Source organism: Chlorobium ferrooxidans DSM 13031 (assembly GCF_000168715.1).
Taxonomy (GTDB): Bacteria; Bacteroidota; Chlorobiia; order Chlorobiales; family Chlorobiaceae; genus Chlorobium; species Chlorobium ferrooxidans.
Genome location: NZ_AASE01000007.1, coordinates 1 through 57,671, shown reverse-complemented (window position 1 = coordinate 57,671; position 57,671 = coordinate 1). Strand labels below are relative to the sequence as shown.

The following is a 57,671-nucleotide window of genomic DNA, read 5'->3' as shown; positions in this document are numbered from 1 at the left end:
AAAGAGGCTGAGGAGATAGCAGAAAAGGTTACCCGTTCGCTGACAGGTGCCGGGATCTGGGGAGTGGAGTTTTTTCTCGCTGATGAGGGGATCTATTTTTCCGAACTCTCCCCCCGTCCGCACGATACCGGTATGGTTACACTTGCCGGTACGCAAAACCTTTCGGAGTTTGAACTGCATGCGAGGGCTGTCCTCGGTCTGCCGATACCGGAAATCATCCTGTTGAAGGCGGGCGCCAGTGCGGTTGTATTGGCCGACAGGGCGGGCACGAATCCTTACTACACCGGAGTTGAGGATGCCCTCGGAGAGCCCGGCAGCGACATCCGGATTTTCGGAAAACCTGCAACCCGCCCTTACCGGAGAATGGCAGTGACGCTGGCCTCTGATCAGTTGGGGAGCGATGTTGATGCCCTGAAAGCAAAGGCGATAGCCAATGCCGCAAAGGTGAAGGTGCTCAACACGGAATTGTGAATTGAGAGGATTAGACGACCAATGGAGATAATCCTGTTTCCATGGATGTTTTACCGGGAGAATAAATCTGCAGGGGCAATCCGTTGTGGTTGCCCGGTATTCTACGAAATCGAGAGAATCTCCTCTTCGAGCAGCTGCTGGTTGTAGAGTTCGGCGTAGAGGTGGTTCTCTTCGAGAAGCTCTGCATGGGTGCCGCTCTCGGCAATCATGCCATCCTTTAGCACAATGATCCGGTCGCAGTTTTTAACGGTGGAAATCCGGTGGCTGATGAGGAGGATCGTGGTATCCGGGAGGCGCTCCAGCAGGGCTTCGAAAAGCCGGGCTTCCGTATCGGTATCAACAGCGGAGAGGGCATCGTCAAGCACCAGAAGCTGCGGTTTCCAGGCAATGGCTCTGGCTATACAGGCACGCTGTTTCTGCCCCCCTGAAAGGTTGATCCCTTTTTCACCAAGCATGGTTTCGAATCCGTCAGGGAACTCCTCAACATCATCATAGAGCATCGCTATGCGGCTTGCCGCGATGACCTCACTCGCATCATTTTCCCGGCTTCCCCAGTTGATATTGTTTTCAATGGTGTCGGAAAAGAGGAAGTTCACCTGGGGAACAAAGCCGATGAGTTCTCTCAGGGTTTTGAGCGGCAGCGTCCGGATATCCCGTCCGTCAAGCAGGATGGTACCCTCATCAGGCTCGTAGAGGCGCGGTATCAGATTGACGAGCGTACTCTTGCCCGAGCCGGTTGCGCCTACAATGGCTACTTTTGATCCGGCAGCAATGTCGAGAGAGATGTTTTTCAGAACCGGACGTTTCTCCTGGCCGGGGTAGTGAAACCGCACATTCCGGAATGAGAGTGCCCCTTTGAACTCCTCTTCGGAGTTGATGTCACTGCTGTTTTCTTCGATTTCGGGCTCTATGCTAAAAATCTCATCAAGTCGGACCTGAGCTGATGCAGCTCTCTGGACAATACTGGTGACCCATCCGATCGAGATAATCGGCCAGCTCAGCATGGAAACATAAACGATAAATTGTGCGATTCCTCCGACCGTCATACTGCCCTCAATGACACTCACTCCTCCGACCCACACAACCGGCAGCAGTGAGAACGCGGTAAGCGAGGTGAGAAAAGCAAAAAAGAGTGCCTGAAGTTTTCCGAGTGAAAGGTTTTTGCTGTAGTATTCTTTGTTGAGTTTTTGAAACCGCTCTATCTCGAAAGATTCACGGGTATAGCTTTTTACAACCCTGATTCCTGAAAGATTCTCCTGGATAAGATTGGTAATGGCTCCATAGCTCTCCTGAATGCTTTTTGAGCGTTTCTGCATGGAACTGCCGATTCTGTAGACTGAATAACTGAGAAGCGGCGCGGGAAGCAGAGCAAAAAAGGTCAGTTTCGGAGAGAGTGCAATCATGGCTACGAGTGCAAAAAAGAGCCGGAAAAAGGTGTTGAGGGAGTACATGATGCCGGGTCCGAGAAACTCCCGGACGGCATTCAGGTCGTTGGTGCCTCTTGAGATGAGTTCCCCGGTACTGGTCGTGTTGTAAAATTTCCGGGGGAGTTTCTGCAGATGATTGAAATAGTCGTTTTTAAGGTCAAATTCAATCTCTCTTGAGATGACAATAATGTTCTGGCGCACCAGAAAGAGAAAAAAACCGCTGAGCAATGCAAAGAGAAAATAGAGAGCCGTATCACCAAGTACATGCTCAAGCTCGAAGCGCCGGTTCATGGTGTCGATGGCCATGCCGATATATTTCGGTCCGATGACAGCGAAAAGATTGGTCAGGATGACGTAGAAAAAACCCGCCAGCAGGTTTTTTTTATACCGGAGCAGGTAGGGTTTAAGGCTGAGTAGATTTTTCATCCGTCATATGTTTTTGATCGTGACGGTAGTAATGTATAATAAGAATAGGGAAATCAAAATTTCATCAGTCACTTCCGTTTTATGGCATTCGATTCAAGAAAAAACTACTACTCCATCGGTGAGGTGAGTAAAATCGCCGGTATTCCGTCCTACCTGCTCAGGTACTGGGAAAGTTTTTTTACTGAACTTGCTCCTGCCAGGGATACCAGAGGCAATCGGCGCTATACCAACCGCGATATCGCCATGGTGCTCAATATCAAGGAGCTGGTCTATGAGAAAGGCTACCGGCTCGGCAAAGCCAGCGAGATCGTCAAAGGGGTTCTCAAGGATAGTGAAGGCGATCACAAGACCACGGAGATTCTGAAGCTCCAGAAACAGATTGGCCAGGAGAAGAAACGCAATACGGTTGTTGACGAGCGTCGCCTCTCACTCATGAAGGAGATCAAGGAGGAGATTGAGGATATTTTGCAGTTGCTGGGGTAGATGGATGCCTTTTGTCGGCGCAGGAACATAGAACAGAAAAACCGGCAAGGAGCCGGTTTTTCTGTTACTGATGCTGTAATGCTTACTGAGCGTAGAGGACTTCAAACTGTCCTGTGCCGCCTTTGCAGACATGCTCAACCCAGCGGGCATAAGCGCCACCGCTCCAGCGATACTCTTCAAGGTTCTGTGAACGGAACTGCGGTGCAGCATAACGCACTTTGTATCCTTTAGGCAGAACGATTTTAAGCTGTGTATCGACGGTAAAGTCGTTGAACTTGCCAACCATGCCGTGGTGTACAAGCGGAATGAGCGGGTGGTTCAGGATTCTGCGAAGACCGCCGCCTGCATCTACCGATACGCCGGGGAAATCGCCGTCAACCTTGACTTCGATACCCTGTGAGTCGGAACGGAATCCTGCTTCAACCGTTGCCGGTCTGTTGAGTTTGTCAGCAGGGAAGAGTTCTGCCCAGCGTGCGATGGAGTCCACAATACCGGAACCGCCATGAGAGAAGCGCCATCTGGTAACGCCGACCGGGCCTTTTTCGCCGCTCTGGGTGCCGATGCTGTTGACTTCGATTTTTGAAATTCTCTGGCCGCCTTCGTTCAGTGCAGTAAAGGCAGGTCCGATAAACCAGAACTCGCGAATCCAGTCATTGAACGATCCGTTTGACTGAAGTGCTTTCAGTGTGCCTTCCCATGTGTCGATAACATCGGGATTGTCAAGAGGCACCTTCATGATAATGTCATGGAACTGACGTCCCTGCATGTAGATCGGGTTCGGGACATTTCTGCGGACTGCGTCTGAGCGGTAGTAGAAGAGGTTGACAACGGAGCCTTCAAAGGAGAATGAGTGGGAGAAATCGCCTACGGAAACGGAACCTTCTCCGACACAGATTCTTCTTTCCTTGGTTTCATTGGCAATGTCAGCCTCGACAACCAGTTTGTTTTTCGTGCTGTCAACAATTGACTCAATTACTGCGGAAAACCTGACAAACCCTTTTGCAGGATCAAGAGGTTTTACATTGATTTTAATGTTACAGTCAGCCGGCAGCAGGGGGAGTGCCGGGGGCACATTAACTTTCGCCCGGCATTTTACTTTGCCCCATGAGCTTGATCCGCCCTCAAGAACGATCTCGTAATCGGAGTGTGCGGTGGTGGTGTCTTTAGTGCCGAAAAGAGCCATAGTGATTTCTCCTTTTTCTAATGGCGTTGAAATTGGATATTTGCAGGAAAATTTTGAGCAGTCCATTCCTGTTAAATAACAGCTTAGAATAAATTTAAAGAATAAAAATCAATAATTAAAGCAAAATATCTTTTACGTGATTATCTGTTCGACCTAAATATTGTATACTTCTCTCGGCTTCGCGTTTCACCCGGCTGTTTTTATTTCTTTTTTGATTCAGATGATAACTCTTTGAACTCAAGATGACTTCATTCTCTTTGACCGTGAAAAAGCTGATTCATTCCCGTTTCCTCCCCTCCCTCTGGAGCGGAACCCTTCTCGGACTTTCCTTTCCTTCCTATCCTTTTATTCATCTTGAGTTGCTTGCATGGGTTGCTCTCGTTCCGCTTCTCCTCTCTTTTCAGCGCGATGAGCCGGTCGGGGAGTTTTTCCGGCGGGTTTATCTATCCATGCTGCTTTTCTGCACGATCAGCCTCTGGTGGGTCTCACTTGCGACTCTGCCGGGCGGAGTGCTTACCATCATTGCGCAGGCATTTTTTCTGACACTGCCCCTGCTCGGTTTTTATGCACTGAAACGTCTTGCAGGGTTTCGATATGCCCTTTTTGCTCTTCCTTTTCTCTGGGTGGCATGGGAGTGGCTCTATATGCAGCAGGATCTCTCCCTTGGCTGGCTTACTCTCGGGAACTCCCAGTCCGCACTCAGTTTTATGATTCAGTATGCCGATCTGACCGGAGTATGGGGGATAAGTTTCTGGCTTCTCTCTTTTAATATACTGGTTCTGCTGGCAGTGACCGGAAACCGCAGGGAGGTAATCCTTTCTGTGTCTGCCATGGTGATGATGATTGCCCTGCCGCTCCTCTATTCGACCGCTCTGTTTTATCAGGAGAGTCCATCAGAGCGTGATATTGCGAAGCTCAGGATCACGCTCATCCAGCCGGATATTGATCCCCACAAAAAATGGGGTATTCAACACAGTTCCGACATCATGGAGCGATACTACCAGCTTACCGGGCGGGCGGTTCGTGAAAACAGACCAGAGCTGGTTATATGGCCGGAAACAGCTATTCCGTTTTACATTCTCGACAGCCCCTATGCAGCAGATCTTCTTTCGCTTCGAAGCTCACTCCGTCGCTGGAACACGGCACTTCTGACCGGGTACTCTGATATTGTCCGTTATCCTGAAGGCAGTTTGCCGAGGTCTGACAACCCGGGGAAATTTGACACGGCTCTCCGTCAGCCCTATGAGACCTATAACGCTTCAATGCTGCTTGTGCCGGGCGAGAGGCCCCCGCAGATCTACCGTAAAATGCGCCTGGTGCCGTTTGCCGAAAGGGTTCCCTATGTTGAGTATCTTCCCTGGCTGGGAAATTTCACCTTCTCCCTTGCAGGCATAAGCAGTTGGGGAAGAGGGAGCGAGAGCACGGTTATGGAGCTGCCAAGCGCACGATACGGTAAGGTGTTGACCGCCAATATTATCTGTTATGAATCCATTTTTCCCGGGCTTGTTACCGGGTTTGTCCGTAAGGGGGCGCAGTTTCTAACCCTTGTCACCAATGACGGCTGGTATTCGACCTCTTACGGCCCATACCAGCATCTGGCGATCGGCCGGATACGCTGCATCGAAAATCGCCGGGCGATGGCCCGATGCGCCAATACCGGGCTTACGGTCTTTATTGACAAGTTCGGCCGTATTACAGCGGAACTTCCCTGGTGGCAGGAGCTGACCTTGACAGCGGATGTTCCGCTTGAGAGCCGCCTCACCTTTTACACCCGCAATCCCGACCTGTTGCCGAAAGTCGCATCGGTTATATCGGTAGTTCTTATCGGGGTGGCGTTTTTCAGAAGGGGAAAGAGGTGATTTTTTATAGGTCTTATGGGATCTATAAAAATCAATCAGAATTAATCCAAAATTCAGAATTCAAAATCCAGAATCGCTTACAGGTTGTAACTCTTGATTTTGCGGTAGAGGGTGCGTTCGGTGATGCCGAGTGCCTGGGCGGTCTTTCGTTTATTTCCCTGAAAGGTTTCGAGAGCAGTGGCTATGGATTTTTTTTCGATATCGTTCAAAGAGAGCTGAGATGCGGAGAGGGCCTCCCCGGTATTTTCCTCTGCGCTGTTGAGCGGGCCGGAACTGAGCGGAATAGCGGTTACTGAAGCATCAGGAAGCAGCAGCGGGGAGTGTGGTCGCGACTGGATCAGATGCTGGAGCATCTGGCGGATATCTCCTATCTCCTGGCGAAGCTGGATAATTCCGCTGTAGATGGCCTGAAGTTCGTTTTTTTCCGATCTGACCGGGTCGTGGATCAGACTTTTGTAACGGTTGCGCTGCACCAGATGTTTTTCAAGAAGTTCAGGGGTTATATATCTGCCTTTTTCAAGCACAAGCAGGGACTCTATAAGATTTCTCAGCTCCCGGACATTTCCGGGCCACGCATATCGCATCAGCATTTCGGCGGCATCGGGGCTGAATCCTTCAAAGGCAATGGTGTGCTTGCGCTCGAATTCATGGACAAAATTTTCTGCAAGCAGCAAGATATCGCGACCTCTCTCCCTGAGCGGCGGTATCTGGAGTTCAACGCTTCGCAGCCGGTAGAAGAGATCCTCGCGGAAGTTTTTTTCCGCAACCGCCTGATTCATGTTCCGGTTTGTGGCGGCAATAATGCGTGCATCAGAGTAGATGGTTTCCGATGATCCTACCCGTTGAAACTCACCGGACTCTATCACTCGGAGAAACTTTACCTGGGTTTCGAGCGGCATTTCACCGATTTCATCAAGAAAAATCGTGCCCCGGTCTGCACTTTCAAAGTAACCCTTCCTGCTTTGTACTGCCCCGGTAAAGGCACCTTTTTCATGGCCGAAGAGTTCCGACTCAAGAATTCCGGCAGGAATGGCTCCGCAATTAACAGGGATAAAGCTTTTATCGGCACGCCGGCTGTGGGCATGGATGTAACGTGCCAGAACCTCTTTTCCCGAACCGGTCTCTCCGATGATCAGGACGGTAATATCGGTTTCAGCTACCTGCAGGGCAAGTTGCTTGAGCTGGGAGATCAGGAGTGATTGTCCATCGATGGTTATCTCTCGTTTCATCGGGATTTTCCGGCTTTGATTCAACCTCTCATACCGTTACCTGACTGGAACAACAATGGAGTCGAACGGCAGTTTTTTTGCTGCGGCTATCGCCTCCTCATGCGAGGTGTAATTTGTTTTCAGTTGCACTTTATGCATTCTGCCCTGCAAAACAATCTCTACCGGGAGCTTTCCGGCCATTTTCCCTGCAAGGGTTTCGGCATTCTCCCTGTTTGAAAAACTTCCGAACTGCAGGGTGCAGGTCCCCGTCCCGGTCATGCTTTTTATCTCTTTAGGTGTGGAAATTGAAGCTCCGAGGGCTTTGGCCCGCAGTGCTGTAATTGCTTTTGTAGTGTCTTTTGCTCCGGCAGTTTTCGGCTGGGCTGGAACTCCAGTGCCGACTCGGGGAGTTACCAACTGTTTTGTGGTGTCCGGCAGTTCCGGGGAGAGCTTCCGGGGTATGGATAGAGATGCGGAAAGTTCAGGCTCGGCTGGCGGACTCAGTTTTACAAGGTTGTATGCGGCTATTCGTGATGAACTGAGCGGATCGATTGCCGGATCCGGATACTCCCGTAACTGTTTCCGGTAGAGTGCAAACGCCTGTGGCCCGTCTTCCGAAAGGAGCGCTTCAATAACGATCTGTTCTGACTTGCGGGTTACTTTTTGACGGATATTTTCTAACAAATAAACCTTATCTTCATCGACGTACTTTCGTATCTCTTGAGCGTATGAGGCATTATCAAGGGCATAAAGAGCGGTCGGCAAGAGAAGCAGGGCGAGAAGTGCGACACATTGCAGCAGGATTTTTTTTCCTGGTCGGCACTTTGAATAGTCAAAAGACATGGTTTCCGGTTCTTCTTGTTCAGTATTGGTCTGCTTTTCCATCAGAGTAGATCAATATGCCAAATATTTTCTTATAAAGGGAATCCCAAAAAAACCTTATGAGCGGCGTCAATTAAAGGGATAGTCGGGCAATCAGGTATTTTACAGCTTACTTTTAAACCAGGCACTCGTCATGCATACTCTTTCGGTTAACTCCTTTGCGAAAATCAATCTCGGATTGCTCATCACCGGCAAACGCGATGACGGATACCACACGCTTGAGACCATTTTTGCCCCAATCAACTGGTACGACACCATAGAATTTACCGAATCCGGAACGGTCTCGATGAGCTGTTCCAACGTTGACCTTCCGGTTGATGAGAACAATCTCTGCATCAGGGCGGCCAGATCGCTTCAGCACTTCTCCGGCACTTCAAAAGGTGTTTCCATGACGCTTCTCAAGCAGGTACCCTTCGGTGCCGGACTGGGAGGTGGAAGCAGCGATGCAGCAACCGTGCTCAGGGTGCTCAATGAGCTGTGGCAGCTCAACGTCTCTCAAACCGACCTGCACAAACTCGCCGTGAAACTCGGCGCAGATGTCCCCTATTTTCTCTCCATGAAAGGCCTTGCCTATGCCAGGGGGATCGGCGATGAACTTGAAGATTTGGGATTCACTCTTCCCTGGTATGTGGTGACGGTTTTTCCCGAAGAGCATATCTCAACCGTATGGGCATACCGGAACTTTTACAAGCGTTTTGATCGCCAAATTCCTGACCTGAAAAAGAGTGCTTCAGAGCTCTGCCTCGGTGGCAATAAAGCGATGTTTCCTCTTTTTGAAAATGATTTTGAACCGGCCGTGTTTGACCATTTTCCTGCCGTTCGCGCGGTCAAGAGCGCTCTGCTTGATGCCGGAACTGTTTTCGCCTCTCTCTCCGGCAGCGGATCTGCCGTATTCGGGCTCTTTGAAGAGGAGCGTGATGCACTCGAAGCCATGAAGCGACTCCCTGAAAACTACCGTAAGAGCCTTACCCCTCCGGGTTTTACCATGGCCTGATAGCAGTTCTTTCGGGCACCGCAGAATAGCTTAATAGTGGTGCCCATTTGAAATTACTGCGGTCGCTGAACAATGATATCGTTCAGTTCAGCGGCGATCAGGCGGAGATCTTCATCAAGAAAGTGGGATGAGTGCAGACGGGTGCGCTTGATCTCCGCAAAATCCAGCACAGCATCAAGTATATGCGGCTCAAAAAGGGGAGCTGAGCCAATCACGCTTCCGTCCGGCCCGGTAAGTGATGAGTTGCCCCAGTAGGTGAAGCTGTCTTCATTGCCCACACGGTTTACACAGGCGACGTAGCTGCTGAAGAGGAAGGCATAGGTGGATGCGATAGTCTGCCACTGGGTTACAATGGCCGGGTTGCCGCTTCCGGGAGAGAGCCGGAGCGGACTTGACATGAGTACCAGCAGCAGCTTTGCCCCCTGATGGGCAAGCAGATAGGGCACCGATACATGCCAGAAATCCTCGCATATTGCCACCCCGATTCTTCCGAGCTTTTTTGAATTGACCGCCTTGATCTGCTGGCCTGCCGAAAAGTAGCGCAACTCTTCAAACATACCGTAGGTTGGCAGATAGATTTTGCGGTGGATACTCCGGCCAACTCCTTCCTCAAACATAAGCGCTGAGTTATAGACTCCGTACTCTTCACTCAACTCAATGCTCCCGCAGATGATGGTGATCTTCCGGCTCAGTTCACGAAGCGGAGCAAGCCGTGCATCCTCGATATGCATGGCGATATCCTGTGCGGCATCCTGGACGTTATAACCGGTCAGCGAGAGTTCCGGAAAGACGATGGCATCGGCTCCATCCCGGATAGCCTGTTCCGTCAGGGTGCAGTGGCGCTCAAGATTCTCGTCAAAATTGGCAAGGGTGCAGTCACTCTGGGCTATTCGCAGTTTTGCGGTCAGCATCGTCAGCTCCAAATTTAATGGTAGGGGTAGAAAAGATAGAAGGTAAAGGAGAGCAGCGCAAGTATCCACATGCCGCCGCGCACCTCGCGCACCCTTCCGGTAAAGAGTTTCAGGAGAACATAGGCAATAAACCCGGCAGTCATCCCGACGCCGATATTGAAGGTGAAGATCATCAGGGCGATGGTCAGAAAGGCAGGCAGGAGCTCACTGTAGTCGGTGAAATCCATTTTTGTTACCGATTGCAGCATGAACATACCGACAATAACCAGCGCCGGGCCGTAGGCGAAGGGCGGAACAATGGTCAGAACAGGTGAAAAAAAGAGGGCAAGAGCGAAGAGCGCGGCCACAACAAGCGCCGTAAATCCGGTTTTTCCTCCCTGCTCAATACCGGCGGCTGACTCAATATAGACGCCCGCTGTCGTGGTGCCGAAAAGTGACGCGGCAATCGTGGAGAGCGCATCGACCAGCATCGGCTTTTCAATCTCCGGCAGGTTATCCTTTTCATCAAGCAGGTTGGCTCTCGATGCGAGGCCGAAGAGGGTGCCCATGGTATCGACAAAATCCATCACCAGCACACTGATGATCACGCAGGCAAATCCCCAGGTCATCGCTCCCTGCAGGTCGATTTGCATAAAGATCGGCTCGATGGAGGGCGGCATACTGAAGGCCGTTGCAGGAAGGGGCACCAGACCGGTCAGAAGAAAGAGAGCTGTTGTGGCCACTATTCCGGCAAGAATGGCACCGGTTACCCGCTGGATGAGAAGAACGGCGGTAAGGAAGAGCCCGCCAAGACTTAACAGTACCGGGAGTTGAGCAATATTGCCAAGTTGTACCGGTGCGCCGGGGACACCAAGTGTTACAATCCCCATCTCGCTGAGCCCCAGAAAGGCAAGAAAGAGACCGATTCCCCCTGAAAAACTGTGCTTGAGCGAACCGGGAATAGCTTCAGCCAGCCATTGGCGAAGCCCGCCGATAGTAATGAGGGTGAAAAGAACTCCGCCTATAAAGATAGCCGCCATTGCCGTCTGCCATGAGTAGCCGAGTGTCTGGACAACCGTATAGGCAATAAAGGCATTCTCTCCCATGTAGGGAGCAACCGCAAACGGGCGCTTGGCGTATACCGCCATCAGGAGGGTACCGAAGATGGAGGTGAGAATGGTTGCGGTCATGGATGGACCTTTCGGGATGCCCGCTGCGGCAAGGATCGCCGGGTTGACAACGATGATATAGGCGAGAGTGAAAAATGTCGTAACGCCTGCAAGCGTCTCCTGCCGGTAACTGGTGCGATGCTCCCTGAAGTTGAAGTAGGATTGCATTACTCGTGACTGGTTGAGGCAAGTGCCTGTTATAAAGCCAAGATACGCATAAAGAGCGAAAATGGTGAAGTTTGGTCGGCCTGAATTTCGTGACCAGGAGAGTTGCCATTGCGGGCATTCAGCCATTAGTTTATCTTTAAAGATAAGTCGGATTGGCTCCTTCTTTATTGATTAAAAGAGCAAAATCATGAGAACTATTGTAAAGTTATTGCGTTACAGCCTTCTGGCGCTTCTTGTTTCCGGTTGCGGGAGCGGTAAACAGGAAGCCCCGGGATCAGGTCCGGCACCGGCAGCTCAGGTTGTATCGAGTGAAAGGCAACTTGCAGTCGAGAGCAGAAAAATAATAAAGGAGGGCGTAATCACCTTCCAGACCGGCTCTCTTCAGGAGACAAGAACAAAAATCGACGCAGCGCTCAGAGCGAGTGACGGCTTCATGGCAAAGGAGAGTGAAAACAGGTACAGCGATAAAGTTGAGCAGAAAGTCGAGGTCAGGGTTCCTGCTGAAAAGTTTGACTCTTTTGTCCGCAAGGTCACCGAGGGGGTAGAGGGATTTGACGAGAAAAATATCTCCATTACCGATGTCACCAAAGAGTTTATCGATGTGGAGGCAAGGCTGAAGGTTAAAAAGGAGACCGAGCAACGCTACCGGGAGCTGCTGGGCAAGGCCGGTAAAATAGAGGATATTCTTGCGATTGAAAAACAGATCGGAGAGTTGCGTTCGGAGATTGAATCTGTTGAGGGACGACTCCTCTATCTCAGGGATGCGGTTGCCTTGAGCTCGCTGACCATTACCTTTTATGAAAATATATCAGCACCTGCCACCTTCCTTTCCGATTTCGGAGTCGGCTTCAAAAACGGGTGGAATAATCTCGTACAGTTTATAGTGATTATGGTCAATGCCTGGCCATTTTTCATCATTATTCCGATTGTTGTCATCATGATCAGGCGAATTGGTGCGAAAAAAGCAGCGAAAAAACAGAAACAGCCATAAGTGTTGTGTTATCGGGAGGAGTAAATGGAAAAGATTGATTTCAGAAAGGAGTTGAAGCAACTCTACCAGCCATCAGCCAAGGAGGTGGTTGAGCTTGATGTTCCTCCAATGAACTTTCTTATGGTGGATGGCGAAGGTGATCCCAATACTGCGCAGGCATACTCTGATGCCATTGAAGCCCTCTTTTCTGTTGCCTATACCCTGAAGTTCATGGTCAAAAAGGGAGATATGGTCATCGACTACGCTGTTCTTCCGCTTGAATCGCTCTGGTGGGCGGAAGATATGGCGGTGTTCGCTTCCGGTGACAAATCCAGATGGAAATGGACGGCGATGATCATGCAGCCCTCATTTGTGACTTTGGAGCTTGTCGAACGGGCTCTTGAGGAGGTGAAGACAAGGAAAAACCCTGCAGCTCTTGCAAAAATGCGTTTTGAACTCTTTTCGGAAGGGAGGAGTGCCCAGATCATGCACATCGGCCCATTCTCCGAAGAGGGCCCGACCATTGAAAAGGTTCACCGCTTTATTGAAGCCGGTAATTGCCGGCTGAGGGGAAAACACCATGAAATTTACCTGAGCGACATCCGCAGAGCCGACCCCTCAAAATGGAAAACCATCATCCGCCAGCCCATGCAGTGATGGCGACCACTTTTTACTTCGTATTACATCAAAAATTCTTTGCACTCGATTCGCTCGAATCGTTAGTTCGCTGATTATGGCAATAAGGCTATTGGTGCGATGTAATTAATCGTTATTTTATTCTGGATATAGCGGTTAATGGAGGCCGTTTTCGGGATGTTCTTTCGATAAAACGATCTTGTCTTTTTTCAAAACAGAATGGTCTGTCTGATTGAAATTGAGAGGTCGAAATCAGCATGATGAACGTTGTAATTAAAGATTGGCCCTATGCAAATACCGTCAACAATCAAACTTCTCGCTTCGACGAAAAACGCATCTGGTGATTTATTCACGCGGCTTGTCAACGATCTTTTCTTTGCACTTGGATATGACGATTTGAGATTGAATGTGCACAAGTCCGGTCGAGAGGTGGATATTCATGGAACGCACCGTCTGGAGCCACGTTTCATGGTCGCCGAGTGCAAAGCCCATTCTGACAAGATTGGTGGGGAAGATCTCAACAAATTTTTTGGAGTGCTTGAACGTGAAAGAGATAAGCAGAATCCAACACAAGTGGCAGGCTATTTCGTTTCACTAAGCGGGTTTCGGGAAACCGGAAAGGAGCAGGAGCTTGAAACCAGTCAGCAAAAACGCGTTATTCTGATCGACGGGAAAAAGGTGATTGAGGAACTGCAGCGGTGTCGAGCGTTAGTAAATCTAACGGAGGCTATTGAAAAGGCTGGCCATTGCGCCGAGTATGCCGGTCTAAATGAGGCTGTGCTTGATGGAGTTGAACTCTTCGGTCACGATATGGGTTACCTGTGGGCCGTGTTCTACTCAGAGGGAAAAGCGCGGACGCATTTTACATTGATTCACGCAGACGGAACACCTCTAGCGGAATCCGTAGCTTCTCTTATTATCAAGGCAGATCGCAGTTCTAAAGGATCGTTGCATCGTTTGCACTACCTTGTACCATCTCCTCCTGTGCCTGACCGGGAGGAGCTTCGTAATGCAGTATCCAAACGGTATTGTCAGTGGATCAGTGAAGAATGCGGATATATTCAACTTGATGGTCTGCCTGCTGATACTGACCTCAGTGCCGCGCGTATGAGGCTGGAGAGACTGTTTGTTCCGCTGAATATCGTGACGAAAGCTGAAAAGAGCGGCAAGAAGAAGTATGATAAGTCGGAATCGATTGAGTCCGTGGGCAAATTTATCTGTTCACATCAACATGCAGCAATCTTGGCTTCTCCGGGTGGAGGAAAAAGCACATTGCTTAAGCGACTGGCTATAGCCTATGCCGCTCCTGAACGTCGCACAGAAGTTGATGATAACCTTCCTGAACGTGATTGGATTCCATTATTTCTTCGTTGCCGGGAACTTAAACATCGTGCTCATCGCCCGATTCTGGAGCTGCTGGACGATCTTTCTCAGCACGCAGGATTAAGCGTAGACGAAGCTGCGGCTTTCCATGAACGACTTCATGAGCGTCTGTGTTCGGGCAAGGCGTTACTGCTGGTTGACGGTCTTGATGAGATTTCCGATGAGGGTGCGAGGCATACCTTTGCCCAGCACCTACGGACATTTGTTGCCATGTTTCCCCATGTTACCCTGCTGGTAACTTCGCGTGAGGCTGGTTTTCGGCACGTGGCTGGTGTGATCGCCAGTGTCTGTGACCAGGCCAGACTGGCGCCGTTCTCCAAAGATGATGTAGAGCGTCTCTGTGAGCGCTGGCATGTTGAGGTCGTTGGAGATACTGACCAAGTCCGGTCAGATGCCCGGTTGTTGGCCGACACAATCTGGAATAACGTGCGCATTCGAGTTCTGGCAGAGAATCCATTGATGTTGACAACTATTCTTGTTGTTCGACGCTGCATTGGCGATTTGCCGAGCCGTCGGGTTGAACTCTACCATGAGGCCGTTCGTGTGCTTATTCGAACGTGGAATACTGAAGGTTTTGCGCCGATGGATCTCGAAGAAACAAAAGCGCAGCTCTCTTACATTGCTTGCACCATGATGGCCAAGGGTATACAACAGATTGGACAGAAAGCTCTTCTGAAATTGCTTCAACAGGCCAAGAGTGAATTGGAGGCAGAACTCCAGTTTATTCGTATAAGTCCGGAGGAATTTGTCAGGCGTATTGAGTATCGCAGCAGCCTTCTGATGCAGACTGGTCATGAGCGCATTGCTGGAGAATTGCAACCGGTATACGAATTTCGGCATTTGACGTTTCAGGAGTATCTTGCTGCCCGTGGTTTTGTTGAAGAACAGTATCCCGGTCGCGATGGAGGTCAAAGTTTGGCGGATTTACTGGAGCCACATTTTGATGATGAACGATGGAGTGAAGTAATTCCGCTTGCGGTAGTCATGGCTGGGCGAAGAGCAGAGGCAACGGTTACGCGATTAATTCGGGCTACTGAGGATTATTCTGGAGAGAATAGTTCACCAATTATGCTTTCCCCTCCTGCGGCGCTTCTCATGCAGTGTCTGCTTGACGAAGTCCAGGTGACACCTGCGACTTTGCGAGTTGCATTACTTCATTTGGGAGAGCAAAAGAGTATTGGCGATAGTTCGGATAGTTCGGGTTTATTGCGCGGCAAGTTTGGTGAACTATTCATGCAGTTAGTGACCGACGCATATTTTGGAGCCGATAAGGATTGGGAACGGTATGTTTATGCTCAACCGATTATTGCCTCTTATCTCTATTTGCCAGATTACAAAACCGAAAAACCTTCAGACGCGTTGATCGATTCACTGGTGGGAGTTCTGAAGAGTGGGGGGCGAATTGAAAAAGTTCATGCAGCTCTGGCATCAATGCTTTTAGCTTTTTATAGTCAGCAAAGACTGTTGCTTGGAATTGAAAACACAACGGAAGATTCTCGTTATCAGCTACTTTATGAGTCATTATTGCCATTGGTTTATTGTGATGATCCCCATCTTTCAATGCCAGCAACCTGGGCACTTGCGTGGATTGGGGAAAACGGATTATGGAGCCCAAAACCCTCTCAAGAGTTACTGCTTTTTCTTTATCGTATCTGGCGTGATGCAGCACCTCAGCAGTCTCGTTTCGCTGGCTGGGCGTTCTCTGTCCAGAAGCTGTTGCCTCGTGAAACCTTCAGTTTTGATTTATGGGGTGAATGCGATGTTTTTCTTCAAGAAATCGCATCAAAAAAAGACGTAGATTTTATAGGTGCGCTTATTGTGGGATGGTATAGGCACGAACCATGGGACGATAGAACTATAGCGGACCTCATTAAGGAGAGCCTTGTTAACAGAAAATCAAGTTATAGGCATCGTGAACTGCTTGTCGCCCTCGGTAATGCAGGAAAAGAAGTTCTTGCAACTTTGGATGACAAGAAATAGCTCCTGTTCGTGAAATTGTTTAGAAATCAAACAAGGCTGACGATCTTAATTCAATCATTTCAAAGCTTTACCCATTGCTATAGCTGATTAAGTATAGTGGCATGAATTGGTGCTGTGGGGGGGGGGCATTTTTCTGGTAATCTCCAATTATCCGTACCCTTATCGTAATTTGGTTCGTTGCAAGAACAGAAGAGGAACAAGTCTTATTGATCTCTGCATCGAGGACGTGCTTGAACGGCATAGCCATCTTTTTTCGGATCCGCCATCTGGAGCAAAATCGTAGTTGCTTTATTGCTAATGTATTACGACTGCCATAGAACAACTGAAACACGAAGCCGAGCCCCTTTATGAACCATTAGCCCGGGAAGTACTGGATTTTTTGTTGTTTGTACGCAAGAGGAATGCGGCAGGGTGGTATCCGGGGCTTTTTGAGCCGCTGTGGGAGCATGGAAAGGTGAGCCTCTTGAACGATCTCCTCAAGGCGAACCTGAACAACGTTTGGAGCTGAAATAACAGGGCAGGATACATTATCTGTGAACTTTTTAAGGGTGTTAAGCTCTTTATTATTTGCAGGAATAGATGGGAAATCTTATATTGGATAAAATTAGTCCATTTTAATTGTTTTCACGTAACTTTATATCAGACAAGGAGAATACCATGGGTGTTTTAGTCGGCCGCAAGGCGCCGGATTTTGATGTTGCAGCAGTTGTCAACGGCTCGCAGTTTGTTGATTCATGCAAGCTTTCCTTATACCACGGAAAGTATGTTGTGCTCTTTTTCTATCCGCTTGATTTCACCTTTGTCTGTCCGACAGAGCTGCACGCATTCCAGGAGAAGCTCGATGAGTTCAAGAAGAGAAATGTTGAGCTGATCGGCTGCTCGGTTGACTCAAAGTTCTCCCATTTTGCATGGCTGCAGACCCCGAGAAGCAGGGGCGGTATTCAGGGTGTAACCTATACCCTTCTTTCTGATATCAACAAGACGATTTCGGCAGACTACGATGTGCTGCTTGAGGGTGCCGGAATTGCTCTTAGAGGCCTCTTCCTGATTGACAAGGAGGGTGTTGTCCGTCACCAGGTTGTCAACGATCTGCCGCTTGGCCGCAATGTTGATGAGGTGCTTCGTCTGGTTGACGCATTGCAGTTTACCGAAGAGCATGGCGAAGTTTGCCCGGCAAACTGGAACAAGGGTGACAAGACCATGAAGCCGACAGATGACGGGTTGAAGGAGTTCTTCAAGGAGGCTTAAGGTTCAGGGCTCCGTTATAAATTTATTCCGTAATCAGATTGCATAAAAAAATCCCCCGGTCTGCCTGACAGAACGGGGGATTTTTTTGTGCGGTAACTGACCGGACTCCTCAGTAGGCTTTTGCAAAAACAACTTTCTGTGCAGCGGGTTTGCCTGAGTAGATACAGGTGCCCGGTATCCGCATATTGTAGCGCTCAATGTAGTCGGCCTCTTCGGGGAGCACCCGGATGGTTGATTTGGTCTCCTCCGTGATTTTCGCTTCTGTCTCCGCAGTGCCGTCCCAGTGGNCGATCACAAATCCCTTTTCGATAGCTTTTTTGAACTCATCGTAACTCGTGACTTCAAAGGTGTTCTCATCACGGAAGAGCAGCGCTCTGTCGTAAAGATTCTGCTGAATGCCGTTGAGGATTTCACTGATTTTCAGCGGAAGGGTGTCGTCGAGCGCAAGTTCTGTTTTTTCAAGCGTGTCGCGGCGGGCAGCTATGCAGATGTTGTTCTCGATATCTCTTGGGCCGAGCTCAATACGGATCGGAATGCCCTGCAGTTCATACTCCGCGAACTTCCAGCCGGGAGAGTTCTGTTCGCTTCCATCCACAAAGGAAGGTATGCCGCTCTTTTTCAGCGAGTCGGCAATGGCCTCTGCCTTTGCAAGCACAGCAGCCTTGTCGCCCCGGAGAATCGGAATGATGACAACCTGGCGGGTTGCCAGTTTCGGCGGCAGCACCAGACCGCGGTCATCCGAATGGGCCATGATCAATGCGCCGATCAGGCGTGTCGAGACTCCCCAGCTTGTTGCCCACACATAGTCAAGCGTGCTCTCTTTTGTCTGGAACTGGCAGTCAAACGCCTTGGCGAAGTTCTGACCCAGGTTGTGGGAGGTTCCGGCCTGGAGTGCTTTGGTATCCTGCATCATCGCTTCAATGCAGTAGGTTTCCACCGCACCGGCGAACTTTTCACTGTCGGTTTTCTTGCCCATAATGACCGGCATGGCCATATACTCTTCGGCAAAGGTTTTATAGACATTGATCATGCGCATAACCTCCTCCTGTGACTCTTCAGGGGTGGCATGGGCGGTATGGCCCTCCTGCCAGAGAAACTCGGTTGTTCGGAGGAAGAGGCGGGTTCTCATCTCCCAGCGCACAACATTTGCCCACTGGTTGATCAGTATCGGCAGGTCACGGTAGGACTGTATCCACTTTTTGTAGGATGACCAGATGATGGTTTCGGACGTTGGACGCACATAGAGCTTTTCAGCCAGCTCCTCGCCTCCGCCATGGGTGACAACTGCGCATTCGGGAGCGAACCCTTCAATGTGTTCGGCCTCCTTTGCAATGAAGCTTTCAGGAATGAAGAGCGGGAAGTAGGCGTTGACGTGCCCGGTCTCCTTGAACATCCGGTCAAGTGCTGCCTGCATCTTCTCCCATATCGCATAGCCGTTCGGCCTGATGACCATACAGCCCCGTACATCGGAGTAGTCAGCCAGTTTTGCTGAACGTACAAGGTCAATATACCACTGGGAATAGTCCTCGGTTCTGGTTGTGATTTTATCTGCCACGGTGTCGGTAAATGATTGCTATTACTGAAAAAAAGATGGAAAAAATATACAACCTACTTTTCAAACTTTTTCATTTTTTCCATAAGGTTTTTAAGATGCGCTTTCTGCTGCGTGCCGAGGGGTTTCTGATTGTTTTCAACCTTTACGTATCCAGAAGGGACAGCGAATTCGGATGGAGGAACCGCTTTTGGCTGAATTTTTATGAGCTCCAGAACATAGAGGCCGTTATCGTTTTTCTGGATAATCCTGACGGGAAATCCCTCTATGCCTGCGCTCTTGAGGGTTTGCGAAAGTGAGGTATTGGAGAGGCGCGGATTCTGCGACTGAAGGATTCTGAAGGTGGAAAAATCACCAAGGTCGCGCGTTACCCAGAGTTCGAGCTTTTCGGTTGTGCTGGTCAGGCTGATATGTTCGCAGGTGTAACCTTTTATAACCTGCATTCCAAGCCTTGCAAGTTTATAGTTGGTGTCAAAATCAAGTAGCAGTGAGTTTTCGGCAGCAGTTTTGAGATTGACTATTGTGTAGCTTTTTGCTTCATGATTGATGATATAAGCCTGGTCGGGACTGGATGCTCTGGTGATAACGGAGGTTTTCAGCGGTTCAGGTATTTTATTCATTCGCATGAGCATATCCATGCGCTGGGTGCCGCTGCCGAAGGTGTAGGTTACCAGTGCGGAACCACTCGGCAGTTTTAGCGACATATCCATGATGCCGGTAAATTTCGCTGCAGCAGAAGCAGGAGCTGCAAAGCAAAGAGAGAGCATGATGAGGAGGAGAAGCAGGATTTTTTTCATCGTATCGTGGCGTTAAGGGTGTCAGTTGGTCGGATTAGGCGCGGTATCGTATCTATCATAGGTAAAAGCTAATGTAATTTTTGTAATGTTACCTCTCTTATGACTTTTTTAAAACGAATTGCTCCGGTATTGCACAGTCTGGTCTGTTCTGGACGTGCAGTGTGCATGCCGGCATTAACAGAGAGGCATGGAAGAATATAAAGAGTGGCAGGTTGTTGAACTGCTCAGGAGAACAGCCGGTTTTTTTACAGAAAAAAATGTTGATGAGCCTCGTCTGAGCGCGGAACTGCTTCTTGGAAGCGTTATAGGCAAGAGCCGCCTTGAACTCTATCTGCAGTACAGCAGACCGGTTTACCAGGATGAGCTTGATCGTTTCCGGGCTCTTTGCCGCCAGCGGCTTGAGGGTCGTCCGGTGCAGTACATTCTTGGAGAGCAGTGTTTTTACGGGCTGGAGTACAGTGTTGATGAGCGGGTTCTTATTCCCCGTCCGGAAACCGAACTGCTTGTGGAGCAGGCGCTTGAATCTCTCGGCTATTCCAGCAGAGGAGGCCCGGGTGAAGCGAACATTCTGGATATCGGGACAGGGAGTGGATGTATTGCTGTAACCATGGCAAAACTCTGCCCGGCGCTTACAGCCACGGCCGTCGATTGTTCTTTGGATGCACTCGCCGTTGCCCGCCGGAATGCCGGGCGTCACGGTGTCGAGTCACGGATTTCATTTGTTACGGCTGATATGCTTGACGATCATTTTTCGGAAAAGATTTCCACAGGGCCGTTTACCCTCATTCTCTCCAATCCACCGTATATTCCGGAGGGTGAGTGGGACTCTCTTCAGAAGGAGGTTCGGGATTATGAGCCGAAACTTGCACTGACGACTCCGAATGGTTTTGAGTGTTACCGGTCCGTTGCCGGGCAGGCCGCAAAGCTTTTGACGGCGGGAGGAAAACTCTTTTTTGAACTGCATGCCGATGGTGCGGTTCTGGTTTCAGAGATCATGAAAAGTCATGGATTTTCAGCTCTGACGGTCACCAAGGACTATTCCGGACTTGACCGGGTTATCTCGGGTAGACTCGTCGATTGAAATTTATACCCGGTGGGGCGTGTTGAGGAGTAGAGGCTCGGAATTATCTCTTTTGTTATAACCTGACGATACGTTACTCCGTCCGCCTTGCTCTCTAACCGCTTATGGCAGTATAAGGCGATACCCCTGTTATTTTTGATTGCCAGCAAGAGAGAGAGTCTCTCCGGGTCGCGTTTTTTTCGTAAAAACGCTTCCACAGCACTATATTGTAGCACATTGATTCCAACCCCCGGAACTTCCGGGAAGGGTGAAATGTATATTCCTGAAACCAAAGGGACTGACTATGGTCTACGTTGATGACATCACGTAATCTTAACGCAAGGGAGCGGCAGGTACTCGGCATAATTATTCAGAGCTATGTTGTTACCGCTGCCCCGGTAGGCTCTCGCTATATTGCCCAGAACTACAAACTCGGCCTTTCCGATGCGACGATCCGCAATGTCATGGCCGAGCTTGAAGATGCAGGATATATCAGCCAGCCTCATACCTCGGCAGGCAGGATTCCTACCGATCAGGGTTACCGTTATTACGTTGACCTGATTATGACGGTCCAGTCACTTGATGAACAGGAGAAACAGCGCATTGACGCCAATATCGGCCAGTTCGGCATTGAACGCAAGGGGGCCTCGGCCGATGTGCTGCTGTCGGCGGCCAAAGTGCTTGGTTCAATTTCAAGAAATCTGAGTGTTGTGCTCTCACCGACACTCTCAAACGCGATCTTTGAAAAACTTGACATGGTGCTTCTGAGTTCGACACGAATGATGGTTATTTTGTCCATTCAGTCGCTCTTTGTCAAGACCATTGTGATGGAACTTGATCTTGAGGTATCACGGCAGACTGTTGATGATGTTGTCGATGTGATCAATGAACGACTCGCCGGATTGACACTTGCTGAAATCCGTCGGAGCATTGCAAAACGACTTTATGACTGTGATTGTGACGCTGCCCTGAAAAATCTTGTTGTCCGTTCAGCAGGAACACTTTTTGACGAGTCCCCTATTTTTGAGCGGCTCTATATTTCCGGTACAGAGTACATTGTCGATCAGCCCGAGTTCAAGCAGCCGGATAAGGTACGCGATCTCATTACGATGATTGAGGACAAGTTCAGCATGGCCAAGCTGGTAGAAAACAATGGCCCCCTGGTTGAGGTGATCAGGCCCTCCGGTATCGATATTTCCATCAGTATCGGCAAGGAGAACAGTGAACGGCAGGCCGAAGAGCTAACCATTGTTTCAACACCCTATTATATTGGGAATATGGTCGGGAAAATTGGTATTTTCGGGCCGAAACGTATGGATTACGAACACGCTGTACGTGTAATCAACTATATGGCTGACTCTTTGTCAGCAAAACTGTCGGATGTTAACTAACAAGAAAATATATTTATGACTAAGCACGCAACGAATGAACCCGTGAGTAATAAGGAGAATCAGGAAACTGCTGTACCGGAAGAGGTAACATCCCCGGAGCAGTCAGGAGCCGAAAGTGATCTGCCGGTTGACAGGGTAGCTGAACTTGAAGCCGAGCTTGTTCGTCAGCAGGAGCAGGTTAATAAATTTCGTGACGAGTTGCTTCGCAGAGCGGCGGATTTTGAGAATTTCCGCAAGCAGAAGGAGCGGGAGTCCATGATGGCCTCTTCGCGTGCACTTGAGAATATTATCAGGGAACTGCTTCCGGTTGTCGATGATGTCAAGCGTGTTCTTGCTCACGCGCCATCAAATACAGAAGCTGCAAGTGAAGCCGCGCCCTATATTGCCGGAGTAGAACTTGTCAGGAAAAGTCTTGATCGCTGGCTTGAACAGAAGGGCGTCAAAGCGATTGAGTCGATAGGCGGGAAGCTTGATGTCAATTTTCATGAAGCGATCTCCCAGATTGATCATCCTGAAGCAGAACCGGATACCATTATTGAAGAGTATCAGACCGGTTATCTTCTGGGTGAAAAGGTTATCAGGCATGCCAAGGTCATTGTAGCCAGATAGCATATTCCGATTTTTTACAATGAACAAAAGAGAAGCAAATTTGCTGGTGATATTATGAAGAAAGATTATTACGAGGTTCTTGGCGTTGGCCGTTCGGCAACCAAGGACGAAATAAAAAAGGCATACAGAAAGCTGGCGGTTCAGTTTCATCCTGATAAAAATCCTGATAACAAGGATGCAGAGGAGCATTTCAAGGAGGTCAATGAAGCCTATGAAGCATTGAGCAACGATGACAAGCGGCGCCGTTATGATCAGTTCGGTCATGCAGGAGTCGGCTCTTCAGCAGCTTCAGGCAGCGGCGGGCAGTATGGCGGAGCCAGTGACTTCAGCGATATTTTCAGTGCAGTCAACGATATGTTCGGCGGCGGCAGGTCAAGAGCTGGCGGTGGTGCACCGTTCGGCTTTGAGGAGTTTTTTGGCGGAGGTGGCGGAGCCAGAAAGGGGCGGGCATCAGCCGGCATCCAGGGAACCGACCTGAAAATCCGGTTGAAACTGACCCTTGAGGAGATTGCCAAAGGTGTCGATAAAACACTGAAGATCAAAAAGCAGGTTGCATGCAAGGAGTGTAACGGCAGCGGCTCCAAATCAGGAGCTACCGAGAGTTGCAAGACCTGCAATGGCACCGGTGAGGTTCGCCAGGCCCAAAAAACCATGTTCGGCCAGTTTGTCAATATTGCCGCATGTCCCACTTGTGGAGGCGAAGGCCGGATTATCAAGGATCGCTGTACCTCCTGTTACGGGGAGGGGATCAAGCTTGGAGAGGTTACGGTCAAGGTCACGGTTCCGGCAGGTGTGCAGGACGGCAACTATCTCACCCTGCGCGGTCAGGGCAATACCGGGCCGAGAGGTGGTGCTGCAGGAGATCTGATTGTGGTGCTTGAGGAGATTCCTCATGACCTCTTCTCTCGCAATGGTGACGATGTGGTCTATACGCTTGCGGTAAGTTTTCCTGATCTTGTACTTGGCACGAAAGTTGACGTTCCCACGCTCGACGGAGCGGTCAAGCTCACCATTCCTCCCTCGACACAGCCGGAGACCATGCTTCGCATACCGGGATATGGTATCGGTCATCTGAGAGGATCGTCACGTGGAGACCAGTATGTGAAGGTCAATGTCTATGTTCCGAAAGATCTCTCCCATCAGGACAAGGAGCTGTTGAAGGAGCTGAAGAAATCGCAGGGAATTTCTCCTGACGCTCATAACGACCCTCATGCCAAGAGCTTTTTTGAAAAAGCCCGCGACATCTTTTCATGAGAATAAGCCTGGATTCCAGACAGAAAAACCCCGTTTCATCGGGGTTTTTCTGTTCAGGGATATTTTTTTTCAGCTCCGGAGGAGTACCGTATCGGCAGACTGTTGTTATTCGGTCTCTGTTTTCCGGTAGGCAGCAACCAGCTCCGTGACATAATTTTTGATGATGAGCGGATCGGAAGTCTGATTCGGGGCAAAAATCTTTTCAGCAAGTGTTGTTGTGCCGGCAAGGTTGAGCTTCAACTGGGGGAGATAGAGCAGGTTTGCCATCAGCTCCGGGCTGCCGCAGGTAAGAAAGAGCCCGACTTTTTTGCCCTGCAGAAACTTTTTCAGGTTGCTTTGCAGGAGTGCGCCGAGCAGTTCAGAAGAGACCATCAGGTAGTAGATCGGGGCGCCCATGATGATAACGTCAAACTCCTCCACAAAGCTGTAATCCCCCAGACTTTTGCATTTGGCTTTTTCCACGTATGCACCGGTTGCCGCAAGTTCCCGGCCGATTGCATCGATAAGCTGTTCGGTCGATCCTCCTGAAGTTTTGCTGTCGAACAGGATGAGGGCTTTCATAGGTTTGGAAGCTGTATTGGTCATGGGAGAAGTGAATGGTTGCGGCTTATTGGCAGACTGGAACTAAACGTAAAATTACATATTCAGCCGGTCAACTCCAAGAACGCCGTCCTGATCAACTGTTGAGGGCAATAAAAAAGGCGCCCTGTTGGAGCGCCTTTTTTAGAATATTTCTTTCTCGTGAGAAAGGTTATACGTACTGCGAGTAGATTCCGAGAAGATCGGTAACTCTGGTTGAGTAACCAAGCTCGTTGTCATACCAGCCGACTACCTTTACTAAGTTGCCAGAGCTCATGGTCAACAGAGAGTCAAAAACACATGAGTGAGGGTTTCCGACGATGTCCTGGGAGACGATCGGGTCGGTGCAATACTCAAGATATCCCTTCATCGGTCCTTCTGCAGCAGCCTTGATTGCTGCGTTGATCTCTTCTTTTGACGCTGCACGGCTAAGAATTGCTGTGACGTCGGTTACCGAACCGTCCGGTACAGGAACTCTCATGGCGAAACCGTCAAGTCTGCCGATCAGTTCAGGAATAACCTCGCCGATGGCTTTTGCTGCACCGGTGCTGGTCGGGATGATTGACAACGCTGCTGAACGGGCGCGGCGAAGGTCGGAGTGAGGAAGGTCAAGGATGTTCTGGTCATTGGTGTAGGCATGAACCGTGGTCATGAATCCCTTTTCGATTCCGAAACTGTCCTGCAGAACCTTAACCATGGGAGCAAGGCAGTTGGTGGTGCAGCTTGCGTTAGAGATGATCTCTTCCTTGCCGGTGATGGAGTCGCCATTGACACCGAGCACGATGGTTGCATCAATTTTATCCTTTGCAGGAGCGGAGATGATAACCTTTTTTGCACCTGCGGTAAGATGCTTTGTTGCGCCTTCACGCGACGTGAAGATACCAGTTGATTCTACAACCAGATCGCATCCAAGTGCTTTCCATGGAAGCGCTTCAGGGTTACGCTCTGCGGTGATGGTGATAACCCTGCCGTTAACGACAAGATTTGAACCCTCAACTTTGACTTCACCATTGAACTTCTTGTGGGTGGAGTCGTATTTCAGGAGGTGAGCAAGGGTTTTCGGGTCACAGAGATCGTTGATTGCAACAATTTCATATTTCGGGTTGTCCATTGCCTGGCGGAAAACCAGACGCCCGATGCGGCCAAATCCGTTAATGCCGACTTTAACTTTTGCCATAATGTCCTTCCGGTCTTGTATTGCGTTAGTGTTAGCTGTCAAAAAAACAGGCAGGGCTGTGCCGGTTTTTATTTAAAAAATATCAGTGAAGATATAATATGAAAATTGAAATATTCAGGAAATTTTTATAAAACTTTCCTTCAACATGTTTTTCAGATTGCCAAAGTTGCCGTTGCTCAGTACGACAACAACATCATCATCCCGGATCTGCTGCTTCAGGAAGTGAACGATATTGTCAGGATAGGCTCCGGGCTCTTCTCCGGAAAGAAAGACCGTTTTACCCTGCTTCTGAAGCTCTTCCCGCAACAGGGAGGTGTTGAGGCACTCTTCAGGTTTATAGCGGTCCGGACGGTGAACTTTTCCCATCACGACAATGGATGCCGGGCCGAAACACTCCGAGAGCTCCTGCTGAAAAATATTCCGGGTGGTTGTGTTGGACCGGGGCTCAAAACAGGTTACAACCCTTCGGCCCGAGTAGAGCTCTGCGATAGCTTCCAGCGTTACCCGAATTGCCGTTGGATGATGGGCAAAATCTTCAATGAGGGTTATATTTCCGGGGTATGTGCCGATGATCTCCATTCGCCGTTTCGGCCTCAGAAAAAGGGGCATGGCTTTCGCGATCGCCTCAAAGGGGAGGCCGGCAGTTACAGCCGCAGCGGTTGCGGCAAGGGCATTCATAATGTTGTAGTTGCCGAAGAGCGGAACCGTGATTGATCCCTGGAGCTCTCCTTTGTAAAAGAGATCAAAGGTAGAGGTTTCATGCGCTACCGATATGTTGCGGGCGCTCCATTCTGCATCTGTTTTCAGACCGAACCGTTCAACCCGGCAGAATGCCTTTGAAGCGATCTCCATGGCTGTCGGGTCATCGCTGTTGACGATCAGGGTGCCGTTACGGGGAATCAGATTGACAAAGAGCCTGAAACTGCGCTTGATATCCTCTAACGAGCTGAAAATATCGGCATGATCAAATTCAATGTTGTTGATAATGGCGATATCGGGTCGATAGAGCAGGAATTTGCTTCGCTTGTCGAAAAAGGCCGTATCGTATTCATCTCCTTCGCTGACAAAAAAACCCGCTTCAATTCTGCCGGAAGGCCTGCATCCCATGGAGAAGTTTTCCGGAATTCCGCCGACAAGAAAACCCGGTTTAAGGCCGCCGTGCTCAAGCAGCCAGGCGACGAGTGAAGTTGTGGTTGTTTTTCCATGTGTCCCGGCCACCACTATCGAGGTGTTTTTTTCGATCAGATGCTGGCGTACCAGATCCGGCATGGAGATCAGTTCAAGATGATGATCAAGGGCATATTCGAGTTCCAGGTTGCCACGGCTTATCGCATTGCCGACAACAACAAAATCGGGCAGGGCATGCTGCAGATTCTTAACAGCAAATCCATTGAAGTAGGGGATATTATGCTCTTCAAGATAGGTGCTCATGGGCGGATAGAGCTGTGTATCCGAGCCGGTTACGGCGTGACCCGCATGGGAGAGTGCAACGGCCACCGAAGCCATTGCCGTACCGCCTATGCCGAGAAAGTAGAAGGAGCTCATCCAGGGAAGATTGTCTTCATATTACTGTGCGACACGAAATAAACGTATCTGTTATACTATATACATAAAAATCCTATGGAGCACAAAACCCAGTTTCAATCTGATCGTGTCACCTTCTATCGGAAATGGCAGGGCGGGAAGGATTGTGCTTCACCCTCCGGGCCGGTCGGGGGAAATGTTCTCAGCGCTTGAAAGAATGAAATGAAGCTGTATTTTGACTTACAGTTTCAATTGATCATTGATTTTACCCCCCATTACCATGCAATTTATCGATCTGCTTTCACAGAAAGACCGGATTCGCACACCGCTTCTTCAGCGCCTTGAGCGTATTGTGGATAGTTGCCAGTTTATCATGGGGCCGGAAGTGACCGAGCTTGAGTCACGTCTGGCCGCTTATGTTTGTTCACGTCACTGTGTCTCCTGCTCATCAGGTACCGACGCCCTGCTCATGCCTCTGCTTGCAAAAGGGATCGGACCGGGGGATGCCGTGCTGACCACGCCGTTTACCTTTTTTGCTACTGCTGAAGTGATCAGTCTTGCCGGTGCGACGCCGGTCTTTGTTGATGTTTGTCCTGAAACCTTTAATATCAACCCCGAGCTTGTCGGAAGGGGTGTCGAGGAGGCTCTTGCAAAAGGGTTGAAGCCAAAGGCACTTATTCCCATCGATCTTTTCGGGCTGCCGGCTGATTATGAGCGTATCGAAGCGGTCGCCGCCTCGTTCAATCTCTGGATTCTTGAGGATGCCGCACAGGGTTTTGGCGGCAGTTTCAGAGGGCGCAAGGCCGGCAGTTTCGGTCTTGTCGGGGCGACATCGTTTTTCCCGGCCAAACCGCTCGGCTGCTATGGTGATGGAGGCGCAATTTTTACTGATGATGATGAGCTTGACCGGCTGCTGCGTTCGGTCAGGATTCACGGCAGCGGTGTTGACAAATACAATAATGAACGGATCGGGATCAATGGCAGACTGGACTCTTTCCAGGCTGCGGTGCTGCTTGAAAAACTTGCCATATTTGATGACGAACTTGATGCCCGCCAGCGTGTTGCTGATTCCTACAGCAGGAGGCTTGAGGGAAAAGTCACGGTACCCCGGATTCCTGAAGGATACAGGTCGGCATGGGCGCAATACTCCGTTCTTGCCGCTTCATCTTCAGAGCGCGATCAGCTCATGCAGGCGTTGCAGAAAGAGGGGATTCCGACCATGATCTACTACAAGATTCCGCTGCATCTCCAGAAAGCCTATGCTTCGCTCAACTATAAAGAGGGGGATTTCCCGGTTTCAGAGGATATGAGTTCAAGAGTCTTTTCGCTTCCGATGCATCCCTACCTGAAGGATGAGGAGGTAGAGAGGATATGCGAGGTTCTGCTCGCCTGACATTTTTTCAACTCCCCCGACCTCCTCGGGGGGTTGTAATATCTCTGAACTCACTATCCGGTAATTTCTTCCTCTTGTCCACTTGAGTCCACTTCTGTCCACCATTTCTTCGTCCACTCACGTCCACTTTCTTCCTTTTCTTTTCGTGTCATTCGCGCTCTGCATGACTGTAGCCTCTGCCGGGGAATTTGATCCGGACATAGAGCGCTGCAAGCATGACAACCGTATTGATGGCGCCGACAACAATAAACGGCGCCTTGGGGCTCATGGAGTCAAATAGCCGTCCTCCGACAGTTGTGATGACAAGGATTCCGGCTGCACCGCAGATATTGAACATCCCGATTACCGATCCCCGCTCTGCTTTTGGCGCCTCCTGACCGATAAGTGACTGAGCACCGAGAAAGGAGCTGATCTGGCCGATACCGAGAAGAACAAAAAAGATGATTGAACCCGGTTCATGCGGATTACCCACAAGGCCAAGTGAAAGATAGCCGACGCTTGCCAGCCCCATGCAGACAATCAGTGCCGTGACCCGGTTCCACCTGTCGATCAGCGGGCCGATAACCGGCGCCCAGAGCAGAGCAGCTCCCTGGGAGATAATAAAGATCATCATTCCTTTCTTTACCGCCTCAGCAGGTTCCATGCCCATGGCGATTCCCGCCGTTGTTCCCCAGAGCGGCAGAAAGGTCCCGATAATGGATTGATCCCCACGGGCCACAAACGCTGCGCCATAGGAGAGCAGGATTCTCGGGTTTTTGGCGCAACTGATACCGCTTGAGAGCAGGTTGCGCAGAGGCGGGCGCTCCTCCTTGCGGACTTCAGTACCCCCTTTAAGGCCGAATCCGACAACGACAGCGGAAATCAGGGCAACTCCGGCGATGGCGAAGTGGGTGTAGAGCCCGGCATCAATGCCGCTGAACCCTTTTGCGACCAGCCGATGCGGCAGGCCGCCGAAAAACGAGTTCAGTGCAACAATTCCAAGGCCGTTGAGAAATCCGGTGATGGCAATAAGTTTTCCCCTTGAACGCTCGGCAGGGTAGTCGATCATCACCGTGGAGAGCGCTCCGGTAAGGGCAACAATACCAAGCGCATAGATCATCCGGTAGATGGTCAGCTCTTCAATAGATCGGGAGAGAGGGTAGAGCGCATAAGCCAGTGCAACAATGACAAATCCTGCACTGTAGACCGGTTTGCGACCGATACGATCCATCAGAACCCCGGCTGGCACAAAAAAGAGCAGGGTGACGATCTCCGTCCAGAAAACAAGGTTGCCACTGATGGTTCCCTGCCGGGAGGTGGGGATTTTCAGGTGTTCATTGAGGATATAGGCCTGCCCGATTGAAACAAAGGTAACCAGTCCGATAGAGAAAAAAGCTGCGAAGAGATAGGTCCAGGCATGATGGGGGAGAACCGAGGGTGCAAGGGTAACCGGCCCGAGTTTATGGATCGAAGGTCGCTCGTTCATAGATCAGCAGTTTATTTGGCCAGCAATGCGGAAAGATGGATTACCTCAATGAGGTTGTTTGATTTGATGCCGCTGTCGTTGGTAATGATAAATTTACACCCTGCTATAATTGCATTCGGTTTTCCTGTTTAGCAATAGCTTATTGCATTATTAGTGATTGAGTTAGTTCGCTAAAGTTGCCAGGATTCATGGGCTTTCTGATGTTCTGCTTCAATTTCCTGAGTTGTTTTACCCCAAATTCCCCGAGCGATTCCCGCATAAGTCATCGGCGAATCATTCCGTATTTTACGTGATAGCGGAATCAGGGTGACCACTCCGTTATTGAAAGAAACCTCAAGTATATCGTCCGGCTTTATATGAGCCAATTCAGCAATACGCGTGGGAATAGTAATCTGGAGTCTTTTTCTGACTCGGACTTGTTCCATAGTGCTCTACCTTTTCAAAAAGAAGGGTTGGTTTGATGTTAGTAATCGATTAAATGAAAAGCAAATATAGGTTTTAGCGTGTCACATAACTGCTTCAAACCCGGCGTGCAGCAATCCGTCCTGCATGTGGAGGCAGCGGTCGGAGAGGGCGGCATACTCCTCGTTGTGGGTGACAATGATAAAGGAGGTTTTGCGTTCCTTGCTCAGTTTTGCCATCAGCTCATAGAGCATGCGGCTGTTTTTGCTGTCGAGGTTGCCGCTCGGCTCATCGGCAAGCACAAGCTTTGGCCGGTTCATCAGGGCGCGGGCAATGGCGACCCGCTGCTGCTCTCCGCCGGAGAGTTCCGAGGGAAGGTGGTCGAGCCGCTCAGAGAGACCGAGGCTTTCAAGCAGCTCGGCGGCCCGCTTTTTTGCCGGAGGGAGTTTTCCCGTTGCGATGAACTCCGGCATGGCAACATTTTCAATAGCCGTGAAGTCGCTCAGGAGGTGGTGGAACTGGAAGACAAATCCGATTTTCTGGTTCCTGAACTTTGCCAGCGCTTTTGGCGAGAGGGTATATTTTTTATCCCTGAAGAGCTGCTCTTTGTCAAAGAGGATCTCTCCGCTGTCGGGTGTGTCGAGAGTGCCGAGCACATTGAGCAGTGTTGTCTTGCCGCTGCCCGATGCGCCCACAATGGTAACCATCTCTCCCTCACCGATCAGGAGATTGATACCCCTGAGAATCGGAATTGCCTGCTGCCCCGGAAGGGTATAGGACTTGGTGATGTTTCTGGCTTCAAGCATGGTCAATTTTTTGTTAAACTTTTTCGCGCTTGCCCAGGCTCTCTGCGAGTATGGATAGTACAAGAGAGTTCATGCTGACATCCTCTTGTTTGGCTCTCATAACCAAACGGGCGTGAATACTTTTAGGAACCCGTTGAATAAACTTGCCACTGTGCGAGCCACCACTATCTGGTTCCGGAACAGGCATGTTCAGGCTTTCCAGGGCAGCAATCGTTTCTTGCAAGGCATCCATACCATTTTCAATTGCTTCCGCTATTGTTTCGCCATCTGAAATACACTCTGAAAAGTCAGTAAATGAAATCATATAACCACCACCCTCTTTTTTTGAAAGAGGACGAATTTCAAACGGGTATTTGCTTAAATCTTTCATAGATCACTCCATTACTCCATTACAAAATCAACAAATTTCTTTATGTATACCGGTTTAATGGGCCTATGAGCAGGGACAGGTAACGTCCGGCCATCAGCGCGAACAAAAACGACGTGGCTTGTACCTCGCTGCCGCCATTCGATGTTGTAAGCGCCGGCAACGGTTTTCAGACTTTCAATCCGCCAGTCCAGCGGATTGTTTTGCATCTGCTGAAGGATTTTATCTGCTTGGCTTACAAGATGTATGATACTAAATGTGATATCACTATACAAGAGATGCAAAGATAATGAAGCGATGTGTATGGATTTTTCGCTTTCAATCTTCTGAACACCCCCGGATATCTCCCATTGTTGTTGCCTTTTTCTTCTCTGGTATGGCTTTGATTAATTGATTTTACTTTATTCCCCAATAATGCAGAGTCCTTTGCTAGAAACAACATCTCTCCACACCCATCACATCGGCCTCACTTGTCCGTCACCTTCGATGATCCATTTGTAGGTAGTGAGTTCTCTGAGGGCCATCGGGCCTCTGGCATGCAGCTTCTGGGTACTGATGCCGATCTCCGCTCCAAGGCCGAACTGTGCACCGTCGGTGAATGCGGTTGAGGTGTTTGCATAGACAACGGCGGCATCAACTCTTTTGAGAAATGTGGCTTTTACTGACGGGTCGTCCGTTATGATCGCCTCACTGTGCCGGGAGCTGTATCGGGCAATATGATCGAGAGCCTCTTCAAGAGAGGAGACGGTTTTAACCGACATTTTCAGCGACAGGAACTCGGTGCCGAAGTGTTCCGGTTCGGCCCTTTTCAGCAGCGCTTCAGGATAGAACCCCTGGAGTTTACTGTAGGCCGGTTCATCGGCAAAGAGCACCACCTGCTTCTCCTGCAGGGGCTCCACGAGGGCAGCAAGGTCATTGAGGCGGTCGCAGTGCATCACGAGCGTATCAAGGGCGTTGCAGACACTTGGACGGCGGGTTTTGGCGTTGAATATGACCTTTTTGCCGATCTCAAGGCTGCCGCTTTTATCGAAATAGGTGTGTACAATTCCGGCGCCGGTTTCAATAACCGGAACCTTTGCGTTGTTGCGGACAAAATCGATCAGTTTCTGGCTGCCCCGGGGAATGATCATATCGATATAGCCGACAGCATTGAGCATCACGGCGGCTGCTTCCCGTTCAGCCGGAAGCAGATAGAGCACATCGGGATTGATGTTGTGCTCTCTGAGAACCGAGTGGATCAGCTTGACAATGGCAATATTCGAATGCAATGCATCACTTCCGCCTTTCAACACGGTTGCATTTCCGGACTTCAGGCAGAGCGCAAAAACATCTAAGGTGACGTTCGGGCGTGCTTCATAGATGATGCCGATTACACCCATGGGTACGGTTACTTTTTTCAGTCCAAGGCCGTTAGGCAGTTCCCGCTCTTCAAGCACCAGATCAAGCGGAGAGGGGAGTAATGCAACGTTTTGGATATCACCGGCAATGCCCTGAAGACGTGCAGCGTTCAACATCAGACGGTCAAACATCGGATCGGCTGGATCCATCCGTTCAAGGTCTTTCATGTTGGCATTGAGCAGCTCTTCGCTGTGCAGGGGTATTTTCTGTGCAAGGTCAGAGAGCACGCTGTTGATGCCTGCATCGCTGAGGGTGATGATCTCTCTGCTTGCCTGCTGCACCGAAGCAAGCTGTCGAATTATGGTTTCCTGCATGTTTTACGGATTTCAAGATATTATGTAGAGATAATCGTAGTGAATCAATGGTTTCTGGCCATTCTTGCCCATCACCTGGAGTGCTTTTTCGGAGCTGTATTGCGCCATTCCGTAACCGATCGCGGCTCCATCCGTTGAACAGACTTTGATAATATCGCCCTTGAGGAAGCGCCCATCAACGGATTCAATACCGACGGGCAGAAGACTGTTGGCCCGTTCATCACCCACAAGCGCTTCTTCCGCCCCCTTGTTGATGGTAACCGCCCCTTTTTCAAGCCCTTCACTGTTTGCAATCCACCGTTTCGGCCCATGGGTCGGTTTTTGCGCGAGAAATTTGGTGCCTGTTTTTTCCCCGTTGAGAATCGAGAGCAGAATACCCGGCGTACGTCCGTTGGCAATATGGACGGTTATTCCGAGCCGGGAGAGCTTCTGGGCTATATGACATTTGGTCAGCATCCCTCCGCGTCCGAACTCAGATTTCCCCGGATTGATATACTGATGAAAGTGTTTTGTCGAAGGGTCAATTTCGCTGATGATGGCTCCATTGCCTGTTTTAAGGTCGAACAGCCCGTCCACATGCGAGAGAATAATGTATCCTTCAACATCCATCATTGATGCAATGAGCCCGGAAAGCTCATCGTTGTCGGTAAACATCAGCTCGGTCACCGAAACGGCGTCATTTTCGTTTACAACAGGGATTATATTCTGCTGCAGAAGGGATGTAAAACAGGTCTGCATATTCAGATAATGCTGACGGTCACGAAAATCCCCTTTGGTGACCAGTATCTGGGCAGTGATCAATCCGTGCTGCAGAAAGAGATCATTGTAAGTGCTGATCAGCTTTATCTGACCTGTTGAAGCCAGTACCTGACGAGCAGCAACCGGAGCAAGTGTTCCTGAGAGTTTTACCACTGATCGGCCAGCCCCTACAGCACCTGAGGAGACAAGAATTATCTGGATTCCCTGTTTTTGAAGCTCGGCAATTTGCGTGGTGAGGCTGCCGAGAATCTTAAGGTCAAGCTGACCATTTTTTCCGGTAATGACGTTGGTGCCGACTTTTACGACAATCTTTCTGTAGATAGGCTGTTGTTGATGCTTCATCTGTTAGTGAACCTGTTCCTGACCGAAATGCAACCCTGCTACACCGATAATAATCAGCAAGAGGGAGATAAGTTTAATGGCATTGATACCTTCTCCGAACCAGAAGATGCCGATAACGGTAATTGCCGCTGTTCCGACCCCTGACCAGATAGCATAAGACAATGCGACGGGCAATACCTTTAGTGCCAGCGAAAGAAAGGTAAAGCTCAATGCGTAGAAAATAAAGATAAAAAGTGACGGCACAAGTTTGCTGAACCCGAAGGAGAACTTCATGCAGGTAGTGCCGGATACTTCAAACAGGATTGCAATGATAAGGTAGATCCAGTGCATTGTTGAGCAGTCAAAATGTTTGATGGAACGCCATCTCTGGTTGTGCAGGTAATATAATCACTGCTTTTACAGTGCAATAGCGCTATCGGGAATTCCTCTGGCGGTACTGGCTTGTCTGATGGTTTGTGTTCAACTGAAAAGATATGCATATTTGCTTCCGGACAGGGTTTTGCCGGTAAGAAAACAGGCAGGCATCAGTGATGGTGATCTTTTTCCTGTTATCAGCAGAACGTAACCCTCAATTCACTGTCGGCATGCCTTTTTTTATTGGTTTGAAAGCATGGCCAGTCCTGTAGAGAGTACCGGCAGGACAAGTGAATAACTTCTGGATTGTACATGATGCTGCTCCTGAGCCTGATTGATATATCTCTGCCTTTGAAAAATCCGGTATTACAGTTTTCACTGATACTGTTTATCATTCTTTTTGCCCCCCTTCTTCTCAACCGGCTTAAAATTCCGAGCCTTGTCACGCTTATCATTGCAGGCGCACTCGTAGGCCCTCACGGGCTCAATCTGATGCTTCGAGACAGCAGCATTATTCTCTTCGGAACGGTTGGACTGCTCTATATCATGTTTCTTGCCGGGCTGGAGATAGATGTTGCTGATTTTCGCAAAAACAGCGGCAACAGCATCATGTTCGGCCTCTACACCTTTTTCATCTCTATTGCCCTGGGTATTGTTGTAGGGCTCTATATCCTTGGCTTTTCACTGCTTTCATCGATTCTTATCGGCAGTATCTTTGCCTCCCACACCCTCATTGTCTATCCGCTTGTCAGCAAGCTCGGCATAGCAAAAAACAGAGCGGTGAATATCTCCATCGGCGGGACGATGATTACCGATACCCTTGCCCTGCTTGTTCTTGCTGTTGTTGCCGGCATGAGCTCCGGGGTTCTGACAACCACTTTCTGGATCACGCTGCTGATTTCAATCACCCTGTTCGGGCTTGTTGTTCTGTTCCTTTTTCCGGTCATTGCCCGATGGTTTTTCAAGCGTTTTGATGACAGCGTGCTTCAGTACCTTTTTGTGCTTGCAATGGTCTTCCTCGGAGGCTTTCTTGCCGAGGCAGCCGGTGTTGACGCAATTATCGGCGCATTTCTCGGCGGGCTCTCCCTCAACCGTCTGATCCCGCATACCTCACCGCTCATGAACCGGATCAAATTTGTCGGCAATGCCATTTTTATTCCGTTTTTTCTGATCGGAGTCGGCATGCTTATCAATATTCAGGCTTTTTTCAAGGATTATGACACCCTGAAGGTGGCTATTGTCATCACTGTAGCCGCTACAGTCGCCAAATATCTTTCTGCATGGATAACCCAGAAGCTTTTCGGTTTTTCAGTTGACCAGCGGAGACTGATATTTGGGCTTATCAGTGCTCATGCCGCTGTGGCTCTTGCAACGGTTTTGATAGGCTACAATATTATTACCGGCTATACCCTTGAAGGCAATCCCGTCAGACTGCTCAACGAAAGTGTTTTGAATGGTACTATTCTTTTTGTTCTTGTCACCTGTACCCTTGCAACCTTTGTCGGCCAGAGAGGGGCCGAGAATATTGCACGTGCCGAAGCGGCAGAGGAGGTGACTGAAACAGGAGTTCTGACAGCTGAAGAACGGATACTTATTCCGATGAACGATCTCACTACGGTCGATGAACTGGTCAATCTCGGCATTACCATTAAATCGCATAAAACCCGTAATGCCCTTTATGCCCTGCATGTTGCCGATAACAGTATGAGCGATAATGCTGCCGCCAGGAATGCTGGTAAAATTCTGGAAAAAGCCGCTGTTTCAGCTTCCTCAACCGATCATGAGCTGATTCCGCTGATCCGCTATGACAGTGATCTGGTCAACGGCATTGCCGGTGTGATCAGGGAGCAGAAGATCACCGACCTGATTATGGGTTTGCATCACAAAAGCCCGCTTACTGACACTATTCTTGGCAGCGCATCGGAGAACATACTCGGTCGGTGCAACGTTACAACCTTTATCTACAAGCCGGTTCAGCCTCTGGCAACAATCAGGCGGACTATAGTTGTTATTCCTGCCGAAGCTGAACATGAAATCGGTTTTGAGCACTGGCTGCAGAAACTGATAATCATACAGAAAAACACCGGAAGCCGACTGGTGCTTTACGCAGCACAGCCAACCATTGCTTTTCTGAAAGAGCGCTATTCGGCTGCAATTTCCGATGCCGAATACAAGGTTTTCAGGGACTGGAATGATTTTCTTGTACTCTCCCGGGAGATAAAAAATGATGATAACCTCATCGTTGTCATGAGCCGGAAAAATCATCTCTCCTATCACAGCAAAATGGCCAAAATTCCGCTCTATCTTAACCGGTTCTTCCGGAAAAACAGCTTTATCCTGATCTATCCTGTACAGAGCGGCAGCATTGACGATACCGGTGCAGAGAGTGCGGTTGAGTCGGTTAGAAATTCTTTCGGCCGGTTTCAGGGTTTTAAACAGTTTTTTGACAGGGTTGGCGCGGCCTATAAAAGAAAGATATCGGATTCGTTCAAAGGCGGGTAACCGGCTCTCTCCTTCCGGAAGATGCCGCTGGTAGTGGTCTGGGGGAATGAAATCTGACAGATATTCCTTATTTTATCAGCCATGTTTCAGCTCTTCACCCCTTGTCTGTCCGGCAACTTTATGCAGACGGTCAAGGTTTTTTTCAATATTGCAGATTATGCCCTGAAAAAAAGCAGTAAAGCGTATGATTTTACCGATCAACATCTATAGTGATGATATTCTTCGACAGAAAGCCAAACCATTGAAAGGGATTGACAGCACCATTGAGGCGCTTATTGCCTCCATGTTCGAGTCGATGCGCAATGCCGAAGGGATAGGCCTTGCAGCCCCCCAGGTCGGTCATTCGGTGCGGCTTCTTGTACTGGATCTCTCCTGCATTGACAACTATGCCAATGAAAAGCCGATGGTGGTCATCAATCCGCACATTCTCGCTGTCAGCGGATGCAATGTTATGGAGGAGGGGTGCCTGAGCATACCCGGTGTAAACGGTGATGTGGAGCGTCCGGCCGTCATCTCGCTTAAATACCGTGATGAGCATTTCCTGGAGCGGACCCGTGAGTTCTCCGGCATGCTGGCCAGAGCGTTGCAGCATGAAATTGATCATCTTGACGGGACACTCTTTGTTGACCGGATGGAGAAGCGCAGCCGGAAAAAAATCCAGAAAGAGCTGACGGATATTGCCTCGGGTATTATCGACGCGGAGTATCCTGTTGTGCCTTTTTTCCATAAAGCATCTCAGGGTTGAGTCTAATCGATATTGAATTGTTATGAGAATTGTTTTTATGGGAACACCCGAATTTGCCGTTCCCTCCCTGCAGGCAATAGCTGAGTTGAAGAGTGAATTTGAACCGGTTCTGGTGGTCACCGGTTCTGACAAGCCCAGAAGAAAAAAAAATGCCGAAGCGGAACCCTGCCCTGTAAAACAGGCAGCGCTTGCGCTTGGGTTGGCGGTTTACGAAATCGATGATGTCGCAAGTCCGGAGTTTGCTGCAAGAGTAGCCGCCTGCCGGGCTGACGCCATTGTTGTGGCTGCTTTCCGCATCCTTCCTCCAGAGGTTTATGAACAGGCCCGGCTCGGAGCGTTTAATCTGCATGCATCGATTCTTCCCGCCTATCGGGGAGCCGCACCGATCAACTGGGCTATTATCCGGGGCGAAAAGGAGACCGGAGTGACAACATTTTTTCTCAAGAAGAGTGTTGATACCGGAAACATCATTCTTACGGCAAAAACTCCCGTTGCTCCTGATGAAAATGCCACTGATCTTGCCCGTCGCCTCTCGGTAATCGGTGCCGGAGTGGTTGTCGAAACCCTCCGCCTGATGGCTTCCGGCTCGGTTCCGGTTTCCGGTCAGGATGATTCCCTTGCCTCCCGTGCGCCCAAACTTACCCGTGATAACACCCGGATCAACTGGTCGCAGACGGCAGCGGAGATCCATAACTTTATCAGGGGTCTTGCCCTGAGGCCCTCGGCATGGACCACGTTTGAAGGTAAAACCATGAAGATCTTCAAGGCTTCAGTAGCTACATCCGAAATCACTTCTTCTTCCGAAACTCCCGGCACCATTCAGGTCAAGGATGGCCGCCTCTTTGCCAAAGGCTCTGACGGCTGGATTGAACTGCTCTCCCTGCAACTCGAAGGCCGCAAACCGATGGAAGCCACCGAATTCCTCCGCGGCTTCCGCCACGACCGGGATACGATCTGTTTTGTGTAAGGGAGGGGTCACCAGGCCCACATTCCTGAAAAATCCTATAGGTTTCGTCGATCCACCCTTTTATTGTCGCCCCTTACCTGTTCATTTGTCATTCCGAACGCAGAGGGGAATCCGGTTTCTTCTTCTGATTAACTTACCTCTCTCACTTACGTCCCTGAATCTGACTTTTACAGTTCCAGAGCCTCTACCGGATAGTAAATCTACAATTGATTTTCAAAGACATATAGTTTCAATCTGTCGGATTGCTTTTCCTTTGTACATAATTTATATTTACAATTATGGGCGCCTCTATTTATTGTCGTGAGAAGCCCGAGAACAAGGCGGACGGAGCGCAGAAACCGGAGTGTACAAAGAGTACATGAGGATTTCGAGCACCGCCAAACGCAGTAATCGGGTTTCGGAACAAATAAATAGCGGTGCCCAGATGGCTATCAAGTTTCAATGGGATGATGACAAAGCCAGGATCGCTTCCTTCTGCGAAACCAAATTCTACAGGGGTAACTGATGAAAGAAGAATACGATCTCTCAAAAATGAAGCGTAAAAAAAATCCGTACGCGGCAAAATTGAAAAAGCCGGTAACAATCCGGCTTGGTGAGGATGTTGTTGACTACTTCAAGTCACTTTCTGATGAAATGGGCCTTCCTTACCAGTCATTGATAAACCTCTATCTGAGAGATTGTGTTTCAACACACAGAAAGCCCAATTTCAATTGGACTGAGTGAGCGTACCTTCTGACATAGCGCTGAACTAAACCACTCACTGACGGGTTAACGCCATGTTAGGCATAAATACAGGAGAACATGAGAAATGCCAATCATATCAATGTTTTACGGAATCATTATCCGTTTGAATTACATCGTGATGAATTAATGGCTGATTGGACGTTAGCGGTTAATGGAGAAGAACCATATAAAATTACACCACTGTGAGGTCTGGTATGTTTTGGGATATAAAAGCTGTCAAACCGTTATCTGATTATCGCATTTATGTGGAAATTGAAGATGGTCGTCAGGGTGTTTTTGATATGAAGCCTTACCTTGATCGCGGTGTCTTCAGGGAACTCAGAGATGTGCATTATTTCAATCAGGTCGGTATTCTTTTTGGTGCTGTTACCTGGCCGCACGAACAGGATATTGCGCCAGAAACGATAATTGACGAGATGGTGCCGGTTGAAACCATGCCTGACAATGTGCTTCAGACGGACGCTTTGCGCTAATACGCTTCCGCTGGTGAGCTTTGTGTCGTCAGCCCTCATTCACTCACTCTCTGCAAGCAATTATAACGAAGTGCTACGCATGTTGCGCTCCCACGGAGCTTGAAAATCATTCAGAAACAGCTTCAGAGCTTCTCTCTCGACTCCGGGTCGGCACAATCGTATTATTTGCTTATATTCTCACCTTGAAATTTTTACCAGAATAAAACGCCCTTTTATATGGCCTTGCCCAGTACAGAAGTTAACCGTATCAGAAACTTCTGCATTATCGCTCATATTGATCACGGAAAATCCACACTGGCCGATCGCCTGCTGGAGATAACGCATACCCTTGACCGCACCCAGATGGCCTCCGCACAGGTTCTTGATGACATGGACCTTGAGCGGGAGCGCGGTATTACCATAAAGAGCCATGCCATCCAGATGAAGTACAAGGCTCAGGATGGTATTGAGTACACCCTGAACCTTATTGATACTCCGGGTCACGTCGATTTCAGCTATGAGGTGTCACGTTCGCTTGCGGCCTGCGAAGGCGCGCTGCTTGTGGTTGATGCCACACAGGGTGTTGAAGCGCAGACCATTGCCAACCTCTATCTCGCCATTGATGCCGGGCTCGACATTATTCCGGTCATCAATAAAATAGATCTTCCCTCTTCCGATGTTGAAGGTGTTGCCCGTCAGGTTATCGATCTGATCGGTGTCAATCGTGAGGATATCATTCCTGTCTCGGCCAAGGCCGGTATCGGGGTTGACGTACTTATTGAAGCTATTGTCAAACGGGTTCCGGCTCCGGCCGACAACAATCATCTCCCGCTCAGGGCGCTGATCTTTGACTCGGTTTTTGATGCCTACCGGGGGGCGGTGATCTATCTGCGTATTGTTGAGGGCTCTCTTAGAAAGGGAGACAGGGTCAAGTTTTTTGCCAACGACAAGCTTTTTCTTGCTGACGAAATCGGCACCATGAGCATGAAGCGGCAGCCGAAAAACATTCTTGAGTCGGGGGATGTCGGCTATCTCATCTGCTCCATCAAGGATGTGAAGGATGCCAAGGTCGGCGATACGGTCACGCTTGCCGACAATCCGGCAAAAGAGCGTCTTGCGGGCTACAAGGATGTCAAACCGATGGTCTTCAGCGGCCTCTATCCGATTAACTCCAATGAGTTCGAGGATCTGCGCGAGTCGCTCGAAAAGCTCGCCCTGAACGATGCCTCGCTGGTCTATACCCCTGAAACGTCGGTTGCGCTCGGTTTCGGCTTCCGCTGCGGATTTCTCGGTCTGCTCCACATGGAGATCATTCAGGAGCGGCTTGAGCGTGAGTACGGGGTCAATATCATTACCACGGTTCCGAACGTTGAGTACCGGGTTATGCTGACCAACTCGGAGATGGTTATTGTTGACAATCCATCAAAGATGCCTGAACCCGGACGGATAAGCCTGGTTGAAGAACCCTATGTCAGCATGCAGATTATTACCCTTGCCGACTATATCGGCAACATCATGAAGCTCGGCATGGAGCGGCGGGGTGAGTACAAGAATACCGACTACCTTGATACATTGAGGGTGATCATGCATTTCGAGTTTCCGCTTGCCGAGATCGTCTTTGATTTCCATGACCGTTTAAAATCAATTTCCAAGGGGTACGCCTCGATGGATTACGAGTATATCGGCTATCGTGAGTCCGAACTGGTCAAGCTTGATGTGCTGCTCAATGGTGATACGGTTGATGCGCTATCCATAGTTGTGCATCGATCAAAAGCTTACGACTGGGGCAAAAAGCTCTGTATAAAGCTGAAAGCGATTATTCCAAAGCAGATGTATGAAGTTGCCATCCAGGCGGCTATCGGCAGCAAGGTGATATCGCGCGAAACCATCTCGGCGATGCGCAAAAACGTGCTGGCCAAATGTTATGGCGGTGATATCAGCCGGAAGCGCAAGCTGCTTGAAAAGCAGAAAGAGGGCAAGAAGCGCATGAAGCAGGTTGGAAGGGTGGAGGTGCCGCAGGAGGCGTTCCTGGCACTGTTGAACATTGACGAATAGAGGAGCACCGCTAAAAATCTGTTCCGCGATTTGATGGCGGTGTTGGGCGGTACTCGAAATCATTTCCCGTCCCCGACGTCGTCGGGGAGAGGTGGCAGATGATTTAGTAGGAGGGCCCTCTATTTATTGTCGTGAGAAGCCCGAGGACAAGGCGGATGGAGCACAGAAACCGGAGTGTACACGTAGTACATGAGGATTTCGAGCACCACCCAACGCAGTAATCGGGTTTCGGAATAAATAAATAGAGGTGCCCAGAAGAGTTTGCGCAGGATTTTGCAGCAGATAGCGTCAAAAAAAAAGAGAGTCCTTCCGAATGGGGGATTTTTACAACCAAAACACGATATGGCACTGAGTAATCAACCGGGTAAACCGGAAAAAAAACATTCACAGGAGTGGTTTGAAGCGCTGATTATTGCGGCAATATTCGCGACCGTTCTCCGTATTTTCGTGGTTGAATCCTATCGTATTCCGACCGGATCGATGGAGAATACGCTGCTTGCCGGTGATTTTCTTTTTGTCAACAAATATGTTTACGGGCCCAAAATACCGTTTACCGATATCCGCCTGCCGGGTGTTGACGAGGTCAAGCGAGGCGACGTTATTGTCTTCAAGTTTCCCAAAGACCGTTCGATGAACTATATCAAGCGTTGTGTCGCTATCAGCGGAGACACCCTTGAGATTCATGACAGGCAGCTTTCCGTCAATAAAAAGCCGGTAGCACTTCCGCCGGAAGGACAGTTCCTCTCTTCCGTTATACCGGCAGGTATTGGCGATGAGATGATCTTTCCCCAGTTTTCAAATTACAACAAGGATAACTACGGCCCGATACGGGTTCCCCGAAAAGGAGATGTCATCAAGTTGAATGCCCAGACCTGGCCGCTTTACGCAGATCTTGTTGCCGATGAAGGTCACGATGTGAGTCTTCAGGGGAGGCTGGTTTTTATTGACGGCGCACCGGCTACTGAATACAGGGTTCAGTCCAACTACTATTTTGCGATGGGCGACAATCGTGACAACAGTCTTGACAGCCGTTTCTGGGGGTTTCTGCCTGAAAAGGATCTTGTGGGTGAAGCGCTGATTGTCTACTGGTCCTGGAATCCGGATCTCTCAATATTTACCAACCCGGTTGGCAAACTCGCGTCGATTCGCTGGCAGCGTTCAGGGATGCTGATTCATTGAACTCAATGCGTTCCGGCAAGAATTTTTTCACAGACCTGCTCTGTTGATGCCTGGAGCGCACATTGGCTGAAGAGAATGTTTTGAAGATCGGGAGAGTTGATCTTCATGGATTTGATGGTGATTTTATCACCGGAACTACTTTTGGCACCCTCAACCGGAACCGTTGAGGTCAGCTCGATCTGATTGAGGGTGACCGAGTCGAAAATCAAACCGGCTTTGAGCGATGCGACCTTGATATGGAGGGAATTACCGGTTGCCCGGTTGAAGGAGAGAGTAAGATCCTTTTTATAATCTTTGTTCAGAAAGATGTTGGTAGAGAGATAAAGCAGCAGATACGCCATCGGAAACAGGATGCCGGGGGAGAGCATCAATGCTTTTAGCCAGTTAATCACGAAAGTTTTGTGGGGTAATCGGGGCTTCATGACTGCTCTGCCTTGCAAGCGGTTTCCAGGGTATGTTTCGTTTACCTGTTACGATACAAAATATTTCTCTTTATTGTGCTTTAACAAATAACCAATTTCGCAACACATAGTTATGCAAGCAGATCAACGGCATGCGCCCTATCTTCTCAAGCCGCTCTTCAAGGAGGTCCATGCCGACACAGAGACGCCGGTATCAGTCTATATTAAACTGCAGCGCCCCTTTTCCTGTCTGCTCGAATCGGTTGAGGGTGAGGAGCTTCTTGCCCGTTTCTCCTATATAGCCATTGATCCCGTTGCTATTCTCACAGGCTCTGTTGATGGCGAAAGCAGCATTGAAATTCTTGATGAAAAATTCAGTGACCTCCGCCGGATAGCTGCAGAGGAGACCGATCTGCGCCGGAAGATTGACGTCACCCTTGCTGCATTTGACACTGAAGAGATTCCTCGGAAGAAGAACGGTGCTCCCCAGATGATCACCTCGGGAGTGTTCGGCTATTTCGGTTATGATGCCATGCACCTCGTTGAACGGATACCTTCGCCTGAACTTGCCGATCCGGCAGGACTGCCCGATATTTTTCTCCTTTTCTGTGATACGCTGGTGGTTTTTGATAACATCATGCGCAAGGTCTTTATCGTTTCCAACTACCTTGACGAGACCGACAAACCTTCAGCACTCAAGAAAATAGAGCTTATTGCCGAACAGATGTTTCGTCCGCTGCAGCGTGAAGAGATTGCTTTCAGGCCTGAGCGTCCGGAGCCGGTTATTTCAAATACTGAGCGTGAAGAGTATCTTGGAAAAGTAGCCATTGCAAAGGAGTATATTTTGGCAGGGGATATTTTCCAGGTACAGGTGTCGCAGCGACTACGCCGTCATCTCAATACCCGCCCCTTTGATGTCTACAGGATGCTGAGAACGATCAATCCCTCGCCCTATCTCTACTACTTTAATATGAAGGAGTTCGAGATTGTCGGCTCATCACCTGAACTTCTCGTCAGGGTTGAACGTGACAGCAAGGGCAGGCGGATGGTTGATACCCGTCCGATAGCCGGAACAAGGCACAGGGGAAACAGTTTCGAAGAGGATGAGCGTATTGCCCTTGAGCTGCTGGCCGATGAAAAAGAGCGGGCCGAGCATCTCATGCTTATTGATCTGAGCCGGAACGATATCGGCCGTATAGCCAAAACCGGTACGGTTGAGACCAATGAGATGATGGTGGTTGAGAAATATTCCCATGTGATGCATATTGTCAGTAATGTTCGGGGTGAGCTTCGTGATGATCTGGGTACCATGGATGCTTTCTGGTCCTGTTTTCCTGCGGGTACGCTTACCGGAGCACCCAAGGTTCGTGCCATGGAGATCATCTACGAACTTGAAAAAGAGAAGCGAGGGCTTTACGGTGGTGCCGTGGGATTTCTTGATTTCAAGGGCAATCTCACGACGGCTATTGCAATCCGTACTATGGTAGTTGCCGATAACACCATCTATTTTCAGGCAGCCGGTGGTATTGTTGCCGATTCAAAACCGGAATCGGAATATGAAGAGACGATGAACAAGATGAAAGCAGGACTTACTGCCGTTGAAAATATTGAGGTATTTGAGTAACGATCAATACATTTCAAAGAGAACCGATGAGAAAGAAAAACACATTCATGAAATACCTGCTGCTGGTTTTTGCAGGTACGGTTGTTGGTGCGCTTGTTTTTTCCAATGTTGAGTTCAACGTTGCACTCAACGGCAGCAGCTTCTCCAACAGCCCCAGGTTTGCTTCGGCAAAAAACAGTATCGAGAGCTATCCGATTCAGTCGCTGCAAAGTTTCAATGAAGCGTTTGTGCAGATCGCAGAGTCGGCGACCCCTTCGGTCGTTACGATTTTCACGGAAAAGACCGTAAACCAGCAGATGGTTTCGCCATTCAGTTTTTTCGGCACTCCATTCGACGACTTTTTCGGGATGCCGAAGCGCGGTTTGCCGAATGGCCGAAAAGAGGTTCAGCGAGGTCTCGGCTCGGGAGTTATTGTTACCGATGACGGTTATATCCTTACCAATAATCATGTTATTGATGGCGCTGATGTCGTCTATATACGCACTTTCGACAATCGCAAGATTGCCGCGAAAGTTATCGGCAAGGACCCCAAAACCGACCTGGCGGTGATCAAGGTCAATGCAAAAGGGTTCAAGCCGATCCTGATCGGTGACAGTGACAAGCTCCGTGTCGGAGAGTGGGTTATTGCCATCGGAAGTCCTCTTGGGGAGAATCTTGCCCGAACCGTCACCCAGGGGATTGTCAGTGCCAAGGGCAGGGCCAATGTCGGCCTTGCAGATTACGAGGATTTCATCCAGACCGATGCGGCTATCAATCCGGGTAATTCCGGAGGTGCGCTGGTCAATATCAACGGTGATCTGGTCGGTATCAATACGGCGATTGCGAGCCGGACCGGGGGATTTGAAGGTATCGGCTTTGCGGTACCCTCCAATATGGCCAAAGCTGTTCTGATTTCGCTTATTAACTCGGGAAAGGTCACAAGGGGATATCTTGGAATAACAATCCAGGATATTGATGAAAATCTTGCCAAAGCCATGAACCTGAAGATGGGTGAAGGGGTGCTGGTAGGAACGGTGGTTGATGGCAGCCCTGCGGCAAAAAGCGGTGTAAGGACCGGAGATGTCATTCTTGATTTCAATACTATAAAGGTCAAAAGCAGTGTTGAACTCCGCAATGCCATCGCCAGAGAGACTCCCGGTACCATCGTGAAGATGAGGGTGCAGAGAGAGGGCAGTGTCAGACTTGTTTCGCTTCGTCTTGAAGCGCAGCCGTCAAAGGAGGTTGCTTCGGCAACACCGGCAGAGCGGGAAAAGGTAACGGCTGCACTTGGTTTCAACGCTGAGGAGCTTACTGCCGCACTGGCAGAGCGGCTGAACCTGAAGCAGGGAGCAGGCAGGGTGATTATTACTGCCATTGATCCCTCTTCCAATGCCTATACATCCGGATTGCGCAGTGGAGATATCATACTCTCAATCAATCGTCAGAGTGTGAGCTCATTCAGCCAGTACAGTGCGATTGTCAAAACTATCAAAGCCGGTAATATGCTTTTTCTGCTCGTTGAACGCGGAGGGAACCGGATCTATTTTGCGTTTAATGTGTAAAGTTGTTTTGCCTGAAGGATTAAGAGTTGTACATTGTACAGAAGTAAAGTCAGCAGCCGCGTAGCTGACTTTACTTTTTTTTGTTTGCCTGATGTTCCATTTGCCCCGTGCATCGAGTTTATGTCTATATGAGGTTGTTTTCCATTATTATCAACAAAAACAGCACAAGAGATGAGTGACAGAATTTACCTGACAAGAGATGGTTATAACCGGCTGAAAGAGGAACTGTATGTGCTGGTTCATGAAACGAGAAGGGAAGTTCTGGAAAAAATTGCGGAAGCAAGAGCACATGGTGATTTGAGTGAAAATGCGGAGTATGATGCTGCAAGAGAGGAGCAGTCACATACCGAAGCACGTATTGCCGATCTTGAAAACAAGCTTGCTTCAGCCACGATTCTTGATCCCAAACTGATCAAGACGGACAAGGTTTACATTTTGACCTCCGTCAAGCTGCGCAATCTTGATGATGAGAAGGAGATCATTGAATATACACTGGTCTCTTCCGAAGAGGCTGATACCGATCTGGGGAAAATTTCTGTACGCTCTCCTGTTGGCAGGGCGCTCATCGGAAAAGCCGTCGGTGAAAAAGTCGAGATCATGGTGCCGAAAGGGAAACTCCATTATGAGATCCTTGAAATTTTCGTTAAATAAAGTCCAACCTAAACCAGCTATCCCATGGGGAAACGTCAAATAATCTATCGTCAGGAGCGTATCGGCGGCAATCAGGAGCTGTTGAATCGTGAAGTCAATCTGGTGACCAAAGAGGCAAGAGTGTGGCACGGTAATGTTATTGCTGTCGGCAGCAACGATGTCGAACTCAAGGATGCCCGTTCAGGAAAACACCGTTTCAATGTTGATCAGATTGACCGGATATACTGTGATATAAAAACGAATTATTAATCTGCATCTTATGCGTCAGAAAATTGTTGTCGGCAACTGGAAAATGAACAATACCATTGCCGAATCGTCAGCACTTGCTTCAGAGCTTGTTGCCGCGCTTGGAAAAGGTTTTTCAGGCTGCGAAGTCGGTATTGCTCCGACCTATGTTGCCCTGCAGGAAGCCGGAAAAATTATAGCGGGCTCTGCTGTTCAGCTTGTTGCCCAGAACTGTCATTATGAAAATGACGGTGCATTTACCGGAGAGATATCGACCGGAATGCTGAAGGCTGTCGGCTGTTCATACGTTATTATCGGTCACTCGGAGCGTCGCCAGTTTTTCGGCGAAACCAATGCTACGGTGAATCTCAGAATCAAAAAGGCCCTTGCTGAAGGCTTGAAGGTTATTCTTTGCGTAGGGGAGACCCTTGCGGAGCGTGAATCAGAAGTTACTTCGAAAGTGGTCACCTCACAGGTTACCGAAGGCCTTGCAGGAATCAGCGATATCAGCACTGTCGTGATTGCCTATGAGCCGGTATGGGCGATCGGAACCGGAAAAACCGCATCCTCCGCACAGGCAGAAGAGGTGCATCTTCTTATCCGCAATACCATTACCAAACTGTATGGTGATGCTGCAGCAGGCAAGCTTCGCATTCAGTACGGCGGAAGCGTCAAGCCTTCAAATGCCGCAGAACTCTTTGCCATGCCGAATATTGATGGCGGGCTTATTGGCGGCGCAAGCCTCAATGCTGCCGATTTTGCCGCAATCATCAAGGCGGCTTCCTGATAGCAGATTGCATTCAAGGAGAATAAAAAAGGCGCACATCGTGGCGCCTTTTTTTGTTGGCAGGAAATTTTGAAAAGGACTTAAAGGACTTAAACGACATCAGGGACGAAGAGAAAAAGTGTTTTCCTTCCTTCAGAATTGCACTCCTCTTCCTTTCGTGTATTTTCGTGCATTTCGTGGTTCAAAATTCCCCCTTTTTCTCAGCACTCAGCACTTCCCCCTCTCTTGTCCACCATTTCTTCGTCTACTCAGTCCTCTTTCTGCTTTTCACTTTTGAGCGGTTGCCTCTTTTGACTTTTTCATTGAACAGAAATCGGGGCCGCACATGGTGCAGAAATCGGGGTTTTTATCGGTTCGCCCGCTTGCTGCCATGCTTGAGCGGTGCGATTCACGTGTTTTTTCCGGGTCGAGCGAGAGGTTGAACTGATCTTCCCATGCAAATGCATACCGGGCCCTGCTCATCAGCTCGTCACGAAGCCAGGCAACAGGGCTCCCTTTGGCCAGATCAGCCGCATGGGCGGCAACTTTATGGGCAATGACCCCTTCCCGCACATCATTGCGGTCCGGCAGCCCGAGATGCTCTTTGGGTGTGACATAGCAGAGCATGGAGCAGCCGAAACTTGCTATCAGTGTTCCTCCGATAGCTGAGTTGATATGGTCATATCCGGCGGCAATATCGGTTACCAGCGGTCCGAGCGTATAGAATGGAGCTTCATGGCAGTATTCGAGCTGTTTCTGCATATTCTCCTCTATCATATTCAGCGGAACATGCCCGGGCCCCTCAATCATCACCTGCACATCGAACTGCCATGCCACTTTGGTCAGTTCACCGAGCACTTTCAGCTCTCCGAACTGAGCCTCATCGTTGGCATCGAGTATGGATCCCGGTCGAAGGGCATCACCAAGCGAAACGGCAATATCGTATGCCTGCAGAATCCGGCAGATCTCCTCAAAACGGGTGAAGAGAAAGTTCTCCTGTTTGTTGGCCTTGCACCATTTTGCCATGATCGAGCCGCCCCTTGATACAATACCGGTAAGGCGCTTTTCGGCAAAGGGGAGGTGTTCCCGCAGGATTCCGGCATGAATGGTAAAATAGTCTACGCCCTGCTCGGCCTGCTCAATGAGGGTGTCGCGGTATATCTCCCAGGTCAGATCTTCAGCTTTCCCCCCTACTTTTTCAAGTGCCTGGTAGATGGGTACCGTGCCGATCGGAACAGGCGAGTTTCTCAGAATCCACTGGCGGGTCTGATGGATATTGGCTCCCGTGCTGAGATCCATCACTGTATCGGCGCCCCAGCGGCATGACCATACCGCTTTTTCAACCTCTTCGACTATTGAAGAGCCGAGTGCCGAGTTGCCGATGTTGGAGTTGATCTTTACCCGGAAGTTCCGGCCGATAATCATCGGTTCAAGCTCGGGATGATTGATGTTTGCCGGAATGATCGCCCGACCTGCTGCAATCTCCTGACGGACAAATTCCGGAGTTACCGGTATATGCTTTTTACTTCCCCTCGAAAATCCTGAAATCCACTGCTCCAGATTCTGGTTCTCCCTTATTGCGACATACTCCATCTCCGGGGTGATGACGCCGTTGCGGGCAAAGTACATCTGGGTGATCCCGCCTCCATCGAGGGCTTTGCGGGCTCTTCTTGCTGAAGATGTTGCTGTGGTGGAGACTACACTTTTGCCCTCCCAGAAGCTCCAGGTGTCACGAATCGGGGGAAGTCCCTTTTCCGGATCAATCACGAACGAAGGATCAGACCAGGGGCCGCTGGTGTCATAAAGAGGGAGTGAGGAGAACTCCATACCCCCGCACGAATAGGTTCTGCTCAGTTTGAGCGTTCTCATTCCTACTTCAACAGGATGAAGCGTGCCAGTGACAAAGGTTTTTTCCGATTGCATTCCGTTAATGTGCAGATCCGGGCAGCATGCGTTCTCAGTAGCGTGGGTCATAGTTGAAGGGTTAAGCGGCAAGGCATAGCAGAAAAAAGATTCAGCACCTCAAGGATGTGTATCTAACGGCACAATAGTTAAATCCATCATATTTTACAAATCATGCAATAGGCATCTTTCGGGGAGAGGGGGATGCGTTCCGGTGATAGTTTTTTAGTGCTACCTTTATAAGGTAAAGTCGATTAATTGAAAAAATCTGCATCTATTTATGTAAATTTTTTTCATGTCGATGATATCGAAACAGATAATGGTGACCCGGATGGGGTGGTCAGGCGATTTGTCGAATACGCCAGAACGCATAAGGGAGAGATGAAACGGAATAAAAACGGCTTTATCCCTGACGATTGATCGTGCGGAGTGTATGACACATGTAATTTTTTGTTGTTTTTTATCCAGGTAGTACTGAAGCATACTACATGAAAGAAAGCGCAAAACCGCTTACTCTTTTACGGCCAGCTCCTCGGGTCATACGCGCTCTGTTTGATCGTGCCGGTCTGACAAATGGTTATTGCAGGCGCTGCTGTGCTTCATTCCTCTCTATTGTTTTTGTTATGGCGCCCTCATATCACGCTGCCGGAGCCAAAACCGCGGATGAGGTTTTCCGGGAGGTTTCCGGAAGCGTGGTCGTGATCCATAACTTTGATAACAAAGGCAAGATCCAGAGCCTCGGCAGCGGTATTCTCCTGCCATCCGGTCAGGTGGCGACCAACTATCATGTTATTGAAAAAGCCGGAAAGCTGACTGTCAGTCTCCAGGGCCGGGAGTATCCGGCCACTCCCGGTTACATTGACCGGTTTCGGGATGTATGCTCTCTTGTGGTATCCGGCATGCAGGGTTCCCAAATCGTCATGGGCGATACGAATTTCCTGAAGGTAGGATCAAAAGTCTATGCGATAGGCTCACCCCAAGGGCTGGAGCTGACCTTCTCTGATGGAATAATTTCCGCCTTGCGTGATGTTGACAAAGGCCACTATATCCAGACCACGGCACCGATATCCCAGGGTTCAAGCGGGGGAGGGCTGTTTGATGAGGATGCCCGTCTGATCGGTTTGCCTACCTATTTTTTCAATCAGGGTCAGCAGTTGAATTTTGCCCTGCCGGTTGAGTGGATACTCGATTTGCGCAACCGGCATGCATTGCTCTCCAAAACCGGTTCGGTCAACAGTGAATGGGTTTACAGGGTGATAGCCCTGGAGGAGAAACAGGATTGGGGAGGGATTATCCAGTTGTGCCTGAACTGGTCAAAACAGATCCCGACAAGTGCTGATGCCTGGGGTTATCTCGGGTTTGCCTATCTCCAGAAAGGAGAACTTGCTCTGGCCATTGATGCCTATAAGAGGGCAATACAGATTCGTCCGGATTATGCTCACTACTGGGCTGATCTTGGCGTTGCCTACAGCCGTGAAGGGGAGATGAGACGACAGATAGATGCCTATCGTCAGTCAGTCAGGATCAATGCCAACTATGCCCTGGGTTGGATCAATCTTGGAATTGCCTATTATCAGAGTGGTGAGTTTGTAAAGGCGATAGAGGCTTACAATCATGCAGTGCAAATTAATCCGGCTGATGTCTCCTCGTGGTTTAATCTGGCTATTGCCTGTCGTGATGCAGGGCAGTTCCCCAAAGCAATTGAAGCGTTCAGGCATACCGTGCACCTTACACACGGCAATGCACAATATTGGTTAAATCTGGGTGAGGTCTACGGGCTGGCTGACCGGCGAAAGGAGCAGCTCGATGCATATAACCAGGCCCTTCGCATCAAGCAGGACTATGATGAAGCCTGGGTCAGTCTCGGAGTCGCCTATGGTATTGCAGGAATGGAGCGGGAGGAGCGGGAGGCCTATCAGAAAGCATTGCTCATTAATCCCGAACACAATACGGCACTGTATAATCTTGGACAGGATTATCTGGAACACCGTGAGCGGGAGCCGGCACGTGATATTTATTCCCGCCTGAAGCGCTTGAATCCGGGACTTGCTCAGGTGTTTTTCAAAAACCACAATCACCTGCTGTATCCTAAAACAGAAAACAGACAGTGAGCGGTGTTATCTTCCATCAACAGGCGATACCGGGTAGTTATGTTTTTTTATAAGAATAGCCTGAAAGATCATTCAGGCTTTAAACAGTAAATCACGTGAGAAACGAATTGCTGAATGCTCTTGTCAGAATAATCTGTAACGGCTTTGTCCGGATTTTTTTCAGCGGCAGCCTGCTTCTGGTATTATATGTCGAGTCCGCTCTTGCAGCGTCACCACTGCCATCCGTAGTAAGGGTTGATTATGCCGATTTCAATCCGCTCAGTTTTGTATTGAAAAAAATCGGCTGGCTGGAAAAGGAGTTTCAGGCTGATAACGTGGGTGTAGAGTGGTTCTACAGCAGCGGGAGCAACTTGGCGCTCGAACATTTGAACAGCGGCACAATTGATTTTGCGTCTGCGGCAGGATTATCTTCGGTGTTAAGCAGGGCTAAAGGCAACCCGATCAAGGCGGTCTATATTTTTTCTCATCCGGAGTGGCTCTCGCTGGTCGTGACTCGTGATTCACCCATCACTGCTGTTTCTGATTTAAAGGGCAAGAGGATAGCGGCGACACCGGGTACCGATCCCTGGTTTTTTCTCTTGCGTGCACTCTCCGAGGTTGGTTTGCATAAGAGTGATGTGATGCTTGTTCCTCTACCGCATTCGGAGGGACGTGCCGCTCTTGAACACCATAAGGTGGATGCCTGGGCCGGAGGTGATCCCTACAGTACGTCAAGCCAGCTTGAGAGCGGTTCGAGGGTGATATACCGGAACATAGCATTCAACAGCAACGGTTTTTTGAATATATCGGAATCCTTTGCAGCTCAATATCCCGATGCGGTGTTACGGGTCATCAAGATCTATGAAAGGGTTCGCAGGTGGGCGATCCGCCATCCCGATGAACTTGCACTGATTTATGCGGATGAAGCGGGACTCTCATTGCAGGTTGCAAGTGTAATTCTTAGCAAGGTTGATTTTTCACGCCCGGTTCCAGGCGCAGATGATATCAATGGATTGAAGAGTGCCGCTCCGATTCTTTTGACAGAAGAGCTGGTTGAAAAAGAGAGTGACCTGAACAGCGTGGTTGAGCGGCTGGTGGATCCCGGTTTTGCATCAAAGCAGGTGAGAGCATTTTGTGGCAAGCAAATGAAGCAATAAGGGCTTTCAATTTTTCGGATTGATTCGACACAAAAGAAGCACAAAAAGCGCTGTTACAATTGCCCGGGAATACGGTCGTAGTGGCATGCACGATAACCATCCGTCGAAACTTTTTTTCCCGGCCGCAATAAGCGGTATATTCTCCCCTGTACTCCGCTCTTTTGTCGAGCGCGAACCTTATCACCTAACCCTGCCGTTTCATGAGTGAGAGCAATTCCGCCAACACCGGTGAGGAACGGTTGAGCGGTGTGGTTGAAAAGGTGAGTTTTTTTAGCCCGGCATCAGGATTTGCAGTACTACGACTTCTTGTCAATGGTCAGCGTGAAGCGGTGACGGTTGTCGGGGTTGTGGCTTCAGTGACCGCGGGGCAGCATGTTGAGGCGTTCGGTCTCTGGCAGAACGATAAAACGTGGGGCATGCAGTTCAAGGCAAGCCGTCTTGCGGTTATTCCCCCCGATACCCTTGAAGGGGTCGGCAGATATCTTGCCTCCGGAATGGTAAAGGGGATTGGTCCCCACTTTGCAAAAGTGCTCATCCAGGCCTACGGCATGGATGTTTTTACGGTTATCGAGACTCACCCTGAACGACTGCTTGAACTGCCGGGTATCGGAAGAAAGCGGCTGGAGCAGGTTGTTGCAGCCTGGGCAGAGCAGAAGGCTGTCCGGGAGATCATGGTGTTTTTACAGTCTCACGGAGTAGGTACGGCCCGTGCGGTCAAAATCTACAGAACCTATGGTGAAGAGGCGATCTCGGTGGTCTCTTCCAATCCCTACAGGCTTACCCTTGATATTCAGGGGATTGGATTCAAAACAGCTGACCAGATTGCCCGTAACATCGGTATCGCTTCAGATTCTCCCTTGAGGGCGCGGGCAGGAGTTGCTCATGTTCTTCAGGAGCTCTCTTTGGAGGGCCATTGCCGGGTTCCCGAACCGATGCTGCTTGAAGCGGCCAAACGTCTTCTCTCTATTCCGGTTCAGGTGCTTGAGCATGCCATAACCGAAGAGCTCTCCATCGGTACTCTTGTGCGAGTCGTGGACGGGGGTGAAAGCAGTTTTTATCTCGCGGCGCTCTTTCGAGCCGAGAGCCGGGTTGCTGACAGTATTCACCGGATTCTCAAGGGGAGACTTCCTTGGGGAACGCTGGAGCCGCTGAAATCCATTCTTGCAGCCGAAGAACACTCCGGGATTGAACTTTCAGACTCCCAGCGCAGCGCTGTGGCACTTGCCCTTACCAGCAAGCTGATTGTCATCACCGGCGGTCCCGGTGTTGGTAAAACCACCATTATTAATACGATCCTGTCAATACTCGGCAGCGGAGCATTGAAATTTGTTCTTTGCGCTCCGACAGGAAGAGCGGCCAAACGGCTTTCCGAAGCGACCGGTCGGGAAGCCAAAACCATTCACCGCATCCTTGAGTTTGATCCCCATGCAGGCGACTTTAAGCGGACGTTCGGTAATCCGCTGCAGGCTGATGTGGTCATTGTCGATGAAGCCTCCATGATCGACGTTGTGCTGATGAGCAAGCTGCTGGCAGCCATTCCGGATCATGCAGCGCTTATGCTTGCCGGAGATGTTGACCAGCTTCCCCCGGTCGGACCCGGATTCGTGCTTTCAGACATGATCAGTTGCGGAGCGCTTCCTGTTGTAAGGCTTACCGAGATATTCCGTCAGGCACAGAGCTCCATGATCATTGTCAATGCTCACCGTATCAACAGAGGGGAACCGGTTCTGCCGGCATTCAGGGCCGGTGGGTCCGTTGTGGCTGAACTTTCCGATTTCTACGTTGTTCCGGCCCTGAGTACCGAAGATATTAATCGACGGCTGCTGCAGGTGATCATTGAGCGCATTCCCCTGCGTTTCAATCTTGATCCCATGAAAGATATTCAGGTGCTGACTCCCATGAACCGCGGCTCTCTTGGAACGAAGGCGCTGAATACCCTTCTTCAGGAAGCCCTGAATCCTCACCCATCCGGTAAAATCGTGCGTTTCGGCACCACCTATGCAGCAGGCGACAAGGTGATCCAGATGGTCAACAACTATGACAAGGAGGTGTTCAACGGCGATATCGGAGTTGTTTATACCGTAAACGAGGAGGATGATTCGCTCTGTGTCCGGTATGACGGAAGGGATGTGCCTTACGAATTTGGAGAACTTGACGAAATTGCACTGGCCTATGCCATCACCATTCATAAAAGTCAGGGGTCGGAGTATCCGGCAGTGGTGATACCTCTCTCCATGCAGCACTTTTCGCTGCTGGAACGCAATCTTATCTATACGGCGGTCACCAGGGCAAGGAAGCTGGTCATGATTATCGGTGAGCCGAGAGCGCTTGCCATGGCCATCAGCAACAAGCGCTCTTCCGAGCGCTTGACCGGATTGACAGCCATGATTTCAGAAGGTTCCGAGTCGTGAGATCTCATTGCGTTCGAGATGACACCTCCGGGAGTAGTGTCATCCCGAGCGTGATCGTTCTGCTTTTTTGTTATATTGCGTCCCGAGTATTCCACTACATCAGTACATACTGAGCAACTCATCCGGCATTTCCCAAATAATCAGCGCTGTTTTATGAAGATAGTGAAGACATTGAACCTGGCACGTCTCTCCATGTTCCAGATGGGTTTAGGACTCATGCTTGGCTTCATTCAGGATATTCTGAACCGGGTCATGATCAAGGAGCTGCTCTTGCCGGCAACGATTGCACTGGGGCTTATCAGCCTCAAGGAGCTGCTTGCCATTTTCGGTGTCAAGGTATGGATCGGCAACCTTTCCGACCGGCTGAGTGTTTTCGGTTACCACAGGACACCCTACATCCTTCTCGGGCTGTTGAGCTGCATTGTTGCCTTTGTACTCTCCCCGACAGCGGCCTATGAAGTAAAGATAGGGGGGACCGCCTTCTCGGAGATGCTTCCGGCTCTTCTGACTGATGCGGGTCTCTGGAAACTCGCACTTATTTTCCTCATGTTCGGTTTCGGACTGCAGGTTGCGACCACCTCCTATTACGCACTGATTGCCGATGTTGTGCCCGAAGAGCATATCGGCAAGGTCACCGGAGCAAGCTGGACCCTCATGGTTCTGACGGCTATTATTTCAAACTGGAATATTGGTAACTATCTGACGGTATATACTCCTGAACGGCTGACAGAGATGGCTGAAATCGGCGGTCTCATTACCCTCTTTTTCGGTCTGGTGGCCATTATTGGTGTGGAAAATCGCAATGCGGAGGCCTCCGGGGGCAAGGCAAAGCACAGTATCAGTTTTGCCCAGTCGGTGCGCCTGCTCTCTTCATCGCCGAAGACCCTGCAGTTCGCCCTCTATATTTTTATCTCCATCTTTGCCCTGTTCGCTAATGAAGTGGTCATGGATCCTTTTGGAGCTGAAGTGTTCGGGATGCCGGTTTCCGCCACCACCAAGCTTTTCAAGCCGATGATGGGCGGAACCCAGCTCATTTTTATGGTGATTACCGGTTTTCTGCTTTCACGGATCGGCTTCAAGCGGGGAGCCTACTTCGGTAATACCTTCAGCGCGATCGGATTCGCCGTCATCATCGCTGCCGGTTTTATGCTGGATCAGACCCTGCTTCGTATCGGACTTGTTGTTACCGGCATGGGTCTCGGTGCAGCAAGCGTTTCCAACATCTCCATGATGATGAACATGACGGCGGGGCGCAGCGGCATCTATATCGGTCTCTGGGGTACCGCCCAGAGCATTGCCATCTTCATTGCCACTCCGGAGCAGGGTCATCCGCGATGTG

General features: G+C 49.7%; 49 protein-coding genes (1 of these 49 running past the window's edge). 29 read left to right on the top strand and 20 right to left on the bottom strand.

Annotation, left to right across the window (positions count from 1 at the left end; genetic code table 11):
* A protein-coding gene (gene purT / locus CFERDRAFT_RS05365) for a formate-dependent phosphoribosylglycinamide formyltransferase (RefSeq protein WP_269479151.1) crosses the window boundary here: on the top strand, positions 1 to 471 show its 3' portion. The gene continues 708 nt to the left of window position 1, outside the view; the window shows 471 of its 1,179 coding nt (coding positions 709–1,179); the start codon falls outside the window, past its left edge; it ends in the stop codon at positions 469 to 471.
* Between the two features lie 101 nt (positions 472 to 572).
* Here purT and CFERDRAFT_RS05360 read toward each other — a convergent pair whose 3' ends face one another.
* Positions 573 to 2,324 (bottom strand): ABC transporter ATP-binding protein, encoded by a 1,752-nt coding sequence (locus tag CFERDRAFT_RS05360; protein ID WP_006366196.1) that lies wholly within the window; start codon positions 2,322 to 2,324, stop codon positions 573 to 575.
* Between the two features lie 81 nt (positions 2,325 to 2,405).
* Here CFERDRAFT_RS05360 and CFERDRAFT_RS05355 point away from each other — a divergent pair, with 81 nt between their 5' ends.
* Positions 2,406 to 2,807, top strand: coding sequence for a MerR family transcriptional regulator (locus CFERDRAFT_RS05355; RefSeq protein WP_006366195.1), 402 nt, complete (start codon positions 2,406 to 2,408; stop codon positions 2,805 to 2,807).
* An 82-nt stretch (positions 2,808 to 2,889) separates the two neighbouring features.
* On the opposite strand, the gene CFERDRAFT_RS05350 is transcribed toward CFERDRAFT_RS05355, so the two are convergent.
* On the bottom strand, positions 2,890 to 3,990 hold the full coding sequence (locus CFERDRAFT_RS05350; RefSeq protein WP_006366194.1) for a bacteriochlorophyll a protein: 1,101 nt from the start codon (positions 3,988 to 3,990) through the stop codon (positions 2,890 to 2,892).
* 242 nt (positions 3,991 to 4,232) lie between these two features.
* Between CFERDRAFT_RS05350 and lnt the strand changes: the two genes are divergently transcribed.
* On the top strand, positions 4,233 to 5,849 hold the full coding sequence (gene lnt / locus CFERDRAFT_RS05345; RefSeq protein ID WP_006366193.1) for an apolipoprotein N-acyltransferase: 1,617 nt from the start codon (positions 4,233 to 4,235) through the stop codon (positions 5,847 to 5,849).
* A 77-nt stretch (positions 5,850 to 5,926) separates the two neighbouring features.
* Here the strand turns inward: lnt and CFERDRAFT_RS05340 are convergent, their stop codons facing one another.
* Positions 5,927 to 7,078 (bottom strand): sigma-54 interaction domain-containing protein, encoded by a 1,152-nt coding sequence (locus CFERDRAFT_RS05340; protein ID WP_006366192.1) that lies wholly within the window; start codon positions 7,076 to 7,078, stop codon positions 5,927 to 5,929.
* A gap of 36 nt (positions 7,079 to 7,114) precedes the next feature.
* Positions 7,115 to 7,900: an SPOR domain-containing protein gene (locus CFERDRAFT_RS05335; RefSeq protein ID WP_198002401.1), complete on the bottom strand. Its 786-nt coding sequence runs from the start codon at positions 7,898 to 7,900 to the stop codon at positions 7,115 to 7,117.
* A gap of 172 nt (positions 7,901 to 8,072) precedes the next feature.
* Here CFERDRAFT_RS05335 and ispE point away from each other — a divergent pair, with 172 nt between their 5' ends.
* Entirely contained in the window at positions 8,073 to 8,933 is an 861-nt protein-coding gene (gene ispE / locus CFERDRAFT_RS05330) for a 4-(cytidine 5'-diphospho)-2-C-methyl-D-erythritol kinase (protein ID WP_006366190.1), read from the top strand.
* A 53-nt stretch (positions 8,934 to 8,986) separates the two neighbouring features.
* On the opposite strand, the gene CFERDRAFT_RS05325 is transcribed toward ispE, so the two are convergent.
* Together CFERDRAFT_RS05325 and CFERDRAFT_RS05320 are read right to left on the bottom strand one after the other, a co-directional pair.
* Positions 8,987 to 9,844, bottom strand: a complete 858-nt coding sequence (locus tag CFERDRAFT_RS05325) for a nitrilase-related carbon-nitrogen hydrolase (RefSeq protein WP_006366189.1) — start codon at positions 9,842 to 9,844, stop codon at positions 8,987 to 8,989.
* 14 nt (positions 9,845 to 9,858) lie between these two features.
* On the bottom strand, positions 9,859 to 11,160 hold the full coding sequence (locus CFERDRAFT_RS05320; protein WP_040433231.1) for an NCS2 family permease: 1,302 nt from the start codon (positions 11,158 to 11,160) through the stop codon (positions 9,859 to 9,861).
* Between the two features lie 187 nt (positions 11,161 to 11,347).
* Between CFERDRAFT_RS05320 and CFERDRAFT_RS05315 the strand changes: the two genes are divergently transcribed.
* The 4 genes from CFERDRAFT_RS05315 to CFERDRAFT_RS05300 all read left to right on the top strand — a co-directional run bounded on the left by CFERDRAFT_RS05315 (position 11,348) and on the right by CFERDRAFT_RS05300 (position 17,377).
* A complete protein-coding gene (locus CFERDRAFT_RS05315) occupies positions 11,348 to 12,151 on the top strand; it encodes a DUF4349 domain-containing protein (protein WP_006366187.1) in 804 nt (267 codons plus the stop codon).
* Positions 12,152 to 12,175: 24 nt separating this feature from the next.
* A complete protein-coding gene (locus CFERDRAFT_RS05310; protein WP_006366186.1) occupies positions 12,176 to 12,787 on the top strand; it encodes a GyrI-like domain-containing protein in 612 nt (203 codons plus the stop codon).
* 267 nt (positions 12,788 to 13,054) lie between these two features.
* Positions 13,055 to 16,129 carry an NACHT domain-containing protein gene (locus CFERDRAFT_RS05305; RefSeq protein WP_006366185.1) on the top strand — a complete coding sequence of 1,025 codons (3,075 nt, stop codon included), beginning with the start codon at positions 13,055 to 13,057 and terminating at the stop codon, positions 16,127 to 16,129.
* Between the two features lie 657 nt (positions 16,130 to 16,786).
* Entirely contained in the window at positions 16,787 to 17,377 is a 591-nt protein-coding gene (locus CFERDRAFT_RS05300) for a peroxiredoxin (protein WP_006366184.1), read from the top strand.
* Between the two features lie 109 nt (positions 17,378 to 17,486).
* Here the strand turns inward: CFERDRAFT_RS05300 and proS are convergent, their stop codons facing one another.
* Positions 17,487 to 18,932, bottom strand: coding sequence for a proline--tRNA ligase (gene proS, locus CFERDRAFT_RS05295; RefSeq protein ID WP_006366183.1), 1,446 nt, complete (start codon positions 18,930 to 18,932; stop codon positions 17,487 to 17,489).
* 53 nt (positions 18,933 to 18,985) lie between these two features.
* Complete coding sequence (locus CFERDRAFT_RS05290; RefSeq protein ID WP_040433230.1) at positions 18,986 to 19,726, bottom strand: DUF4412 domain-containing protein; 741 nt, start codon at positions 19,724 to 19,726, stop codon at positions 18,986 to 18,988.
* Positions 19,727 to 19,913: 187 nt separating this feature from the next.
* On the opposite strand from CFERDRAFT_RS05290, the gene prmC reads away from it, so the two are divergent.
* The 4 genes from prmC to dnaJ all read left to right on the top strand — a co-directional run bounded on the left by prmC (position 19,914) and on the right by dnaJ (position 24,040).
* Positions 19,914 to 20,807, top strand: a complete 894-nt coding sequence (gene prmC, locus CFERDRAFT_RS05285) for a peptide chain release factor N(5)-glutamine methyltransferase (protein WP_006366181.1) — start codon at positions 19,914 to 19,916, stop codon at positions 20,805 to 20,807.
* A 296-nt stretch (positions 20,808 to 21,103) separates the two neighbouring features.
* Entirely contained in the window at positions 21,104 to 22,177 is a 1,074-nt protein-coding gene (gene hrcA, locus CFERDRAFT_RS05280) for a heat-inducible transcriptional repressor HrcA (protein ID WP_006366180.1), read from the top strand.
* A 15-nt stretch (positions 22,178 to 22,192) separates the two neighbouring features.
* A complete protein-coding gene (locus CFERDRAFT_RS05275) occupies positions 22,193 to 22,786 on the top strand; it encodes a nucleotide exchange factor GrpE (RefSeq protein ID WP_006366179.1) in 594 nt (197 codons plus the stop codon).
* Positions 22,787 to 22,840: 54 nt separating this feature from the next.
* Positions 22,841 to 24,040 (top strand): molecular chaperone DnaJ, encoded by a 1,200-nt coding sequence (dnaJ, locus tag CFERDRAFT_RS05270; RefSeq protein WP_006366178.1) that lies wholly within the window; start codon positions 22,841 to 22,843, stop codon positions 24,038 to 24,040.
* Between the two features lie 105 nt (positions 24,041 to 24,145).
* Here dnaJ and CFERDRAFT_RS05265 read toward each other — a convergent pair whose 3' ends face one another.
* The 3 genes from CFERDRAFT_RS05265 to CFERDRAFT_RS05255 form a co-directional block, all read right to left on the bottom strand.
* Positions 24,146 to 24,601 (bottom strand): flavodoxin family protein, encoded by a 456-nt coding sequence (locus CFERDRAFT_RS05265; protein WP_198002400.1) that lies wholly within the window; start codon positions 24,599 to 24,601, stop codon positions 24,146 to 24,148.
* A gap of 190 nt (positions 24,602 to 24,791) precedes the next feature.
* Positions 24,792 to 25,796 carry a type I glyceraldehyde-3-phosphate dehydrogenase gene (gene gap, locus CFERDRAFT_RS05260; RefSeq protein WP_006366176.1) on the bottom strand — a complete coding sequence of 335 codons (1,005 nt, stop codon included), beginning with the start codon at positions 25,794 to 25,796 and terminating at the stop codon, positions 24,792 to 24,794.
* A 114-nt stretch (positions 25,797 to 25,910) separates the two neighbouring features.
* On the bottom strand, positions 25,911 to 27,341 hold the full coding sequence (locus CFERDRAFT_RS05255) for a UDP-N-acetylmuramate--L-alanine ligase (protein ID WP_006366175.1): 1,431 nt from the start codon (positions 27,339 to 27,341) through the stop codon (positions 25,911 to 25,913).
* Between the two features lie 259 nt (positions 27,342 to 27,600).
* Between CFERDRAFT_RS05255 and CFERDRAFT_RS05250 the strand changes: the two genes are divergently transcribed.
* Complete coding sequence (locus CFERDRAFT_RS05250) at positions 27,601 to 28,713, top strand: DegT/DnrJ/EryC1/StrS family aminotransferase (protein WP_006366174.1); 1,113 nt, start codon at positions 27,601 to 27,603, stop codon at positions 28,711 to 28,713.
* 148 nt (positions 28,714 to 28,861) lie between these two features.
* Here CFERDRAFT_RS05250 and CFERDRAFT_RS05245 read toward each other — a convergent pair whose 3' ends face one another.
* The 7 genes from CFERDRAFT_RS05245 to CFERDRAFT_RS05210 form a co-directional block, all read right to left on the bottom strand.
* A complete protein-coding gene (locus CFERDRAFT_RS05245; RefSeq protein ID WP_006366173.1) occupies positions 28,862 to 30,178 on the bottom strand; it encodes an MFS transporter in 1,317 nt (438 codons plus the stop codon).
* Positions 30,179 to 30,348: 170 nt separating this feature from the next.
* Positions 30,349 to 30,603, bottom strand: coding sequence for an AbrB/MazE/SpoVT family DNA-binding domain-containing protein (locus tag CFERDRAFT_RS05240; protein ID WP_040433229.1), 255 nt, complete (start codon positions 30,601 to 30,603; stop codon positions 30,349 to 30,351).
* 81 nt (positions 30,604 to 30,684) lie between these two features.
* Positions 30,685 to 31,386, bottom strand: coding sequence for an ABC transporter ATP-binding protein (locus CFERDRAFT_RS05235; RefSeq protein WP_006366172.1), 702 nt, complete (start codon positions 31,384 to 31,386; stop codon positions 30,685 to 30,687).
* 13 nt (positions 31,387 to 31,399) lie between these two features.
* Positions 31,400 to 31,756 (bottom strand): type II toxin-antitoxin system HicB family antitoxin, encoded by a 357-nt coding sequence (locus CFERDRAFT_RS05230; protein WP_006366241.1) that lies wholly within the window; start codon positions 31,754 to 31,756, stop codon positions 31,400 to 31,402.
* A gap of 452 nt (positions 31,757 to 32,208) precedes the next feature.
* Positions 32,209 to 33,465 (bottom strand): glutamate-5-semialdehyde dehydrogenase, encoded by a 1,257-nt coding sequence (locus CFERDRAFT_RS05220; RefSeq protein WP_006366171.1) that lies wholly within the window; start codon positions 33,463 to 33,465, stop codon positions 32,209 to 32,211.
* 12 nt (positions 33,466 to 33,477) lie between these two features.
* Positions 33,478 to 34,566 (bottom strand): glutamate 5-kinase, encoded by a 1,089-nt coding sequence (gene proB / locus CFERDRAFT_RS05215; protein ID WP_006366170.1) that lies wholly within the window; start codon positions 34,564 to 34,566, stop codon positions 33,478 to 33,480.
* A gap of 3 nt (positions 34,567 to 34,569) precedes the next feature.
* Positions 34,570 to 34,896 (bottom strand): DMT family transporter, encoded by a 327-nt coding sequence (locus CFERDRAFT_RS05210; protein WP_006366169.1) that lies wholly within the window; start codon positions 34,894 to 34,896, stop codon positions 34,570 to 34,572.
* Positions 34,897 to 35,235: 339 nt separating this feature from the next.
* Here CFERDRAFT_RS05210 and CFERDRAFT_RS05205 point away from each other — a divergent pair, with 339 nt between their 5' ends.
* The 7 genes from CFERDRAFT_RS05205 (at position 35,236) to lepB (ending at position 43,564) form a co-directional block, all read left to right on the top strand.
* A complete protein-coding gene (locus tag CFERDRAFT_RS05205) occupies positions 35,236 to 37,422 on the top strand; it encodes a cation:proton antiporter domain-containing protein (RefSeq protein ID WP_050770640.1) in 2,187 nt (728 codons plus the stop codon).
* A 184-nt stretch (positions 37,423 to 37,606) separates the two neighbouring features.
* Positions 37,607 to 38,167, top strand: a complete 561-nt coding sequence (gene def / locus CFERDRAFT_RS05200) for a peptide deformylase (protein WP_006366167.1) — start codon at positions 37,607 to 37,609, stop codon at positions 38,165 to 38,167.
* A 22-nt stretch (positions 38,168 to 38,189) separates the two neighbouring features.
* On the top strand, positions 38,190 to 39,134 hold the full coding sequence (gene fmt / locus CFERDRAFT_RS05195; RefSeq protein WP_006366166.1) for a methionyl-tRNA formyltransferase: 945 nt from the start codon (positions 38,190 to 38,192) through the stop codon (positions 39,132 to 39,134).
* Positions 39,135 to 39,638: 504 nt separating this feature from the next.
* Complete coding sequence (locus CFERDRAFT_RS05190; RefSeq protein ID WP_006366165.1) at positions 39,639 to 39,857, top strand: BrnA antitoxin family protein; 219 nt, start codon at positions 39,639 to 39,641, stop codon at positions 39,855 to 39,857.
* 215 nt (positions 39,858 to 40,072) lie between these two features.
* Positions 40,073 to 40,351: a DUF2442 domain-containing protein gene (locus CFERDRAFT_RS05185; protein ID WP_040433228.1), complete on the top strand. Its 279-nt coding sequence runs from the start codon at positions 40,073 to 40,075 to the stop codon at positions 40,349 to 40,351.
* A gap of 216 nt (positions 40,352 to 40,567) precedes the next feature.
* Positions 40,568 to 42,385 (top strand): translation elongation factor 4, encoded by a 1,818-nt coding sequence (lepA, locus tag CFERDRAFT_RS05180; RefSeq protein WP_006366164.1) that lies wholly within the window; start codon positions 40,568 to 40,570, stop codon positions 42,383 to 42,385.
* A 342-nt stretch (positions 42,386 to 42,727) separates the two neighbouring features.
* Entirely contained in the window at positions 42,728 to 43,564 is an 837-nt protein-coding gene (gene lepB, locus CFERDRAFT_RS05175) for a signal peptidase I (RefSeq protein ID WP_006366163.1), read from the top strand.
* Between the two features lie 2 nt (positions 43,565 to 43,566).
* Here the strand turns inward: lepB and CFERDRAFT_RS05170 are convergent, their stop codons facing one another.
* Entirely contained in the window at positions 43,567 to 43,986 is a 420-nt protein-coding gene (locus CFERDRAFT_RS05170; RefSeq protein WP_006366162.1) for a hypothetical protein, read from the bottom strand.
* A gap of 112 nt (positions 43,987 to 44,098) precedes the next feature.
* Between CFERDRAFT_RS05170 and trpE the strand changes: the two genes are divergently transcribed.
* From trpE to tpiA, 5 genes are all read left to right on the top strand, one after another.
* Positions 44,099 to 45,589, top strand: coding sequence for an anthranilate synthase component I (trpE, locus tag CFERDRAFT_RS05165; protein WP_006366161.1), 1,491 nt, complete (start codon positions 44,099 to 44,101; stop codon positions 45,587 to 45,589).
* A 26-nt stretch (positions 45,590 to 45,615) separates the two neighbouring features.
* Positions 45,616 to 47,130 (top strand): DegQ family serine endoprotease, encoded by a 1,515-nt coding sequence (locus CFERDRAFT_RS05160; RefSeq protein WP_006366160.1) that lies wholly within the window; start codon positions 45,616 to 45,618, stop codon positions 47,128 to 47,130.
* A gap of 171 nt (positions 47,131 to 47,301) precedes the next feature.
* Positions 47,302 to 47,781: a transcription elongation factor GreA gene (greA, locus tag CFERDRAFT_RS05155; RefSeq protein ID WP_006366159.1), complete on the top strand. Its 480-nt coding sequence runs from the start codon at positions 47,302 to 47,304 to the stop codon at positions 47,779 to 47,781.
* Between the two features lie 24 nt (positions 47,782 to 47,805).
* Positions 47,806 to 48,030, top strand: coding sequence for a hypothetical protein (locus CFERDRAFT_RS05150; protein ID WP_006366158.1), 225 nt, complete (start codon positions 47,806 to 47,808; stop codon positions 48,028 to 48,030).
* A gap of 10 nt (positions 48,031 to 48,040) precedes the next feature.
* Entirely contained in the window at positions 48,041 to 48,793 is a 753-nt protein-coding gene (gene tpiA, locus CFERDRAFT_RS05145; RefSeq protein ID WP_006366157.1) for a triose-phosphate isomerase, read from the top strand.
* 267 nt (positions 48,794 to 49,060) lie between these two features.
* On the opposite strand, the gene thiC is transcribed toward tpiA, so the two are convergent.
* Positions 49,061 to 50,695: a phosphomethylpyrimidine synthase ThiC gene (gene thiC, locus CFERDRAFT_RS05140; protein WP_006366155.1), complete on the bottom strand. Its 1,635-nt coding sequence runs from the start codon at positions 50,693 to 50,695 to the stop codon at positions 49,061 to 49,063.
* 467 nt (positions 50,696 to 51,162) lie between these two features.
* On the opposite strand from thiC, the gene CFERDRAFT_RS11680 reads away from it, so the two are divergent.
* The 4 genes from CFERDRAFT_RS11680 to CFERDRAFT_RS05115 all read left to right on the top strand — a co-directional run.
* A complete protein-coding gene (locus tag CFERDRAFT_RS11680) occupies positions 51,163 to 52,785 on the top strand; it encodes a tetratricopeptide repeat protein (RefSeq protein WP_006366153.1) in 1,623 nt (540 codons plus the stop codon).
* A 95-nt stretch (positions 52,786 to 52,880) separates the two neighbouring features.
* Positions 52,881 to 53,921: an aliphatic sulfonate ABC transporter substrate-binding protein gene (locus CFERDRAFT_RS05125; protein ID WP_006366151.1), complete on the top strand. Its 1,041-nt coding sequence runs from the start codon at positions 52,881 to 52,883 to the stop codon at positions 53,919 to 53,921.
* A gap of 200 nt (positions 53,922 to 54,121) precedes the next feature.
* A complete protein-coding gene (gene recD2, locus CFERDRAFT_RS05120) occupies positions 54,122 to 56,332 on the top strand; it encodes an SF1B family DNA helicase RecD2 (protein WP_006366150.1) in 2,211 nt (736 codons plus the stop codon).
* Between the two features lie 153 nt (positions 56,333 to 56,485).
* Positions 56,486 to 57,671: BCD family MFS transporter (locus CFERDRAFT_RS05115; protein ID WP_050770638.1), on the top strand; the 1,186-nt coding region annotated here is incomplete at its 3' end.

Bases quoted from the DNA above. Each gene is read 5' to 3' on its own strand.
- CFERDRAFT_RS05360 (WP_006366196.1), bottom strand. From the start codon at position 2,324: ATGAAAAATCTACTCAGCCTTAAACCCTACCTGCTCCGGTATAAAAAA.
- CFERDRAFT_RS05355 (WP_006366195.1), top strand. From the start codon at position 2,406: ATGGCATTCGATTCAAGAAAAAACTACTACTCCATCGGTGAGGTGAGT.
- CFERDRAFT_RS05350 (WP_006366194.1), bottom strand. From the start codon at position 3,990: ATGGCTCTTTTCGGCACTAAAGACACCACCACCGCACACTCCGATTAC.
- lnt (WP_006366193.1), top strand. From the start codon at position 4,233: ATGACTTCATTCTCTTTGACCGTGAAAAAGCTGATTCATTCCCGTTTC.
- CFERDRAFT_RS05340 (WP_006366192.1), bottom strand. From the start codon at position 7,078: ATGAAACGAGAGATAACCATCGATGGACAATCACTCCTGATCTCCCAG.
- CFERDRAFT_RS05335 (WP_198002401.1), bottom strand. From the start codon at position 7,900: ATGTCTTTTGACTATTCAAAGTGCCGACCAGGAAAAAAAATCCTGCTG.
- ispE (WP_006366190.1), top strand. From the start codon at position 8,073: ATGCATACTCTTTCGGTTAACTCCTTTGCGAAAATCAATCTCGGATTG.
- CFERDRAFT_RS05325 (WP_006366189.1), bottom strand. From the start codon at position 9,844: ATGCTGACCGCAAAACTGCGAATAGCCCAGAGTGACTGCACCCTTGCC.
- CFERDRAFT_RS05320 (WP_040433231.1), bottom strand. From the start codon at position 11,160: ATGCAATCCTACTTCAACTTCAGGGAGCATCGCACCAGTTACCGGCAG.
- CFERDRAFT_RS05315 (WP_006366187.1), top strand. From the start codon at position 11,348: ATGAGAACTATTGTAAAGTTATTGCGTTACAGCCTTCTGGCGCTTCTT.
- CFERDRAFT_RS05310 (WP_006366186.1), top strand. From the start codon at position 12,176: ATGGAAAAGATTGATTTCAGAAAGGAGTTGAAGCAACTCTACCAGCCA.
- CFERDRAFT_RS05305 (WP_006366185.1), top strand. From the start codon at position 13,055: ATGCAAATACCGTCAACAATCAAACTTCTCGCTTCGACGAAAAACGCA.
- CFERDRAFT_RS05300 (WP_006366184.1), top strand. From the start codon at position 16,787: ATGGGTGTTTTAGTCGGCCGCAAGGCGCCGGATTTTGATGTTGCAGCA.
- CFERDRAFT_RS05290 (WP_040433230.1), bottom strand. From the start codon at position 19,726: ATGAAAAAAATCCTGCTTCTCCTCCTCATCATGCTCTCTCTTTGCTTT.
- prmC (WP_006366181.1), top strand. From the start codon at position 19,914: ATGGAAGAATATAAAGAGTGGCAGGTTGTTGAACTGCTCAGGAGAACA.
- hrcA (WP_006366180.1), top strand. From the start codon at position 21,104: ATGACATCACGTAATCTTAACGCAAGGGAGCGGCAGGTACTCGGCATA.
- CFERDRAFT_RS05275 (WP_006366179.1), top strand. From the start codon at position 22,193: ATGACTAAGCACGCAACGAATGAACCCGTGAGTAATAAGGAGAATCAG.
- dnaJ (WP_006366178.1), top strand. From the start codon at position 22,841: ATGAAGAAAGATTATTACGAGGTTCTTGGCGTTGGCCGTTCGGCAACC.
- CFERDRAFT_RS05265 (WP_198002400.1), bottom strand. From the start codon at position 24,601: ATGAAAGCCCTCATCCTGTTCGACAGCAAAACTTCAGGAGGATCGACC.
- gap (WP_006366176.1), bottom strand. From the start codon at position 25,796: ATGGCAAAAGTTAAAGTCGGCATTAACGGATTTGGCCGCATCGGGCGT.
- CFERDRAFT_RS05255 (WP_006366175.1), bottom strand. From the start codon at position 27,341: ATGAGCTCCTTCTACTTTCTCGGCATAGGCGGTACGGCAATGGCTTCG.
- CFERDRAFT_RS05250 (WP_006366174.1), top strand. From the start codon at position 27,601: ATGCAATTTATCGATCTGCTTTCACAGAAAGACCGGATTCGCACACCG.
- CFERDRAFT_RS05245 (WP_006366173.1), bottom strand. From the start codon at position 30,178: ATGAACGAGCGACCTTCGATCCATAAACTCGGGCCGGTTACCCTTGCA.
- CFERDRAFT_RS05240 (WP_040433229.1), bottom strand. From the start codon at position 30,603: ATGGAACAAGTCCGAGTCAGAAAAAGACTCCAGATTACTATTCCCACG.
- CFERDRAFT_RS05235 (WP_006366172.1), bottom strand. From the start codon at position 31,386: ATGCTTGAAGCCAGAAACATCACCAAGTCCTATACCCTTCCGGGGCAG.
- CFERDRAFT_RS05230 (WP_006366241.1), bottom strand. From the start codon at position 31,756: ATGAAAGATTTAAGCAAATACCCGTTTGAAATTCGTCCTCTTTCAAAA.
- CFERDRAFT_RS05220 (WP_006366171.1), bottom strand. From the start codon at position 33,465: ATGCAGGAAACCATAATTCGACAGCTTGCTTCGGTGCAGCAGGCAAGC.
- proB (WP_006366170.1), bottom strand. From the start codon at position 34,566: ATGAAGCATCAACAACAGCCTATCTACAGAAAGATTGTCGTAAAAGTC.
- CFERDRAFT_RS05210 (WP_006366169.1), bottom strand. From the start codon at position 34,896: ATGCACTGGATCTACCTTATCATTGCAATCCTGTTTGAAGTATCCGGC.
- CFERDRAFT_RS05205 (WP_050770640.1), top strand. From the start codon at position 35,236: ATGCTGCTCCTGAGCCTGATTGATATATCTCTGCCTTTGAAAAATCCG.
- def (WP_006366167.1), top strand. From the start codon at position 37,607: ATGATTTTACCGATCAACATCTATAGTGATGATATTCTTCGACAGAAA.
- fmt (WP_006366166.1), top strand. From the start codon at position 38,190: ATGAGAATTGTTTTTATGGGAACACCCGAATTTGCCGTTCCCTCCCTG.
- CFERDRAFT_RS05190 (WP_006366165.1), top strand. From the start codon at position 39,639: ATGAAAGAAGAATACGATCTCTCAAAAATGAAGCGTAAAAAAAATCCG.
- CFERDRAFT_RS05185 (WP_040433228.1), top strand. From the start codon at position 40,073: ATGTTTTGGGATATAAAAGCTGTCAAACCGTTATCTGATTATCGCATT.
- lepA (WP_006366164.1), top strand. From the start codon at position 40,568: ATGGCCTTGCCCAGTACAGAAGTTAACCGTATCAGAAACTTCTGCATT.
- lepB (WP_006366163.1), top strand. From the start codon at position 42,728: ATGGCACTGAGTAATCAACCGGGTAAACCGGAAAAAAAACATTCACAG.
- CFERDRAFT_RS05170 (WP_006366162.1), bottom strand. From the start codon at position 43,986: ATGAAGCCCCGATTACCCCACAAAACTTTCGTGATTAACTGGCTAAAA.
- trpE (WP_006366161.1), top strand. From the start codon at position 44,099: ATGCAAGCAGATCAACGGCATGCGCCCTATCTTCTCAAGCCGCTCTTC.
- CFERDRAFT_RS05160 (WP_006366160.1), top strand. From the start codon at position 45,616: ATGAGAAAGAAAAACACATTCATGAAATACCTGCTGCTGGTTTTTGCA.
- greA (WP_006366159.1), top strand. From the start codon at position 47,302: ATGAGTGACAGAATTTACCTGACAAGAGATGGTTATAACCGGCTGAAA.
- CFERDRAFT_RS05150 (WP_006366158.1), top strand. From the start codon at position 47,806: ATGGGGAAACGTCAAATAATCTATCGTCAGGAGCGTATCGGCGGCAAT.
- tpiA (WP_006366157.1), top strand. From the start codon at position 48,041: ATGCGTCAGAAAATTGTTGTCGGCAACTGGAAAATGAACAATACCATT.
- thiC (WP_006366155.1), bottom strand. From the start codon at position 50,695: ATGCAATCGGAAAAAACCTTTGTCACTGGCACGCTTCATCCTGTTGAA.
- CFERDRAFT_RS11680 (WP_006366153.1), top strand. From the start codon at position 51,163: ATGAAAGAAAGCGCAAAACCGCTTACTCTTTTACGGCCAGCTCCTCGG.
- recD2 (WP_006366150.1), top strand. From the start codon at position 54,122: ATGAGTGAGAGCAATTCCGCCAACACCGGTGAGGAACGGTTGAGCGGT.